Annotated in this window: 46 protein-coding genes, 3 tRNA genes, 3 rRNA genes and 1 pseudogene (1 of these 53 running past the window's edge); 28 read left to right on the forward strand and 25 right to left on the reverse strand. The window is 65.3% G+C overall.

Going from position 1 to position 57,671, the window contains the following annotated elements; translation table 11 throughout:
- Nucleotides 1-89: pseudogene (locus tag C450_RS21730) on the forward strand (IS6 family transposase); the annotation flags it as partial.
- A gap of 192 nt (nucleotides 90-281) precedes the next feature.
- Here C450_RS21730 and truA read toward each other — a convergent pair.
- From truA to lipA, 8 genes are all read right to left on the reverse strand, one after another.
- Nucleotides 282-1,109, reverse strand: coding sequence for a tRNA pseudouridine(38-40) synthase TruA (gene truA, locus C450_RS15120; protein ID WP_005044877.1), 828 nt, complete (start codon nucleotides 1,107-1,109; stop codon nucleotides 282-284).
- Complete coding sequence (hisS, locus tag C450_RS15125) at nucleotides 1,109-2,413, reverse strand: histidine--tRNA ligase (RefSeq protein WP_005044879.1); 1,305 nt, start codon at nucleotides 2,411-2,413, stop codon at nucleotides 1,109-1,111. Before hisS ends, truA begins: the two co-directional genes overlap by 1 nt.
- Before the next feature lie 165 nt (nucleotides 2,414-2,578).
- Nucleotides 2,579-2,932 carry a DNA-binding protein gene (locus C450_RS15130; RefSeq protein WP_005044880.1) on the reverse strand — a complete coding sequence of 118 codons (354 nt, stop codon included), beginning with the start codon at nucleotides 2,930-2,932 and terminating at the stop codon, nucleotides 2,579-2,581.
- Between the two features lie 114 nt (nucleotides 2,933-3,046).
- Entirely contained in the window at nucleotides 3,047-4,471 is a 1,425-nt protein-coding gene (gene lpdA, locus C450_RS15135) for a dihydrolipoyl dehydrogenase (RefSeq protein WP_005044881.1), read from the reverse strand.
- A 216-nt stretch (nucleotides 4,472-4,687) separates the two neighbouring features.
- Nucleotides 4,688-6,265: a dihydrolipoamide acetyltransferase family protein gene (locus C450_RS15140; RefSeq protein ID WP_005044885.1), complete on the reverse strand. Its 1,578-nt coding sequence runs from the start codon at nucleotides 6,263-6,265 to the stop codon at nucleotides 4,688-4,690.
- Nucleotides 6,266-7,279: an alpha-ketoacid dehydrogenase subunit beta gene (locus tag C450_RS15145; protein ID WP_005044887.1), complete on the reverse strand. Its 1,014-nt coding sequence runs from the start codon at nucleotides 7,277-7,279 to the stop codon at nucleotides 6,266-6,268.
- A gap of 8 nt (nucleotides 7,280-7,287) precedes the next feature.
- Nucleotides 7,288-8,391: a pyruvate dehydrogenase (acetyl-transferring) E1 component subunit alpha gene (gene pdhA / locus C450_RS15150; protein WP_005044889.1), complete on the reverse strand. Its 1,104-nt coding sequence runs from the start codon at nucleotides 8,389-8,391 to the stop codon at nucleotides 7,288-7,290.
- Between the two features lie 225 nt (nucleotides 8,392-8,616).
- The gene (gene lipA / locus C450_RS15155; protein WP_273835911.1) at nucleotides 8,617-9,576 is read right to left on the reverse strand and encodes a lipoyl synthase; all 960 of its coding nucleotides are present in this window, start codon (nucleotides 9,574-9,576) and stop codon (nucleotides 8,617-8,619) included.
- A 152-nt stretch (nucleotides 9,577-9,728) separates the two neighbouring features.
- On the opposite strand from lipA, the gene C450_RS15160 reads away from it, so the two are divergent.
- From C450_RS15160 to C450_RS15170, 3 genes are all read left to right on the forward strand, one after another.
- Nucleotides 9,729-11,141: an MATE family efflux transporter gene (locus tag C450_RS15160; RefSeq protein WP_005044894.1), complete on the forward strand. Its 1,413-nt coding sequence runs from the start codon at nucleotides 9,729-9,731 to the stop codon at nucleotides 11,139-11,141.
- A gap of 44 nt (nucleotides 11,142-11,185) precedes the next feature.
- Nucleotides 11,186-11,599, forward strand: a complete 414-nt coding sequence (locus tag C450_RS15165) for a hypothetical protein (RefSeq protein ID WP_005044895.1) — start codon at nucleotides 11,186-11,188, stop codon at nucleotides 11,597-11,599.
- 248 nt (nucleotides 11,600-11,847) lie between these two features.
- The gene (locus C450_RS15170; RefSeq protein WP_005044897.1) at nucleotides 11,848-14,178 is read left to right on the forward strand and encodes a DEAD/DEAH box helicase; all 2,331 of its coding nucleotides are present in this window, start codon (nucleotides 11,848-11,850) and stop codon (nucleotides 14,176-14,178) included.
- Between the two features lie 309 nt (nucleotides 14,179-14,487).
- Here C450_RS15170 and C450_RS15175 read toward each other — a convergent pair whose 3' ends face one another.
- Complete coding sequence (locus tag C450_RS15175) at nucleotides 14,488-14,676, reverse strand: hypothetical protein (protein ID WP_005044900.1); 189 nt, start codon at nucleotides 14,674-14,676, stop codon at nucleotides 14,488-14,490.
- A gap of 73 nt (nucleotides 14,677-14,749) precedes the next feature.
- A complete protein-coding gene (locus C450_RS15180; RefSeq protein ID WP_005044901.1) occupies nucleotides 14,750-15,388 on the reverse strand; it encodes an HAD family hydrolase in 639 nt (212 codons plus the stop codon).
- Nucleotides 15,389-15,476: 88 nt separating this feature from the next.
- Here C450_RS15180 and C450_RS15185 point away from each other — a divergent pair, with 88 nt between their 5' ends.
- Together C450_RS15185 and endA are read left to right on the forward strand one after the other, a co-directional pair.
- A complete protein-coding gene (locus tag C450_RS15185; protein ID WP_005044902.1) occupies nucleotides 15,477-16,214 on the forward strand; it encodes an endonuclease NucS domain-containing protein in 738 nt (245 codons plus the stop codon).
- 76 nt (nucleotides 16,215-16,290) lie between these two features.
- Nucleotides 16,291-17,364: a tRNA-intron lyase gene (endA, locus tag C450_RS15190; RefSeq protein WP_005044904.1), complete on the forward strand. Its 1,074-nt coding sequence runs from the start codon at nucleotides 16,291-16,293 to the stop codon at nucleotides 17,362-17,364.
- Nucleotides 17,365-17,368: 4 nt separating this feature from the next.
- Here endA and C450_RS15195 read toward each other — a convergent pair whose 3' ends face one another.
- Both C450_RS15195 and C450_RS15200 read right to left on the reverse strand, forming a co-directional pair.
- The gene (locus tag C450_RS15195) at nucleotides 17,369-18,076 is read right to left on the reverse strand and encodes a class I SAM-dependent methyltransferase (protein WP_005044906.1); all 708 of its coding nucleotides are present in this window, start codon (nucleotides 18,074-18,076) and stop codon (nucleotides 17,369-17,371) included.
- Nucleotides 18,073-18,573: a hypothetical protein gene (locus tag C450_RS15200; RefSeq protein WP_241430412.1), complete on the reverse strand. Its 501-nt coding sequence runs from the start codon at nucleotides 18,571-18,573 to the stop codon at nucleotides 18,073-18,075. Before C450_RS15200 ends, C450_RS15195 begins: the two co-directional genes overlap by 4 nt.
- Before the next feature lie 278 nt (nucleotides 18,574-18,851).
- Here C450_RS15200 and C450_RS15205 point away from each other — a divergent pair, with 278 nt between their 5' ends.
- Nucleotides 18,852-20,534: a tryptophan--tRNA ligase gene (locus C450_RS15205; RefSeq protein ID WP_005044912.1), complete on the forward strand. Its 1,683-nt coding sequence runs from the start codon at nucleotides 18,852-18,854 to the stop codon at nucleotides 20,532-20,534.
- 263 nt (nucleotides 20,535-20,797) lie between these two features.
- On the opposite strand, the gene C450_RS15210 is transcribed toward C450_RS15205, so the two are convergent.
- Nucleotides 20,798-21,856: an FAD-binding oxidoreductase gene (locus C450_RS15210; RefSeq protein WP_005044914.1), complete on the reverse strand. Its 1,059-nt coding sequence runs from the start codon at nucleotides 21,854-21,856 to the stop codon at nucleotides 20,798-20,800.
- Between the two features lie 321 nt (nucleotides 21,857-22,177).
- Here C450_RS15210 and pheS point away from each other — a divergent pair, with 321 nt between their 5' ends.
- Together pheS and pheT are read left to right on the forward strand one after the other, a co-directional pair.
- On the forward strand, nucleotides 22,178-23,677 hold the full coding sequence (pheS, locus tag C450_RS15215; RefSeq protein ID WP_005044916.1) for a phenylalanine--tRNA ligase subunit alpha: 1,500 nt from the start codon (nucleotides 22,178-22,180) through the stop codon (nucleotides 23,675-23,677).
- Nucleotides 23,677-25,410 carry a phenylalanine--tRNA ligase subunit beta gene (pheT, locus tag C450_RS15220; protein ID WP_005044917.1) on the forward strand — a complete coding sequence of 578 codons (1,734 nt, stop codon included), beginning with the start codon at nucleotides 23,677-23,679 and terminating at the stop codon, nucleotides 25,408-25,410. The genes pheS and pheT overlap by 1 nt, the downstream gene beginning before the upstream one ends.
- A gap of 6 nt (nucleotides 25,411-25,416) precedes the next feature.
- On the opposite strand, the gene C450_RS15225 is transcribed toward pheT, so the two are convergent.
- Both C450_RS15225 and C450_RS15230 read right to left on the reverse strand, forming a co-directional pair.
- A complete protein-coding gene (locus C450_RS15225) occupies nucleotides 25,417-26,469 on the reverse strand; it encodes a quinone-dependent dihydroorotate dehydrogenase (protein ID WP_005044920.1) in 1,053 nt (350 codons plus the stop codon).
- A gap of 40 nt (nucleotides 26,470-26,509) precedes the next feature.
- On the reverse strand, nucleotides 26,510-26,707 hold the full coding sequence (locus C450_RS15230; RefSeq protein WP_005044921.1) for a hypothetical protein: 198 nt from the start codon (nucleotides 26,705-26,707) through the stop codon (nucleotides 26,510-26,512).
- Between the two features lie 278 nt (nucleotides 26,708-26,985).
- Here C450_RS15230 and C450_RS15235 point away from each other — a divergent pair, with 278 nt between their 5' ends.
- The 10 genes from C450_RS15235 (at nucleotide 26,986) to C450_RS15280 (ending at nucleotide 38,743) form a co-directional block, all read left to right on the forward strand.
- Nucleotides 26,986-27,300: a non-histone chromosomal MC1 family protein gene (locus tag C450_RS15235; RefSeq protein WP_005044923.1), complete on the forward strand. Its 315-nt coding sequence runs from the start codon at nucleotides 26,986-26,988 to the stop codon at nucleotides 27,298-27,300.
- 728 nt (nucleotides 27,301-28,028) lie between these two features.
- A 16S ribosomal RNA gene (locus tag C450_RS15240) occupies nucleotides 28,029-29,502 on the forward strand.
- 129 nt (nucleotides 29,503-29,631) lie between these two features.
- Nucleotides 29,632-29,703: transfer RNA gene (locus C450_RS15245), tRNA-Ala, on the forward strand.
- 207 nt (nucleotides 29,704-29,910) lie between these two features.
- Nucleotides 29,911-32,849, forward strand: a 23S ribosomal RNA gene (locus tag C450_RS15250).
- Nucleotides 32,850-32,971: 122 nt separating this feature from the next.
- Nucleotides 32,972-33,086 (forward strand): 5S ribosomal RNA (rrf, locus tag C450_RS15255).
- Together the 16S, 23S and 5S rRNA genes with 2 tRNA genes alongside form the textbook arrangement of a ribosomal RNA operon.
- Nucleotides 33,087-33,313: 227 nt before the next feature.
- Nucleotides 33,314-33,389, forward strand: a tRNA-Cys gene (locus tag C450_RS15260).
- Nucleotides 33,390-33,944: 555 nt separating this feature from the next.
- Nucleotides 33,945-35,306: a 7,8-didemethyl-8-hydroxy-5-deazariboflavin synthase subunit CofH gene (gene cofH, locus C450_RS15265; RefSeq protein WP_005044926.1), complete on the forward strand. Its 1,362-nt coding sequence runs from the start codon at nucleotides 33,945-33,947 to the stop codon at nucleotides 35,304-35,306.
- A gap of 106 nt (nucleotides 35,307-35,412) precedes the next feature.
- Complete coding sequence (locus C450_RS15270) at nucleotides 35,413-36,093, forward strand: nucleotidyltransferase family protein (RefSeq protein ID WP_005044928.1); 681 nt, start codon at nucleotides 35,413-35,415, stop codon at nucleotides 36,091-36,093.
- A gap of 224 nt (nucleotides 36,094-36,317) precedes the next feature.
- Nucleotides 36,318-36,962, forward strand: a complete 645-nt coding sequence (gene rdfA, locus C450_RS15275; RefSeq protein WP_005044930.1) for a rod-determining factor RdfA — start codon at nucleotides 36,318-36,320, stop codon at nucleotides 36,960-36,962.
- The gene (locus tag C450_RS15280) at nucleotides 36,959-38,743 is read left to right on the forward strand and encodes an archaea-specific SMC-related protein (RefSeq protein WP_005044931.1); all 1,785 of its coding nucleotides are present in this window, start codon (nucleotides 36,959-36,961) and stop codon (nucleotides 38,741-38,743) included. The genes rdfA and C450_RS15280 overlap by 4 nt, the downstream gene beginning before the upstream one ends.
- 53 nt (nucleotides 38,744-38,796) lie before the next feature.
- Here the strand turns inward: C450_RS15280 and C450_RS15285 are convergent, their stop codons facing one another.
- Nucleotides 38,797-40,392: an acetolactate synthase large subunit gene (locus tag C450_RS15285; protein ID WP_005044933.1), complete on the reverse strand. Its 1,596-nt coding sequence runs from the start codon at nucleotides 40,390-40,392 to the stop codon at nucleotides 38,797-38,799.
- Between the two features lie 205 nt (nucleotides 40,393-40,597).
- Between C450_RS15285 and C450_RS15290 the strand changes: the two genes are divergently transcribed.
- Nucleotides 40,598-42,037: an NCS2 family permease gene (locus tag C450_RS15290; RefSeq protein ID WP_085945734.1), complete on the forward strand. Its 1,440-nt coding sequence runs from the start codon at nucleotides 40,598-40,600 to the stop codon at nucleotides 42,035-42,037.
- 133 nt (nucleotides 42,038-42,170) lie between these two features.
- Nucleotides 42,171-42,791, forward strand: coding sequence for an NADPH-dependent F420 reductase (gene npdG / locus C450_RS15295; RefSeq protein ID WP_049910304.1), 621 nt, complete (start codon nucleotides 42,171-42,173; stop codon nucleotides 42,789-42,791).
- A gap of 106 nt (nucleotides 42,792-42,897) precedes the next feature.
- On the opposite strand, the gene C450_RS15300 is transcribed toward npdG, so the two are convergent.
- The 3 genes from C450_RS15300 to C450_RS15310 all read right to left on the reverse strand — a co-directional run bounded on the left by C450_RS15300 (nucleotide 42,898) and on the right by C450_RS15310 (nucleotide 46,256).
- Nucleotides 42,898-44,217, reverse strand: coding sequence for a 5'-deoxyadenosine deaminase (locus C450_RS15300; protein WP_005044940.1), 1,320 nt, complete (start codon nucleotides 44,215-44,217; stop codon nucleotides 42,898-42,900).
- Between the two features lie 98 nt (nucleotides 44,218-44,315).
- Nucleotides 44,316-45,680: an APC family permease gene (locus C450_RS15305; RefSeq protein ID WP_005044943.1), complete on the reverse strand. Its 1,365-nt coding sequence runs from the start codon at nucleotides 45,678-45,680 to the stop codon at nucleotides 44,316-44,318.
- A 198-nt stretch (nucleotides 45,681-45,878) separates the two neighbouring features.
- Nucleotides 45,879-46,256: a Rid family detoxifying hydrolase gene (locus C450_RS15310; protein ID WP_005044945.1), complete on the reverse strand. Its 378-nt coding sequence runs from the start codon at nucleotides 46,254-46,256 to the stop codon at nucleotides 45,879-45,881.
- Between the two features lie 893 nt (nucleotides 46,257-47,149).
- Between C450_RS15310 and C450_RS15315 the strand changes: the two genes are divergently transcribed.
- Complete coding sequence (locus C450_RS15315; RefSeq protein WP_005044947.1) at nucleotides 47,150-48,178, forward strand: hypothetical protein; 1,029 nt, start codon at nucleotides 47,150-47,152, stop codon at nucleotides 48,176-48,178.
- Nucleotides 48,179-48,483: 305 nt separating this feature from the next.
- Here C450_RS15315 and C450_RS15320 read toward each other — a convergent pair.
- The 3 genes from C450_RS15320 to C450_RS23260 form a co-directional block, all read right to left on the reverse strand.
- Nucleotides 48,484-48,557: transfer RNA gene (locus tag C450_RS15320), tRNA-Lys, on the reverse strand.
- Nucleotides 48,558-48,586: 29 nt separating this feature from the next.
- On the reverse strand, nucleotides 48,587-49,282 hold the full coding sequence (locus C450_RS15325; RefSeq protein ID WP_005044948.1) for a DUF7119 family protein: 696 nt from the start codon (nucleotides 49,280-49,282) through the stop codon (nucleotides 48,587-48,589).
- A gap of 60 nt (nucleotides 49,283-49,342) precedes the next feature.
- Nucleotides 49,343-49,474 (reverse strand): hypothetical protein, encoded by a 132-nt coding sequence (locus C450_RS23260; RefSeq protein WP_005044950.1) that lies wholly within the window; start codon nucleotides 49,472-49,474, stop codon nucleotides 49,343-49,345.
- Nucleotides 49,475-49,778: 304 nt separating this feature from the next.
- Here C450_RS23260 and C450_RS15330 point away from each other — a divergent pair, with 304 nt between their 5' ends.
- The 4 genes from C450_RS15330 to C450_RS15345 all read left to right on the forward strand — a co-directional run bounded on the left by C450_RS15330 (nucleotide 49,779) and on the right by C450_RS15345 (nucleotide 52,800).
- Entirely contained in the window at nucleotides 49,779-50,108 is a 330-nt protein-coding gene (locus C450_RS15330; RefSeq protein WP_005044952.1) for a hypothetical protein, read from the forward strand.
- Nucleotides 50,109-50,215: 107 nt separating this feature from the next.
- Nucleotides 50,216-51,991 carry a nitrite/sulfite reductase gene (locus C450_RS15335; RefSeq protein WP_005044954.1) on the forward strand — a complete coding sequence of 592 codons (1,776 nt, stop codon included), beginning with the start codon at nucleotides 50,216-50,218 and terminating at the stop codon, nucleotides 51,989-51,991.
- Between the two features lie 82 nt (nucleotides 51,992-52,073).
- Entirely contained in the window at nucleotides 52,074-52,415 is a 342-nt protein-coding gene (locus C450_RS15340; RefSeq protein ID WP_005044955.1) for a LiaF domain-containing protein, read from the forward strand.
- 103 nt (nucleotides 52,416-52,518) lie between these two features.
- Entirely contained in the window at nucleotides 52,519-52,800 is a 282-nt protein-coding gene (locus C450_RS15345; protein WP_005044957.1) for a DUF6360 family protein, read from the forward strand.
- Between the two features lie 29 nt (nucleotides 52,801-52,829).
- Here the strand turns inward: C450_RS15345 and C450_RS15350 are convergent, their stop codons facing one another.
- Nucleotides 52,830-53,237: a hypothetical protein gene (locus C450_RS15350; RefSeq protein ID WP_005044958.1), complete on the reverse strand. Its 408-nt coding sequence runs from the start codon at nucleotides 53,235-53,237 to the stop codon at nucleotides 52,830-52,832.
- A 122-nt stretch (nucleotides 53,238-53,359) separates the two neighbouring features.
- On the opposite strand from C450_RS15350, the gene C450_RS15355 reads away from it, so the two are divergent.
- The gene (locus C450_RS15355) at nucleotides 53,360-54,316 is read left to right on the forward strand and encodes an oxidoreductase (protein WP_005044959.1); all 957 of its coding nucleotides are present in this window, start codon (nucleotides 53,360-53,362) and stop codon (nucleotides 54,314-54,316) included.
- Nucleotides 54,317-54,368: 52 nt separating this feature from the next.
- On the opposite strand, the gene C450_RS15360 is transcribed toward C450_RS15355, so the two are convergent.
- Nucleotides 54,369-55,568 (reverse strand): hypothetical protein, encoded by a 1,200-nt coding sequence (locus tag C450_RS15360; RefSeq protein WP_005044962.1) that lies wholly within the window; start codon nucleotides 55,566-55,568, stop codon nucleotides 54,369-54,371.
- 53 nt (nucleotides 55,569-55,621) lie between these two features.
- Complete coding sequence (locus tag C450_RS15365; protein WP_005044963.1) at nucleotides 55,622-56,914, reverse strand: MBL fold metallo-hydrolase; 1,293 nt, start codon at nucleotides 56,912-56,914, stop codon at nucleotides 55,622-55,624.
- A 217-nt stretch (nucleotides 56,915-57,131) separates the two neighbouring features.
- Here C450_RS15365 and coxB point away from each other — a divergent pair, with 217 nt between their 5' ends.
- A protein-coding gene (gene coxB / locus C450_RS15370) for a cytochrome c oxidase subunit II (RefSeq protein ID WP_049910313.1) crosses the window boundary here: on the forward strand, nucleotides 57,132-57,671 show its 5' portion. It continues 288 nt past the right edge of the window; 540 of the gene's 828 nt are visible here — the first part of the coding sequence; it begins with the start codon at nucleotides 57,132-57,134; its stop codon lies beyond the right edge, outside the window.

The following is a 57,671-nucleotide window of genomic DNA, read 5'->3' on the forward strand; positions in this document are numbered from 1 at the left end:
GGCTGCGACGGTTCAAGCATCACTACAACTACGATCGACCGAATCAAGCGCTCGATGGACGAACACCCGTCGAAGAGGTTCTCAACTAGACAGTGCCCCATACGAGAACTGATTGCCCGATCGACAATAAACCCTTGCCGATCTCACACATTCTCGGTGCGTGATCTCGAACCACGGCTGGTGTTCTCGACTGCGACGCCTCTCCCGGGACAGCAGGTGAGTATCGGTCCGAGAGGCGACGTATCCTGCGAACGGCACGACCAGCACACCTTCTCGCGATCTCACTCGCCGATTTCATCCCGTACTGAGCCCGCGACCCGGCCCTCGGTCACGGCCGCGATCCGGCGCTGTTCGAAAACCGATCGCGCGCTCGTCGCGGCCTCGGAATCGACGTGGAAATCGAGACCGGGATACGAAACGTCGGTCAGCACGAGCGGTGCGGCGGGCGCGGGACCAACGCCCTCGGGGCCCGAAAGCGGTGTGGGCGAGAGCACCCGTCCGATTTTCGAGAGCGGGGCTGCGCCCGTCGCCACGTCTCGGACGAGTGCGACGATCCGCCGGACGAGCTGGCGCGAGAAACCGCCCGCACGGAGTTCGATCACGAGAAACTCGCCGTCGGGTTCGATCGCCGGCTCGAGCGTCCGGACGGTCCCGCTGTCGTCGAGTGTGAGGTTGTGCAAATCGTGCTCACCGGCGAGCACCGACAGCGCCTCGCGCGCCCGGTCGACGTCGGCAGCAGGCGCGTGGAGGTGGTAGGTGTAGGTCCGAGCCGTGGCGTCGTGGGTGGCGTGAAACTCCGCTGGAGCCTCGGCCGACGCCCACGCCCGGATCGTCGCCGGGAGTTCGCCGTTCAGCGCCGCGGGGGTGAGCCACTCGGGGCACTCGAACGCCACCGTCTGTGCGACCGCCGACACCCCACGATCGGTTCGGCCCGCGGCGGCGTACGCCGGTGGTTTGTCGGCGGCTGCGTCGAGCACGTCCAACTCGCGAAGCCCATTGAAAACAGCATCCTCGACGGTCGGGACGTCGGGCTGGCGCTGGAAGCCATAGTACGGCTGGCCGTCGTACGCCACTCGGAACGCGCGCAGCCCGCGACCGTCATTGCCCATCAGGCGAGGTCGTCGTACGTCGGCCGCTCGCGCTCGCCGGGGAACCCCTCGACCGGGACCTGGGTCTGCTCGCCCGATTCCATGTCCTTCACCGTGACTTCGCCCTCCGCGAGGTCCTGTTCGCCCACGATCACCACGGTCTCGGCGTTGATGGAATCGGCGTACTCCAGCTGCGCGCCGAAGCTCCGGTCCGCGACGTCGGTCTCGACGACGTGGCCCTGTTCGCGGAGATCGCGAACCACGCGGGCGGCCGTCGGGCGGGTGTCGCCGACCTGGAGGACGTAGTAGTCGGTCGCGATCGTCTCCTCGGGCCAGACGCCCGCGCGCTGACAGAGCAGCGAGAGTGGCGCGAGTCCCGGTGCGACGCCGACCGCGGGCATCGACTGGCCGCCGAACCCTTCGATCAGATCGTCGTACCGGCCGCCACCGAACACTGATCGACTCACCTCACCCGTGGAGTCGAAACACTCGAACACCACTCCCGTATAGTAGTCCAACCCGCGGGCGGTGTCGAGCGAGAGCGTGCAGTACTCGCGCGCGCCGAGGTCATCGGCCGCATCGAGCACGTTCCGAAGGTTCGTGACCGCGCTCTCGACCTGTGCCGAACCGGCGAACGACACGAGATCGTCGAGATCGTCCTCCGAGGTGTCGAGCAGTCCGTCGAACTCCTCGGCCTGACTGTCCGAGAGTCCCGCGTCAGCGAGGAGACGGTAGTACTCGGGGGATTCGAGCTTTTCGCGCTTGTCGACCGCTCGGATCGCGGCCTGGGTGTCGATCTCGCCCTCGAACGATTCGAGCAACCCACCGAGAACGTCACGGTGGCTCACCCGGAAGTCGAAGTCCTCGCTCGTGAGGCCGAGTTCGGTGAGCGCGTCCGCGGCGTACGCGAGCACCTCGGCGTCGGCTGTCGGCTCCGCCGAGCCGAAGACATCGACGTTGGTCTGGTAGAACTCCCGGAATCGGCCCTGCTGCACCTGCTCGTACCGCCAGAACGGCCGAGTCGAGAACCATTTCACGGGCTTTGCGAGCTCCTGCTGTTTGGCGACCACCATCCGCGCGACCGTTGGTGTGAGTTCCGGCGTCATCGCCACGTCGCGGCCGCCCTGGTCGGTGAAGGAGTAGAGCTCCTCTTCGATCTCCGCGCCGCTTTTGTCGACGTACATCTCGGTGCGTTCGAGGGCCGGCGTCCCGACCTCGCGGAACCCATAGCGCGCGGCGGTCTCTTCGAGCGTGTCGATGACCGCTCGCCGCGCGCTCATCTCGCCCGGATAGAAATCACGAAACCCCTTGGTGCGGTCGTACATACTGTCGGTTAGCGGTATTCGTGTATTGACGCTTGCGAAAGACCGAACGGCGGTCGCCACGCTTCGACGGCAAGAACGACAAACAGCTGACCGACAGTATGCCGGCGAGTGGCGAGCCGTGGTTGAAGCCTTCCGGTCCTTCCGATGGCTCGTTTCGGCGTGCTTCTATCGGCGCTTGATGTCGAAGCTCTGCTGGTCGGGTTTGAGCTCCTGGAGGAGCTCGCGCATCTGATCCTCGTCGATTTTGTCGCCGAGCCGGCCGCTGCGCGCGAGCGCGATCACCTGCTGTTCGACCTGCTCGCCGAAGTCGGGTTTGCTCATCTTGACCGAGTTGAGCCGCTTGCGCGCGCCGTCGGTGAGATGCTGGCGGAGCTGGGCCTTCTTCTGAGCCTCGGCCTGTTCCTGCTGGGCCTTCATCGCCTCCTCGCGGTCGCCGCCCTCCCCGCCCTGCTGTTCTTGAAGCTGTTCGAGCTTTTCCTGACGGAGCTCTTCGAGTTCGTCGTCGGATGAGCCGCTCATACGTCATAGTACGGCTACCCGAACAAAAACCCGGCGGACGCCGCAGCACGATTCCCGCTTTCCCGTCGCCCGTTCGGATCGAAATTCACGAACTCACGTGAACTCGTGAATTTCTCACCGATTCAGCGTATGGATCGCCTTCCCCTGGGCGTTCTCGACGGCCTCCATCACGGCCTCGCCGAGCGTCGGATGGGTGTGGATGGTCGCGGCGACGTCTTCGAGGGTGGCCCCCATCTCGATCGCCAATCCAAATTCGGCGATCATCTCGGAGGCCTCGGGCGCGACGATCTGCGCGCCGAGGATGAACCCCGCGTCGTCGTCGGCGACCACGCGAACGAATCCCTCGCTTTCGCCGAGCGTGAGCGCGCGCCCGCTCGCCTGCATCGGCATCTCGCCGACGACCGGCGAGAACCCCGCCTCCTCGGCCTCGCTCTCGGTCATCCCCACGGTCCCGATCTCGGGGTCGGTGAACACCGCGGCGGGCACGGATTGGTAGTCGAGTGCGGCGGGTTCGCCCGCGATCACTTCGGTGGCGACCTCACCCTCTTTCATCCCTTTGTGGGCGAGCATCGGCTCGCCGGCGACGTCGCCGACCGCGAAGACGTGCTCGACGTCGGTTCGCGCGCGGTCGTCGGTGTCGAGGAACCCGCCCTCGCTCGGTTCGAGGCCCACCGCGTCGAGATTCAGCGTGTCGGTCACGGGTTCGCGCCCGACCGCGACGAGGGCCTTCTCCGCGCCGAATTCGGCGATCTCGCCGTCCTCGTTCTCGGTCATGACGGTGATCCCGCCGCCCGATTCCTCCCACTCGCTCGCGGCCTCGCCGAAGTGGAAATCGATCCCGAACTCCTCGGCCCGGCTCTTGACGACGCGCGCGACGTCGTCCTCGTAGGCCGGGAGCGCCGAGTCGAGCATCTCCACGATGGTGACGTCGGTGCCGAGCTTCGCGAAAACAGTAGAGAGTTCCATTCCGATGTAGCCTGCGCCGACGACCACGAGGCTCTCGGGAACCTCATCGAGCGCGAGCGCGTCGCGCGAGGAGATGATGTGTTCGCCGTCGAACTCGAAGTTCGGGACCTCGATCGGGCGCGAGCCGGTGGCGACGATGGCGTGCTCGAACTCGATGGATTCCGAACCCTGGCCCTCGCCGCTGTGGGCGACTCGCACGGTGTTCTCGCCCGCGAACTCCGCGCGCCCCTCGACGAGATTCACGCCGTTGGCCTTGCAGAGCTTCTCGACGCCGCCGGTGAGCTGGTCGACGATCTCGTCCTTCCAGCCCACCATCGCGCTCAGGTCCACGGCAGGGTCGGCGTGGATGCCCATCGCCTCGGCCTCGCTCGCGTCGTGGGCGACGTCGGTCGCCGAGATCAGCGCCTTCGAGGGGATGCAGCCGTGGTTCAGGCAGGTCCCGCCGTAGGCCTCTTTCTCGACCAGCGTAACGTCGAGGTCCAGCTGGCCGGCGCGGATGGCGGCGACGTAGCCGCCAGGCCCCGCGCCGATGATCAGTACGTCCGTTCCGGTTGTCACGTCGCCAACGACCATGCACGGCAAAACTCGCCGCTGCGTGAAAAACCAGGTGGGTTTCGCCGAGCGCTCGCCGATGTCGCTCACGCGCTCTCGATGGTCGCTGTCGCGTTCGTGAGCCGCGACATCGCCGTCTCGCAGCGCTCGATGCGCTTGTGGCGGGCGCATGGGCGCTCACCGGGCTGTGGGCAGCCGAACACGAGTGAACGGCGGAAAAACAGCGAGCGTCGGGCGCTATTCGAGCAGCAGTCGGTTCGGGTGTTCGAGGTACTCCTCGACCTTGTTCGTGAACTGCGCGGCGATCGCGCCGTCGAGAACCCGGTGATCGAACGAGAGCGAGACCGTCATCACGTGCCGGGGAACGACTTCGCCGTCGACGACGCGCGGCTTCTCCTTGATCGCGCCGAGCGCGAGGATCGCGACCTCGGGGTGATTGACGATCGGGGTGGCGTACTCGCCGCCGATCGCGCCGACGTTGGTGATGGTGAACGTCCCGCCCTGCATCTCCTCGCGCGCGATCGAGCGCTCGCGGGCCTTCTCGACCAGCTCGTTCATCTCCGAGGCGAGCCCGAGCAGGGTCTTGTTGCCGGCGTCGTCCACGACGGGAACCATCAGCCCCGCGTCGGTCGCGGTCGCCACGCCGACGTTGTAGTACTTCTTCTGGACGATCTCTTCGCTTTCCTCGTCGAGCATCGCGTTCACCATCGGGAACTCCCGGAGCGCGGCGACGCAGGCCTTCATTACAAATGGCATGTACGACAGCGAGATGCCGCGCTCGGCCGCGACCTCCTTCAGCTCCCCGCGAGTCTCGACCAGTTCCGTGACGTCGACCTCGTCGTGGTGGGTGACGTGGGGTGCGGTGAACTTCGAGGCCTCCATCTGCTGGCCGATGGTCCGGCGCATCCCACGATACGGGATCCGTTCTTCCTGTGCTCCCGCCTCGCCCGCCGCGACCGCGGCCGTGTCGGCCGCCTGGGCCTCCTGCTGGGCCTCGGCGTACGCCTCGACCGCCTCGGGCGCGACGAACGCCTCGCCGTCGCGCTCCTCGTCGGTCGGCACGTCGTCGATGTCGACACCCGCCTCCTCGGCGAGTTGTCGCGTTGCGGGTGCGGCGAGGGTGCGGTCGCGGTTCGCCCCCGACGGCGCGGACGCCTGAGCAGCACTCGCTCCGCTGGCGGCCGCTCCACCGCTTTCGCCGGCTGTGCCTGCTTCACCGGAGACGTCCGAGACGGCCGACGTGACCTCATCTCCGCTCGTTCCGTCATCCCCGCCTGCTCCGCCCGCCCCGCTCGCGCCGCTCTCGGCGGCCGCGCGGACGTCGTGATCGCTTACCCGACCGCCGGGACCCGATCCCTCGACGGTCGTGATGTCGACCCCCTGTTCGCGCGCGAGTCGGCGTGCGCTCGGCGCGGCGAAGACCCGTCCATCGGCGGTTGACATTTCGCCGTCCTGGTCCGTCTCTGCACTCGCCTCGTCCGCCGTCCCGGCGTCGGGACCGGTCTCGGTCGCGGTGTCAGTTCGGGTCTCGGTCGACTCTTCTTGGCTCGTCGTGTCCGTTTCGTCCTCGTCTTCGCCCTCCACGGCGAACGTGATGATGACGTTGCCGACGGGCACCATCTCGCCCTCCTCGGCAAGGATCTCCTTCACGCTGCCGTTCACCGGCGAGGGGACGTCGACTACTGCCTTGTCGGTCTCGACCTCCGCGACCGGCTGGTCCTCCTCCACTGCGTCGCCCGGCTCGACCAGCCACGACACGATCTCGCCCTCGGCGACGCCCTCGCCGACGTCGGGCAGCTTGAACTCGCGCACCATCTAAAACTCCGCAGCCTCCCGGATTCCGTCGGTGATCCGTGCCGCCTCGGGGAGGTAGTAGTCCTCCAGCGCGTACAGCGGGAACGGCGTATCGAAGCCCGTGACGCGCTTGATCGGGGCTTCCTGATACATGAGCGCCTCCTCCTGGATCGTCGAGGTGATCTCGCCGGCGAGCCCCCCTGTCTTGGGGGCCTCGTGGACCACCGCCGCTCTCCCGGTTTTCTTGAACGATTCGAGGATGGTCTCCTCGTCGAGCGGTGAAAGGGTACGAAGGTCGACCACTTCCGCGTCGATCCCCTCCTCGGCGAGGTCCTCGGCGGCCTCGATGGTCGGTCGGGTCATCGCGCCCCACGTGAACACCGACACGTCAGAGCCCTCCCGGCGGACCGCAGCCTCGCCGAGCGGAACAGTATATGAGTCGTCGGGAACCTCCTCACGGAACGCGCGGTAGATGAGCTTGGGTTCGAGGAACATCACGGGGTCGGGATCGCGGATCGCCGACGCGAGCATCCCCTTGGCGTCGTACGGCGTCGACGGGATCGCGACCTTGAGGCCCGGTTCGTGCACGAAGAACGCCTCCTTCGACTCGGAGTGGTGTTCGGGCGCGCGGATCCCGCCGCCGTACGGCGCGCGGATCACCATCGGACAGGTGTAGCGACCGCGAGAGCGGGTCCGGAGCCGGGCGGCGTGGCTCACGATCTGGTCGAATCCCGGGTAGATGAACCCGAGGAACTGGATCTCGGGCACCGGCCGGAGGCCGTACGCCGACATCCCGACCGCCGTCCCGATGATCCCCGATTCGGCGAGCGGCGTGTCGATCACCCGATCGCCGCCGAACTCGTCGTAGAGCCCCTGGGTCGCGCGGAACACCCCTCCATTTTTCCCGACGTCCTCGCCCATCACGAGCACGTCGTCGTCCCGATCCATCTCGCCGTACAGCCCGTCCCGGACGGCCTGCACGAGCGTGAGATCTTGGCTCTCTCCCTCCACGTCCGCCTGTTGTGCTTCACTCATAGTTATCGTTATTCGAGAAGTTCGTCGTCGCCGTGGCTGTCGCGCAGCCGTTCGAGGTAGCGTCGCTGCTCTTCGAGGCGTTTCGGCATGTCCGCGTAGACGTGGGCGAACATTTCCTCGGGCTCGGGCCGGTCGTACGCCTCGGCGGCGTCGATCGCATCGGCCACTTCGTCCTCGATCTCGCTCTCGATCTCGTCGATCCGTTCGTCGTCGAGATGCCCCTCGTTCACGAGGTAGGTTTCGAGCCGGGGAATCGGGTCCTTCGCCTTCCACTCCTCGACTTCCTCGTCGTCGCGGTAGACCGAGGGATCGTCGGCGGTGGTGTGGGCACCGTAGCGGTACTGGACCGCCTCGATCATCGTCGGGCGAAGCTGGTCCTCGTCGGGGTCCTTCGCCTTCTCGATCGCTCGTCGCGTGACCTCATACACCGCGAGCGGGTCCATCCCGTCGACCTGGATGCCCTCGAACCCGTAGGCGTCGGCCTTCTGGGCCAGGGTGGCGCTCGCGGACTGGCGTTCGCGGGGAACCGAGATCGCCCACTGGTTGTTGTTACAGAAGAAGATGTTCGGGGTGTCGAACACCCCAGCGAAGTTCAGGGCTTCGTGGAAGTCGCCCTCGCTCGTCGCGCCGTCGCCGAAGTAACAGAGGAACGCCTTGTTCTCGCCCTTGAGTTTCGAGGCCCACGCCGCACCGGTGGCGTGGGGGAGCTGGGTCGCGATCGGCACCGCGGGCGTGAAGATGTTGGCGTCGTCTTCGCCGTAGCCGACCTCGTGACCCATCCAGTAGAGCAGGGTGCGCTCCAGGGAGAACCCCCGGATCATCGACGCGCCGTGCTCGCGATAGCTCGGGAACAGCCAGTCCTCCTCGGCGAGCGCGTGGGCGCTGCCGACCTGTGCGCCCTCCTGACCCGACAGTGGGGGATAGGTTCCCATTCGACCCTGTCGCTGGAGGGAGACGGCGCGCTGGTCGAAGTGGCGAACCAGGCGCATCTCGCGATACATCCCCACGAGGGTCTCCTCGTCGAGGTCGGGCGGCTCCACGCCCTCGCGTACCTCGCCGTCCTCGTCGAGGATCCCGAAGCGCTCGCCGGGGTCGCGCTGTAGCGTACTCACGGGCAAAGCCACCTCGCTGACATACCAACCGACTCGGACGCCTGGGTTATATCCCTTTTGTAAATGACTTTCCGTGACCGCCAATCTTGCCAGTCACGTCCGGATAGTTGCTGTTCGTCCGATTTTTGGCCGGAAAAACGACGATCGTTGTTCCCGATCGCAACGAGCGCGATCGGGTATCGCCACCCCCGAGCGCGACCGATCGTGGGCGTTCTCTTCGGATGCTTACGCCGACCGCGAGGCGGCGCGCGCCGTCGTCCGCGCCTCCTCGACCGACCGCCCTTCTCGAACCACGCTCTCGACGAACAGCTCGCCCGCCTTGTACGACGACCGCACCATCGGGCCGCTGGCACAGTAGAGGAAATCGAGGTCGTCCTCGGCGACCGCGCGCCACGTCTCGAACTTGTCGGGGTGGACGTACGAGCCGACTTCCAGATGGCTCCGCGAGGGCTGGAGATACTGACCCAGCGTCACGACGTCGACGTCTGCCTCCCGGAGATCGGTGAGCGTCTGGTACACCTCGTGATCGTACTCGCCGAGGCCGAGCATGATCGAGGTCTTGGTGTAGATGTCGGACTCGCGTTCGACCTGTTCGAGCACCGAGAGCGACTGTTCGTAGTTCGCCCGGCGGTCCCGGATGGGCCACTGGAGGCGCTCGACGGTCTCGATGTTGTGCGCGATCACGTCGGGTTCCGCGTCGATGATCTGCCGGACACAGTCGGGATCGCCCTGGAAGTCGGGGATCAGGACCTCGACGAGGATCTCGGGGTCGCGCTGCTTGATCGCCTCGATGGTCCGGGCGAAGTGGGCCGCACCCTGATCGTCGAGGTCGTCGCGGTCGACCGACGTGAGAACGACGTAGTCGAGCCCGATCTCCGCCACCGCTTCGGCGACGTTGTCGGGTTCGTCGGGATCGAGCGGCTCCATTCCGCCAGTCTCGACGTCACAGAAGTTACAGCCGCGCGAGCATCGCTCGCCCATCAGCATGAACGTCGCGGTGCCCGGACCGCTGCCGGCCCCATCTCCTCCGGACCAGCACTCGCCCATGTTGGGGCAGTTGGCCTCCTCGCAGACGGTGTGAAGGTCGCGCTCGCGGAGCGTGCGCTTGATCTCGGTGAATCGCTCCCCCGAGGGCGGTCGGGTCCTGAGCCAGTCGGGCTTGCGCGCGCGACTCATTGCTTGCACTCGGGACCGCGCCGGCAAAAGCGTGGGGTTCGCCGATGCGCGCGAGATCGATGCGACGATGGCCGCGAGGCGCGCCGATCTTCGACGACTTCGATGCGTCGAGGTCGGGGCAAAATTAATCACCGGTACCGTACACACCTACTCACGACACTATGTTCGACCTCTCGCCCGAGGAGATCACCGAGGGCTCGCTGCCGCGCGCGCTCGTCGTGCTCGCCGCCCCGCTTCTCGTCCAGAACCTCGTTTTGGTCGTTCAGCAGGCGGTCGATCTGTTCTGGCTCGGTCGGCTGAGTTCAGCCGCGGTCGCTGCCGTGGGCCTTGCACTCCCGGTGGTCGGGTTGATCTTCTCACTGATCATCACCGCCCCGTACGTGGGCACCCAGGTACTCGTCTCTCAGCGGATCGGCGGTGAGGACGTTCCCGCGGCGCGGCGGACCGCCGCTACGGGGCTGGGTCTCGCGCTCGTACTCGGGGTCGGCGGCGGTGCGGTCCTCTGGGCCGTCGCGCGCCCGCTGACCGAACTTCTCACGCTCGCCCAGGGAGGTGCTGGCGGCGAAGTGACACGGCTCGCGACCGTCTATCTCGGGGTGCTCGCGCTCGGGCTTCCTTTCGCCGCCGCGAGCGACGCTGTCGAGGGCGCATTCATCGGGTGGGGCGACTCGCGCGCACCGCTTTTCATCTCGGTTGCCACCGTGGCGGTGAACCTCGCGCTTGATCCCGTCCTGATCTTCGGATGGGGGCCTGCACCCGCCCTCGGGGTCCAGGGCGCGGCGCTCGCCACGATCGCGGGCTACACCGCAGGGTTCGCGCTCGCGCTCGGCCTCGCGCTCGCCGGCCGCAACGGCGGGATCTACTCGCGTGCGGCCGCGACGTTCGACACGGACGAACTCCGCGAACTCTTGGACGTCGGCGCGCCGGTCGCGGGTCAGGGCGCGGTCAGACAGGTCGTTCGGGTGGTGATCGTCGTGGTTGCGTTCGCCGCCGGCGGTGCGGCGGGACTCGCGGCGTACACCGTCGGCGCGCGGATCGCGTCGATCGCGTTCGTTCCGGCCCAAGGGCTCCAGCAGGCCACCCAGAGCGTCGTCGGGCAGAACCTCGGGGCCGAGCTGCCGGACCGCGCGCGGCGTGCGACCTACCTCGGGGTAGCGATCGCGGCCGTCGGTCTCGGCGTGATCGGTGTGATCCAATGGTTCGTGCCGGGCGCGATCGCCACCGCGTTCGCTCCGGAACTCACCGACCGCGCGCTCTCGTTCTCGGTCGAGTATCTCAGAATTCTCGCGTACGGCTACCCCGCGATCGGGGTGGCGTACATCTTCGAGGCGGGCTTCAACGGTGCGCGCCGCACCCGGACGAGCTTCGTCGCGACGATCCTCCAGTTCTGGGCCGTCCGGCTCCCGATCGCTGCCGGGGCTGGCGTGCTGTTGGGCGTCGGTATCGACGCGGTGTTCTGGGCGGTCACGATCTCGAACGTCGCGGCTGCGATCGGGCTCGCGCTTTACTACCGCTACGAGACGTCGAGCGGGATGCTCCAGCGCGCGACCGAACGCGCCACCGCCGCGGACTGAATGCCGGGCGATCACTGATTACGCCGGGCGGCGAACGTTCGCTCATGAGCGCGCCGGCAGCGTCCACGGGACGACTCCGACGGGGGTGGAACTACTATCGACGGTATACCAAGCACCGAACGGGAATCCATGCGGCAGCGACGGCCGCCCTCACCGTGTTTGGCCTCCTCGCGTACTTCGAGCGTGGGTTCGTTTTCGTCGCGATCGCGGCGTACCTCCTGCCGCCGATCTACCTCTTCCTCACTGGCGACGACCTCGCTGGCGACGAACGAACGGAGGCCCGCGCTGATCGGGACACACGGAACAGCGCCGTCGAGGACGCCGACGCGGATGCGGACGGCACCGACGGCGACGCCGACACTGATTCGGATGGCAGGGATACCGACACCGACTCGGACGGCACGGACGCGGATACTGACACCGACGGTATCGATACCGATTCGGATTCGGACGGGTAGTCACCTCTCGCCCTGAACGGCTCTTCTGACTACCTGTGGGTGTTCCCAGCTGCGTCACCGAGACGGATCGAGCGCCTGAGCGACGGGTAAGGAAACGCCTTTGACCGCTCCACTCACATCGTCGAGGTACGTGATTACCGCCGTCTCGCTCCGCTCACGACGTGTTCGTCGCACTCGCTTCCGATGAACGCCGTTGCTTCACTTCGTCCGCAACGAGCTCACGACGATCGCCTCCGGAGGCGATCGCCGTGAACGTCGCCGAGGCCGTCCCCGCGTTCGCCGACGCGTTCGCCTTCGAGTCGTTCAACCGGATGCAGCGCGAGGCGCTCCCGGCGATCCTGGAGGGCGACGAGAACGTGGTCGCGAGCGCGCCCACGGCATCGGGGAAGACCGCGCTCGCCGAACTCGCCATCTGCAAGTGTCTCGACGCGGGTGGCACAGCCCTCTTCATCGCGCCGCTGCGCGCGCTCACCAACGAGAAGGAGTCCGAGTGGGAGCGCTTCGAGGACCTCGGCTACTCGGTGTACGTCGTCACCGGCGAGCGCGATCTCAACCCTCGCCGAGCGGAGCGCGCGGACATCCTCGTGATGACTCCCGAGAAAGTCGACTCGGCCACCCGGAAACACGACTCCCCCAGATACGGGTTCATCACCGACGTCGCGTGCTGTGTGATCGACGAGGTCCACCTGCTCGACTCCGAGCGCCGGGGGAGCGTGCTCGAAGTCACGATCTCGCGGCTCCGACGCCTCTGCGACCCCCGGATCGTCGCGCTCTCGGCCACGATGCCAAACGTCGACGAGGTCGCCGATTGGCTCGACGCGCCCCCCGAGTCGACGTTCGATTTCGACGAGGAGTATCGCCCCGTCGAACTCGAAGCCGACGTTCGAACGTACACCCACGGCGAGAACGCCTTCGCCGACAAGTACCGCCGGCTGTACCGCGCGCTCGATCTCGCCGAGGAGCACATCCGCGACGACGGCCAGGCCCTCGTCTTCGTCGCCTCCCGGCAGGATACCGTCCGTGCGGCCGAGAAGGCCCGGGACGAACTTGCCTCGCGAGACATCCCGATCGGCGCACGCGGCGACTACGATTTCCACACCGAGACCCAAGTTTTGGAGAACCAGACGCTCCGGAACTCGGCGCTCGACGGCGTTGCCTTCCACCACGCCGGCCTCTCGAAATCCGACAAGGATCACGTCGAGGAGTGGTTCCGGCAGGGAAAGATCCAACTCCTCTTCTCGACCTCGACGCTCGCATGGGGCGTCAACCTCCCCGCCCGGTGTGTCGTGATTCGGGACACGAAGTATCACGACCCGTTGGAGGGCGAGGTCGATATGAGTCCGCTCGACGTGCTCCAGATGCTCGGGCGCGCGGGCCGGCCCGGCTACGACGACGCGGGCTACGCCCACGTGGTCTGTGACGGGAGCGACGCCGAGAAGTATCGTCGTCTGCTCCGCGACGGGAAGGAGATCGAATCCCATCTCACCGCGGACCTCGACACCCATCTCAACGCCGAAATCGCGATGGGCACGATCGGCGACGTCGGCGACGTGATGGACTGGCTCGAAACCACGTTCGGGTTCGTTCGTGCGCGGAGCAGTTCGAACCCCGACGCGGTCGAGGAGCTTCGCGAACAGGTCCGCGAGACCCTTACCGAACTCCAAGAGCGTGGATTCGTCGCAACCGACGACCTCCGAGTGTCGGCCACCCCGCTCGGAACGCTCGCCTCCGCGTACTACCTTCGACTCCCGACCGCGAGCCGGTTCGGGGATCTCACGGGGACCGATCCCGACACCGACGAAATTCTCGCGACCGTCGCCGCCAGCGCGGAGTTCGACAGCGTGAACGCGCGCCAGGCCGAGCGCGACGCCATCGACGATGTGCTCGGCTCTCGGGGAAAGGATCTCGACTCGGGCACCCGGAAGGTGCTCGCGATCCTCGACGCCAGCACGCATGGTTCGACCCCCACCGAACTCCAGAGCGATGCGTGGGTCATCCGGCAGAACGCGCTCCGGCTGCTCGCGGCGCTTCGGGCGTTCCTCGATCGGTTCGGTGGGCCACGCGAGGCGAACCGCGCGAGTCGGGTGGCCGCGCGCGTCGAGAACGGCGTGAGCGAGGACGCCGCCGCACTCACCGCGATCGACGGCGTCGGGCCGGGTCGGGCGAGCAAACTCGCTGGCGAGGGTATCGAGACGCCCGCCGCCCTCGTCGCCGCTGGCACTGCGGGGCTCGTCGACGCCGGACTGAGCGAGGGCGTCGCCGAGCGCGTCATCGAGAGCGCACGCGAGTTGCCCCGTATCGACATCGAGTGGGATGAGTTCCCCGAGCGGATCGCTCGCGGCGAGAACGACCCTCGCGAAGTCACGGTCACGAACCACGCTGGTGGCGCGCGCGCCGGCATCCGTGTCACGGTGAACGACGTCGAGATGACCGCGACCGACGCCTATCTCGGCAACGAGACGGTGCCCGTTCCGGTGTTCGGTGGCGACCCCGATACGCTCACCTTCGCCGTCGAGGTGATCTTCCCCGAACTCCCACTTGAGCCGGTCACCGAAACCAGAACTGTGTGGGTCGATTGATCCGTCAGCGCCGGCCGTGACCGCTCGTGGTGTGATTCTCTCGATCACGCACACATCAACAGCGGCGGTGCCCAACCGATCCGAATAGCGGGTGATCGAGCCGTACGTGGCTGCTGTGCGGTCGTCTGCGGTGGCGCGCGGAGAGCGCGCTGCGGTGGGGAAGCGCGCTCGCGCGCGAGGGATGAACGAAGCGAGCGGAGCGAGTGAAGTGAATCGGCTGGGGAGGAACGTGGTGTGGTACGGTTTGCGGGGCGGTGGCGGTATCTCATTCGTGTCGGCATTCGCAGTCGGCGGATCGAACAGAACCACTCAGTCGTCGATGACGGTATAGAAAGCATACATCGTGAGGAAGATGGCGGTCATGCCCAGTATCGCACCGACGCCGGCAGTGGGGCTTCCGGTGAGAAGGAATCCAACAACCAGCACGAACAGCACCAGCCCAACGAGCACGCCGAGATGTCTGAGGGCCGATCTCGTACCCTCGTGTCTTTCATTCATTGTACTTCCACAGCAGCCGTCAAAAATAACCACTGTGTCGGTTCGCTGTAAAAACCGATATCTCTCCCCGGACTCACTGCGCGAGCAGCGTTGCTCTGAGCTCTTGGGGGCCGTCGACCACCGTATCCGCCGCCGCGAGGTCGAGCTCCTTCGCGTCCGCACCGCGATAGCCGATGCAGGTCATCTCGGCCGCCGTGGCCGACGCCACGCCGTGTGTCGAGTCCTCGACCGCGACGCACTTCGTGGGATCGACACCGATCTCGTCGGCTGCGTGACGGTAGACGTGGGGTTCGGGCTTGCCAGGCCCGTCGACCTCCTCTGCCGAAACGGTCGCGTCGAACTCCTGCAGATCGAACCGCTCACACACCAGATTGATCCATTCGGGCGGCGAGGAGGAGACGATCGCGAGGCGCGCCCCGCGATCCCGGAGTGTGCCACAGAGGTCGCGAAAGCCGTCCATGAGCACGGCGCGCTCGGTGTACACCTCGTGGGCGGCCTCCTCGTAGATCCCGAGGAACTCCTCGCGACCGACGGTCACGCCGTACTCGTCGTCGAGGTAGTCGTAGACCTCGCGGTAGTTCATCCCGGTGATCTCGCTGGCCTGGAGGTCGGGGACGCCCGCCGCTGGGAAGATCCGCTCCTCCTCGATGTCGGCCCAGTAGCGCTCGGAATCGACGATCACCCCGTCCATATCGAACAGTACTGCGTCCATGAGCGCGCTACTCGCAGCCCCGGCAAAGCGCTTCCCGTTCGATCCCACCGGCGAAGGTTTACGACCGAAGCCGGGGCCACCCCGGGCCATGTCCGACGGCATCCGGGTGTTCGCCGGCGACTGCACGATCACTACCGAGGGCGACCGAGCCCGCGAGCAGCGCGGCGATGTCGTGGTGGTGATCAAACCCGACGACACGGTGTTGGTCCACGACCGCGACGGCTTTCGACCTGTTGCGTGGCTCACCCGCCCCGAGACGCTCGCCTACGACGGGACGAGTACCGACGACTTTTCGCTCACTGCCATCGACGGCGATTCGCGTCTCCGGGTCGTCACCAACGATCGATACGGACTCGCGCGCTACCCAGTCTCCGCCGCCGGCGCGCCGGCCGGGAGGTGTCCTGACTGCAACGGCGCGCTCGTCCGCGCGGACGGCGCGGTGACGTGTCTCGACTGCGAGGCACAGTACGGCCTGCCGGCGGGTGCGGACGTGCTCGACGCCCCCTGCGAGGCGTGTGGCCTCCCGACGATGCGCGCCGAGCGCGGGCGCGCGTTCACGCTCTGTATCGACCGCGAGTGCGAGTCACTTGACGACGCAGTGAAAGCCACGTTCGACCGTGCGTGGGACTGTTCCGACTGTGGCGGCGATCTCCGGGTGATCCGCGAGGGCCACCTCCTCGCAGGCTGCGACAACTACCCCGACTGTGAGACCGCCTTTTCCTTCCCGACCGGCGTGGTCGACGGCGAGTGTGACTGTGGACTGCCCGAATTCGCGACACCCAGCGGGAACCGGTGTCTCGACGCGACCTGCGAGCACGCCGCCTGAGTTCGGTCTGGCCCTACTGACGCGCCCGGACCGGCGGACCACAGCCCCTATGTCGACCAACGATCCGATACAGGGTATGGAGGGACGGCTCGACGGCGATGTCGTTCGTGTCGGTGGCGACGCTCGCCAGCGGTACTACGATTCTAGTGGATACGGTCGGCCCACAGGCGAGGGAGTCGCGCTCGCACCGGTCGAGGCCGCCCACCTGCTCTTTCGCGGCGATCTCGACGCGGTCGACGGGATGGGATTTCGGAAATTCCTCAGCGTCGAAGACCGCCTCGTCGTCCGATTCCTGGTCTACAAGGACTTCCGCGAGCGCGGGTTCTACCTCTCTCCTGTGCGTGAAGGCTGGATCGACGCCGACGACCTCGCGCACGACGACTCCACCGCCGCCGACCACGACCGCAGTACGGACGGCCCGCGCGCCGATCTCGTCGTCTATCCGCAGGGCAAGGGGCCGTGGGACGACGAGATTGCCTACCGGGTCCGGATCGTCGGCGAGCGCGAATCGATCCGGACGTCGAGTCTCGGGCGGTGCGTCCTCGCGGTCGTCGACGAGGAGAGCGAGATCACCTACCTCGACACCACCCGTCCCGCCATCGACGGATCGACGACGGACGACCTGCCGACGAACGTTGCGGGCGATCTCCTCGCCGATCGCGCGATCCTCTGGAACCCACCCGACGAACTGTACGAGGCGGCCTTTTACGGTCAGCGCCTCGCCGGCCGCGGGGCCGAGGGCGGTCCGCTCCAGCTCTCCCTGGTCGAGACCGCCTTCCTCCTCGGCGAGGGCACGATCGACCTCGGGGTCGACCTCGCCGCGGTCGTCGAACGCGGCCGGCGGGTCGAGGGCGAGCGTTTCGACCGCCGGCTCGCGGTGTACACGGCGCTCCGCGAGGCAGGCCTCGTCCCGAAGACTGGCTTCAAGTTCGGGGCTGATTTCCGGACCTACGCCGACGTCGAGAGCGTCGATTCCCTCGGCCACTCCGAGCGACTCGTCCGGGCGCTGCCCGCGGACCACGCGTTCGCGCCGCGTGAGCTCTCGCTCGACGTTCGGCTCGCCGGCGGGGTTCACAAACGCATGACGTTCGCACTGACGACCCCAACCGGCGAGATCGACTGGCTCGCCGTCGAGCGGCTCACGCCCTGATGGGTCAGAGTTTCGGAACGTACACTAGCGGAGCGTGGTGCCACGCCCACCGCACGTCGGGTCGGTCGGCGACTGTGAACGCGCTTCGTGGCCACGTCCCGAGCGTCTCGTAGATCCGTTCGCGGGAGAGCACGCTGTCGCCGTCGAGCAGCGCGCCGAATCGCTCGGTGTACTGGTCGGGATCGAACACGAACGGGTGGTCGGCGTTGTCGTGCGGGTCGTCGGCGGCGACGAGACAGAACTCGCGGGCGGCGCGGTTCATGTAGTTGCACACGAGCGCGCCGCCCGGTGCGACCGCCGCATAGAGGTTCTCCAGTGCTTGCTCCACATCCCGCACGTACTGGAGCGTGAAGTACGCAAACACGACACCGAACTCACGGTCGGGAGTGAATTCCGGGAGCGTCGTCTGTTCGAACCGGACGTTCTCGACCCCCTCTCGTGCGGCGCGGTCGCGGTTCCGTTCGACGACCGGCGCGGCCGTGTCGTAGCCGACCACCGGCTCCGCGAGGCGATCGGCCACCGCGAACGTCGTGACACCGGCTCCACAGCCCACGTCGGCGACGCCTGGCGGCGCGTCGAACCGCTCGACGAATTCGGGCAGTACCTCGGCCGCGTGGTGGGCGCTCGGGCTCGCCTCCTCACGTTTCTCCTCGTCGGCGTCGGTCCAGTATGCGTCCCAGTCGAAACTCGCTTCGGCGGCTTCGCCGCTCATTCGTCCGCCCCGACGAACCGTTCGACATCGGCGCGACGGCCGGTCCCGTCCGCTTCGAGCCACTCCGGTACTGCCTCGACCCACTGGAACTCACAATCCGCTTCGTCGAACCCGTCTGTCACCGTATCGTCGGCGATGGAGCCTTCGAGGACGGCGTGATGGGTTCGTGACTGTCTCTCGCCGCCGACGACGTGTTCCACCTCGCAGACCGCTCGCACGTCGTCGAGCGTCGTGTCAGCGCCCGTCATCTCCTCGATCAGCCATCGACCGACTGTCGCCCAGTCGCCCTCCGGCTCGACCGTCTCGTTCGGCAGGACCGCGAACTCGTCTTCGGGGTTGACGACGAGGAGCAACCGTCCATCAGTGTCCGTGACCCCGACGACGACCCGCCCCGCGGCGTCGGTTTCACAGTGCTCTACGTCGTCGCGTTCGTACGTCCGCCGCTCGGACGCCACCCCACTTCGTTCGGCCACCGCTGCCGGGTTCGTTACCGTCAACCTGTCGCCTCGCTCTCCGTCCACCGTGTCGGATGTGTGTCCTGTCATGGTGTAGCAGTTGCTACTCGCCGCTCGATGCGACACCGCTAAACCGACGCCACCGTGGCTCTCCGGTGGCTTCTCGGCGTACTGACTGCTCCGATAAAAAACTGTCGAAAGCCGAGATTTTACTCTTCACTTACTACTTCAAACGCCGTGGGTTTAGTTCTTTCCCCGCGGTGTGGGCGGTTGCGGGGAACGAACCCTTTTTGCGCGAACCTGCCCGACCCCGAGACGAAATGGCCGACGATCACCGCGACGGGGACGACGCCTCGTCCGAGCGCTCGGTTCCCGACGAGGGCGAGCGCTCCCGAAGCGACGACCGTGAGCCTCGTCGGAGTGTGTCGGACACATCGACACTCTGTTCGGATGGTGGGACCGCCACCGGAGCCGACGAGACGACGCTCGACCCGTGGGGTTCCTCGACGGTTGCCGATTATCGAAACCTGTTCGAGGAGTTCGGAATCGAGGAGTTCGACGACGTGCTCCCGAACGTGCCGGACCCACACTATCTGATGCGTCGCGGGGTCATCTTCGGCCACCGCGATTACGACCGCGTGCTGGCGGCGCTCGAAGCGAACGAACCCGCCGCCGCGCTCTCGGGGTTCATGCCGACCGGCGACCCCCACATCGGCCACAAGCTCGTCTTCGACGAACTGGTCTGGCATCAAGAGCGCGGCGCGGATTCGTATGGCCTGATCGCCGATCTCGAAGCCCACAGTGCGCGCGGGCTCGACTGGGACGAGATCGACGACCACGCCCGCGATTACCTCCTCTCGCTCATCGCACTCGGGTTCGATCCCGAGGAGGGAGAGCTCTACCGCCAATCCGACAACCGTCCGCTTCAGGATCTCGCCTTCGAGCTCGGCGTCGAGACGAACCTCTCCGAACTCGAAAGCATCTACGGGTTCGGCGGCGAGACCGACGTCTCGCACATGCAGTCGGTCGTGACCCAGATGGCGGACATCCTCTACCCCCAACTCGACGAGCCCAAACCCACCGTGATCCCTGTCGGGCCGGACCAGGACCCCCACGTCCGCCTCGCGCGCGACCTCGCGGCGCGGATGCGCTTCTTTGGGGTGACGGCGGCGTACGCGAGCTTCGAGGCCGATCCCGAGGAACGCCATCTCATCGCCGCGGCCCACGAGGAACTCTCGTCGAACGTCGAAACTGGGGCTCCCGAGGATGTCGATCCGGTGCGGTGCGTTGAGGCTGCCGACTGGCTCGCGGACCGGGCCGAGGCCAGCACTGACGACGCCGGTCCAGATGACGGCACCCGAACGGACGCCATCGAGAAACTCCGGGCCGCCGGCAAGGAGCCGCTCAGGCCCCGAACCCGATTCCTCGATCGCAACGCGACCGACGAGGCGTTTTCGGCGCTCATCGAGGCGATCGATGGCGAGAAACGCGTCTACGACGAGCATATCGACAGTTTCGATCTCGGGCTCGACGCGGCCGACGACCTCGCCCGCGACATCGAACTCGACCACGGCGGCTACGGCTTCCGCGCGCCGTCGTCGATCTACCATCGGTTCATGACTGGCCTTACGGGCGGCAAGATGTCCTCGTCGATCCCGGCGAGTCACATCAGCCTGCTCGACGACCCCGAGACGGGGTACGACAAGGTGAAATCCGCGACCACCGGCGGGCGCGAGACGGCGGAACTCCAGCGCGAGCTCGGCGGCGAGGCCGACGAGTGTCCTGTGTACGAGCTCTATGCCTATCTCCTCGCGGCGGACGACGACGAGCTCGCCACAGAGGTCTACGAGGAGTGCGTCGGTGGCGAACGGCTGTGTGGCGGGTGCAAGGAACAGGCCGCCGAACTAATGCGTGACTTTCTCGCCGATCATCAGGAGAAACGAGCGGAGGCCGAAGAGATCCTCGACGATCTCGATATCGACCTCGATACCGAGCGGGCGTAACGGCCGTCAGAAAACGGGATCGACGCTCTTCACCGTCGATCGAATCGATTTCCGTGTGACCTCGTTACGGAGTCCGGTGATTACGGTCGATTCGTCGAGATCGAGTCACGACACAAACGAGAACCGCAGACCACACCCTCCCCAGCCGACTCCCTCACTCGCTCCGCTCGTTCGGTCATCCCTCGCACGGGAGAGCGCTTCCACACCACAGCGCTCTCCGCGCGCCACCGTCCATCAGCGGAGGCGCTTTTCTTGATGCCGTCTCATCCGTAGCTCTCCTCCTCGTAGTAGAGGTCCGGAACGCCGAGTGGTTCGATCACTTCCCTGACGCTGTTGCACATCGCGCCGATGCCACAGACGTACACCTCGGCGTTTTCGGGGTCGATCCGTGCGTCGATGTCTTCGGCAGGCTCGCTGCCGACGAACTCCGTGGTGTCGGGCGGCAGTGTGTCGGTGTCGACGCAGTCGGGATCGAGATACTTCAGGAGGGTGTGCTGGACGTATTCGGTCTCGCCGTCCCAGTTGCCCATGTACGACTCCCGGCTGCACGTCATGACTGGGTGAAAGTTGTCGTGCTCGGCGGCGAGATCGAGAAACGCCTCGCGGTAGGGCAGGTCGTCGACCCACGACGCGCCGAGGAACAGCCAGACGTCACGTTCCTCGCCCTCGTACTCGTCGAGCCCTTCCTCGAAGACGTAGTCGATCATGCTTTTGAATGGTGCTGCGCCGGTGCCGGTGGCGACGAACACGAGATCGCGCTCTGTGGGGTCCTGCAGCAGGAACTCGTCGCCGTAGGGGCCTCGAAGAAACAGCTCGTCGCCCTCGACGGTGCGATCGCAGAGATCGGGCGTGAGCTCGCCGTCAGGCACCCGTCGAATACAGAGTTCGATCTCGTCCCGATTCGGCGAGCTCGCGATCGAATAGACTCGCGGGGCCTCCTCCTCGTAGCTGATTCTCGCATACTGGCCCGGTACGAACTCGAACGGCTCCTCGGGCCGGAAGCGGAGCCGGAGCAACGACGGGGACGACCGCTCGGCCCGCTCGCGGAGCGCCTCGACCTTCGACGCCATCGTTTCGGCGAGATGGTCCTTGCCCGTGTCTGCGAACCGCTCGATGGCGTCGTCCCACGCCTCGGCGTCGGTCACGTCGCCTGGCGGCTCGCCGCCGAGGCTCTCGACCAGCATCTCGCGGTCGGCGTCGAGCGCCGCCTCGATCTCGCCGTTTCGCTCGCGGTCCATCGGCGTCGTGGACGTCACGACCGCGGCCTGGTTCTCGATCTCCGCCTCGGCCGCCTGCGCCTCGGAGATGCGTTTCGGGGACATTCGTCACTCGTCGCGTCGTGCCCGTCCCTGTTAGCTCTTCTGCGGGCACAGCTGGGCACGGTCGGGGCCGATCGAGATCAGTCGCGACCGACCCCACCTCCCGACCCGGAAGGTTTTTGCCGGCGAGCGCGCCACTCGGTGACATGGCAGCCGAACCTCGTGTCGGACGCTCCGGAGACCGACCACCGATCGCGACTGTGGCGTTCGGCGTTCGCTTTTTCTTCGCGAACTAACGGGCGGTGGAACCCGTGGCGGTGCGGGTGAAACCGCTCGATCGGCATCGGAACCGTTAGTTGAACGACCCTCGGTATACCCCATAACATGAAACTCCCCGAAGCCCAGCTCGCGGTGCTCGAAGCCGCGAGCGCGAACGACGCACAGCCGATCGACCGCCTCGCCGAGGAAACGGACCTCGACCCTCCGACCGTCGCTGGCGCGGCGTTCGCCCTCGAAGAGGAGGGCCTCGTGGGCGTCACCGAACGCGTCGAGACCTCGGTGACGCTCACCGACGAAGGGCACGAGTATCTCGACACCGGCCTCCCCGAAATCGCCCTGTTCGAGGCCGCGCGGGAGGCCGACGGCGAGACCGATCTCGGCAGCGTGATCGAGGCGGCAGACCTCGCCGGCCCGCAGGTCGACATCGCACTCTCGAACTACGCCCGGAAGGGCTACGGAACGATTGAGAGCGGGACGGTCACCGCCGACGCGGACGCCGATCCCGACGCCGATCCCGAACGACGCGCGCTCGCCGCGCTCGCCGGTGGCGAGTCGATCGCGGACGAGTCGGTGCTCGATCGGCTCGCGAGTCGAAACCTGGTCGAGCGTCACGAGACCACCCATCGGGAAGTCCGTCTCACCGACGACGGGATCACCGCGCTGATGGAAGGCGTCGAGACCGCCGATACGGTGGGCCAGGTCACGCCAGAACTCCTCACCACCGGCGAGTGGGAGGACGTCGAGTTCGCCGAGTACAACGTCGAGGCTGACGCCGAGGAGGCCCACGGCGGCCGGACCCACGTCCTCCGACGGACCGCCGAGCGCGTCAAGGACGTGCTCGTCGGGATGGGATTCGAGGAGATGGACGGCCCGCATGTCGACGCCGACTTCTGGATCAACGACTGCCTGTTCATGCCCCAGGACCATCCCGCCAGAACGCACTGGGGGCGCTTCGAGATGGACCAACCGACCGAAATCGACGACCTGCCCGAGGACCTCGTCGAGCGCGTCCGTGCAGCCCACCGCGACGGCGTCGGTCCTGACAGTGACGGGTATCACTCGCCGTGGGAGGCCGAGTTCGCACGCGAACTCGCGCTCCGTGGTCACACTACGTCGTTGTCATCACGATATCTCTCGGGGTTCGAAGTCGGCGAGCTGGAGCCGCCACAGCGCTTCTTCAGCGTGGAGAAGGTGTACCGCAACGACACTCTCGACGCGACACACCTGCTCGAGTTCTTCCAGATCGAGGGCCTGGTGATGGCGGAAAACCTCTCGGTGCGTGACCTGATGGGCACGTTCACCGAGTTCTACGAGCAGTTCGGGATCACCGATCTGGAGTTCAAGCCGACGTACAACCCCTACACCGAGCCGAGCTTCGAACTGTTCGGTGAGCACCCCGTGACGGGCGAGATCGTCGAAATCGGCAATTCGGGTCTGTTCCGGCCCGAGATGCTCGAACCGCTCGGGGTCGACTGCGACGTGATGGCGTGGGGGCTCGCGCTCGAACGCCTCCTGATGCTCACCCACGGGTTCGAGGATATTCGGGACGTGCACGGCACGCTGGTGGACCTCGACTTCCTCCGGAACGCGGAGGTGGTGTACTGATGGCCGTCGTCGACGTCGATCCCGACGAGCTCCGGCGGTTTACCGGCCACGACGAGAAAAGCGACGAGGAGCTCCGTGAGGACCTGTTCGAGCTCGGCCTCGAATACGAGGGCGAGACCGAGGAGGGACTCATGCAGCTGGAGTTCGAGGCCGATCGGCTCGATCGACTCTCCGTGGAGGGGATCGCGCGCTCGCTGCGCTACCAGTACGGCGACGACAGGGGAGTGTACGTCCCTCGGACCAACGACGCCGACTGGACGATCGAGGTCGATCCCTCGACGCCCGACGAGCGGCCGTACGTCACCGGTGCGGTCGTTCGGGGCCTCGATCTCGACCAGGCGGGCCTCGACTCGCTGATCCAGCTTCAAGAGAAGCTCCACGCCACGATGGGCCGCGGGCGCGCGAAAGGGGCCATCGGCATCCACGACCTCACCATGCTGAAGGGCCAATCCCTCGCCGAGGGCGCGGACAACTCGATCACGTATCGCGGGATCGACCCCGAAGAGGACAGCTTCGTCCCGCTCGACAGTCACGCCGAACTCACGCCCGCCGACGTCCTCACCGACCATCCGACCGGCGAGACCTACGCCGACCTGATCGCCGAGTACGAGCGCTACCCCGCGATCTACGACGATCTCGGGCTGTTCTCGTTCCCGCCAGTCATCAACGGCCGCCGGACCGAGGTGAACTCCGAGAGCCGGGAGCTGTTCGTCGAACTCACGGGGACCGACCAGTGGACCATCGACCGGATGTGCGCGATCATCTGCTACGCGCTCGACGCCCGCGGCGCGACGGTCGAGCGCGTGAACGTCGAGTACCCCGACCGGACGCTCGATCGGCCCGACTTCGCCCTCACCGAGAAAACCGTCTCCCACGAGCGGATCGAACGCTCCCTCGGCCTCTCGCTCGACGAGAGCGAGGTCGTGGACCTCATCGAACGCTCGGGACTCGACGCCGAGGCTTCGGACGGCGGAGACGAGGGCGGGGAAGGCGACGAGAGCCGGGTCTACGACGTGTCGATCCCGCCGTACCGCGTCGACGTGCTCCACCCGGTCGACGTGATCGACGACATCGGTCGCGCGTACGGGTTCAACAATTTGGAGCCGCAGTACCCCGACGTGAGCACCGTCGGCGGTCGTCACGAGCGTTCGCGGCGCGAGCGTGCCATCCGGGACACCCTCGTGGGGCTCGGGTTCGAGGATCTGCTCGATTTCCACCTCATCGGTGAGGCCGAGAACTTCGATCGGATGGAGCTCTCCCCGGGTGACGATGCGTTCGGCGCGGCCGAACCCACCACTATCGCGGAGCCGTACAGCCAGGAGTACGGGATGGTCCGGACGTGGACGCTCCCCTCGCTCGTGATGGTCCTGGAGAACAACACCCACCGACGCTATCCTCAGGACCTCGCTGAGGTCGGTCTCGCCGCCCACGTCGACAGCGCGGAGAACACGAACGTCGCGGAGGAACGCCACGTCGCTGGCGTGCTCGCACGGACCGACGCCTCCTACGAGGACGCGAAGGGGAGGGTGAACGCGCTCGCGCGCGCGTTCGACGCCGAACTCGCGACGCCCGCGACCGACCATCCGTCGTTCATCGACGGTCGCGCCGCGAGCATCGTTCTCGACGGCGAGCATGCTGGTGTCGTCGGCGAACTCCATCCTAAAATTCTGGTTGAGCACGGCCTCGAACTGCCCGTGGCGGCGTTCGAGTTCCGGGCCGACGCGCTCCGGTAACCCTCGTTATTCGAGGTCGACGCCGACCGCTTCCTCGACGCTCTCGAACCCATCGCGCTCCAGCAGTTCGAGCAGTCCACGATTGATGTCGCGCGCGATCGACGGCCCCTGATAGACGAGGCCGGTGTAGAGCTGTACCAGCGACGCGCCCGCGCGGAGCTTCCGGTAGGCTCCGACCGCGCTCGACACGCCGCCGACCCCGATCACCGGCACATCGGTCCGCTCGGCGACGAACGCGACGGCTCGCGTCGCGCGTGCTTCGAGTGGCTTCCCCGAGAGGCCGCCTTTCTCGACGCGATTCGGACTCTGGAGCGACGCTGGCCGCTCGGTCGTGGTGTTCGTCGCGATCACGCCGTCGAGACCCATCTCGTCGACCACCGCGAGCGCTTCCTCGACGGCGTCGTCGGTGAGATCGGGCGAGAGTTTCACCAACAGCGGGTCCGCGCCCGCGTCTTGGAGCGTCCCGAAGATGTGTTCGAGATGATCACGGTGCTGGAGATCGCGGAGGCCCGGCGTGTTCGGGCTCGAAACGTTCACCACGAAGTACTCGCCCGCAGCACAGCGTTCGTAGGAGTACCGGTAGTCATCGGCGGCCGCTTCGAGCGGCGTCGATTTCGACTTCCCGATGTTGACGCCGAGGGGAACGTTCGCGCGTGCGCGCGTGAGGCGATCGCCGATGTGGTCGGCACCGTGGTTGTTGAACCCCATCCGGTTGACGAGCGCGCCGTCCTCGGCCAGCCGGAAGAGCCGCGGGCGTGGGTTGCCGTCCTGTGGCTCGGCGGTGACACCGCCGACCTCGACGTGACCGAAGCCGAGCCGGCCGAGCGCGCGCGGGACCTCGGCGTTCTTGTCGAAACCGGCGGCGACGCCGACCGGGTTCGGGAAGTCGAGACCGAACTCGGTGGTGGCGAGCCGATCGTCGTCGACGCCGTAGCGCGCGGCGAGCGCCCGTTCGATCGGGGTGTGTTGGGCGGCTTCGAGCAGCCTGTGCACAGCGCTGTGGGCGGATTCGGCTGGCAGGCGGAACAACAGCGGCTTCAGTGCGTCGTAGAAATGCATCGTGCTCTCTGAACCGGCCGAGCAGTCGTCGGCCCGTTCCTCAGAAGTCGTGTTCGACCTCGTCTTGGTCGGCTTTCTGGATGATGATCTTGTCCTCGCGCACCCGGACGAACACTTCGTCGCCGATCGCCATCCCTGCCACCGCCAGTTCGTCCTCGTGGAGATTGACGTGGACGTTGTGGTACTCGCCGTTCTCGTCCTTCGCCCCGCTGGGACTGAGCTTCTTTTTCCGTACCATCCCGGTGTCTTATCCCGCTGTTCGATACAGGATACACTTAACCTTACGGTCCGACGACCACCGGTCACCCGTACAGAGGGGTGTCGGGATCGTGACGGTATAAGCTGCCGGGCAGATCCATGACGAACGCCGTGGACGCTTTCGTTGTTATCCGACCGCTTGTCCGAATCACGGAACGATTCGCTCGGACGACAGCCACTCCAACCGAAATCGACCCCCGTCGCAGGGATATATTTATAGTGTGCCATGTGCTGGTTCAGCACGGAGTGGCAAAAACCATGGCACGAGATACGGACGACAAGCGAAACTTCGCGCTCCGTGGGGACGGCGACGACGAAACCAGCGTTTTCTCGGGGCGGACACCACGCCAGGCGGCACTCAAGGCTGCCCGGCGGCTCGACGCCGCCGATGGGGAGGAAAACGCGAGCCGCGAAGAGCTCCGGCTCCGAGAGAAGGGGACCCACAAAGTCCATATCTACGAGGGCTGGGCGTGGAACGAGGACGCACCGGCGGACAAACCCGACTGGATGCCGAACACCATCACCGAGGCCAACGTCTCGAAGCAGGGGATCGAACACCTCGAAGCACTCTGAGGACGTCGACCGACGAAATCCGTACTGGTTTCAGCCCGCAGTTCGAGGTGCGAGTGCGCGGCCAGACACCCGACTCGACCGGACGCGCACGCGTGGGATGAGGAGTCGGCCTCCAGCCGCGCGACACCGTTCTTCGATCTTCCAGACGACACGCGAGCCTCCAGCTCGCTTCGACTACCGACTATCGGACGATTTCACCCAACTCCCGGTAGTTGCGTTTCGGTACCGGAAACATAATCCGGCAATTTGCCGATGAACTCTCACCGAGAACTGGTCGCAGGAACCGAGTCACCAGAGCACAAAGCGGCCTTGAGTCGACGGGTTTATCCGTTCGTCGCGATTCGAATGGAATGCGAACGGCCGGTCGGAGTCGACCGCCGGCACGAAAAACGATCCGATGCCCTTAAGTGGTACAGGGCACTCGGATGGAATGCAGAAAGCGAACGACATGGGAGGCCGTTCAACTCGGTCTCCGCTGCGGGCTTTCGGGGCGAGTTGGATTCGCTCCGGACGCCGTTCGAAGGGTTTATACCCCCGAACGGTGTACGATGAAGTCCGAAGGAAATGAGGATTCCGCCCCTGCGGTCCGCCGTCAAGACGGGATCTGATGTCAGCCCTGATAGTTCGGTGACACCCGGTTCGGTCCGCGGTGTCGCCGAGTGCGAACCCGATAGGTGAACACATACCTTGTGTTCCCGCCTAAACCCCCCGAGCCTTGTGCTCGGGACATTCCGGTTGATCCTGCCGGAGGCTATTGCTATCGGGATCCGATTCAGTCATGCTAGTCGCACGGGCTCAGACCCGTGGCGAATAGCTCCGTAACACGTGGTCAAACTACCCTCTGGACTGGGATACCCTCGGGAAACTGAGGCTAATCCCGGATACAGCTTTCATGTTGGAATACGGAAAGCCGGAAACGGTCCGCCGCCGGAGGACGTGACTGCGGCCGATTAGGTAGACGGTGGGGTAACGGCCCACCGTGCCGATAATCGGTACGGGTTGTGAGAGCAAGAACCCGGAGACGGACTCTGAGACAAGAGTCCGGGCCCTACGGGGCGCAGCAGACGCGAAACCTTTACACTGCACGACAGTGCGATAAGGGGATCCCGAGTGCGAGGGCATACAGTCCTCGCTTTTCGTGACCGTAAGGTGGTCTCAGAATAAGGGCTGGGCAAGACCGGTGCCAGCCGCCGCGGTAATACCGGCAGCCCGAGTGATAGCCACTCTTATTGGGCCTAAAGCGTCCGTAGCTGGCCGAACGGGTCCGTCGGGAAATCCACCCGCTCAACGGGTGGGCGTCCGGCGGAAACCAGTCGGCTTGGGACCGGAGGACCTGCGGGGTACGTCTGGGGTAGGAGTGAAATCCTGTAATCCCAGACGGACCACCGGTGGCGAAAGCGCCGCAGGAGGACGGATCCGACAGTGAGGGACGAAAGCTTGGGTCTCGAACCGGATTAGATACCCGGGTAGTCCAAGCCGTAAACGATGCTCGCTAGGTGTGGCGCAGGCTACGAGCCTGCGCTGTGCCGTAGGGAAGCCGAGAAGCGAGCCGCCTGGGAAGTACGTCCGCAAGGATGAAACTTAAAGGAATTGGCGGGGGAGCACTACAACCGGAGGAGCCTGCGGTTTAATTGGACTCAACGCCGGACATCTCACCGGCACCGACAATGTGCAGTGACGGTCAGTGTGATGAGCTTACCTGAGCCATTGAGAGGAGGTGCATGGCCGCCGTCAGCTCGTACCGTGAGGCGTCCTGTTAAGTCAGGCAACGAGCGAGACCCGCATCCCTAATTGCCAGCAACACCCATGTGGTGGTTGGGTACATTAGGGAGACTGCCGCTGCCAAAGCGGAGGAAGGAACGGGCAACGGTAGGTCAGTATGCCCCGAATGTGCCGGGCTACACGCGGGCTACAATGGCCGAGACAGTGGGACGCTACCCCGAGAGGGGACGCTAATCTCCTAACCTCGGTCGTAGTTCGGATTGCGGGTTGAAACCCACCCGCATGAAGCTGGATTCGGTAGTAATCGCATTTCAGAAGAGTGCGGTGAATACGTCCCTGCTCCTTGCACACACCGCCCGTCAAAGCACCCGAGTGAGGTCCGGATGAGGTCGACGCAACGTCGATCGAATCTGGGCTTCGCAAGGGGGCTTAAGTCGTAACAAGGTAGCCGTAGGGGAATCTGCGGCTGGATCACCTCCTACAGAACGGGATCGGGCCGACGGCCCGACCCACTCGCGGTTCGTACTCGGCGACTCGTGGTGCCGACCGGGCACCGACGAACTATCAGGGTTGACGTCTGTCCGCGACCAGCCTTCCTTCGTGGAAGGCGGGCCCATAGCTCAGTGGGAGAGTGCCTCCTTTGCAAGGAGGATGCCCTGGGTTCGAATCCCAGTGGGTCCATGCGTCGACTCGATCCGAACCGAGTCCCTTAAGTGGGTCTCGGTGGTATGATCGAGTCCGACCGAACCGATGCACCACCCCGTGTGAGCGCGGGTGGGAAGGGTCAATACACGCACCACTCCACACCTGGGCGTGTAGATGAGACCGTGTGTACGTGCGATCCAGGCGTCCACTGGACCCGTTCAGCGGGTTCATGGATTCTGTAGACGACCGTGGCTACTATGCCAACTGGTGGATAGCTCGGCTCGAGTGCCGACGAAGGACGTGCCAAGCTGCGATAAGCCTGAGGGAGCCGCACGGAGGCGAAGAACTCAGGATTTCCGAATGAGAATCTCCATCGCAATTGCTTCGCGCAATGGGGAACGTCCGGAACTGAAACATCTCAGTACGGACAGGAAGAGAAACCGAACGGGATGTCGTCAGTAACCGCGAGTGAACGCGACACAGTCCAAACCGAAGCTTACGGGGTCACACCCACGAGCAATGTGGTGTTCGGACTGACTCTCATCGCCGGATCGTCCATGTGAAGTCTTCTGGAACGAAGCGTGAGACAGGGTGACAACCCCGTAACATGGACCAGTACGGTGTGCGTCAGCTCCAGAGTATCGGGGGTTGGATCTCCCTCGTGAATGTGGCCGGCATCGACGGCCAAGACTAAACACAACTCGAGACCGATAGTGAACAAGTAGCGTGAGCGAACGCTGAAAAGCACCCCAAGAAGGGAGGTGCAACAGGGCTTGAACTCAGTTGGCGATCGAACGACGGGGCACGAAAGGCGTGTCGACGAACGACCCGGGGGCGACCCCGCAGTAGGACTCGACACGAGCCGGTGTTCCGTCGTGCGTTTTGAAAAACGAGTCAGGGAGTGTGTCTGCCCGGCGAGTCTAACCCGAGTATCGGGGGAGGCATAGGGAAACCGACATGGCCGCAACGTTGCATTAGCAACGTCAGGGCCGCCGTGTTCAAGCGCGGGGAGCCAGGCGGACACGACCCGAATCCGGACGATCTACGCGCCGGCAAGGTGAAGCGTGCCGAAAGGCACGTGGAGGCCTGTTAGGGATGGTGTCCTACAATACCCTCCCGTGACCGTCGTGTAGGGGTGAAAGGCCCATCGAGTCCGGCAACAGCTGGTTCCGACCGAAACATGTCGAAGCATGACCTCTGTCGAGGTAGTTCGTGGGGTAGAGCGACCGATTGGAGGGTCTGACTCCGAGAGGAGTCAGCCCTCCTGTCGAACTCCGAACCTACGAACGCCGCAGACGCAGGGAGTCCGGTGTGCGGGGTAAGCCTGTGCACCGTGAGGGAGACAACCCAGAGCTTGGTTGAGGTCCCCAAGTGTGGACTAAGTGCGATCGAAGGTGGTTCCGAGCCATAGACAGCCGGGAGGTGAGCTTAGAAGCAGCTACCCGCTAAGAATAGCGTAACAGCTTACCGGCCGAGGTTTGGAGCGCCGAAAATGATCGGGGCTCAAGTCCACCACCGAGACCTAGCGGCGTACCACTATGGTACGATCCAGTAGGTCGGCACTCCGTTCGGGTGGAAGTACGGGCGAGAGTTCGTATGGACCGAGCGGTGACGACAATCCTGGCCACAGTAGCAGCGGTAGTCGGGTGAGAATCTCGACGACCAAACGGACAAGGGTTCCTCAGCAATGTTCGTCAACTGAGGGTTAGCCGGTCCTTAGTCCCCCCGCAATTCGACGGGGACGAACCGGGAAACTGGTTAACATTCCAGTGCCTGCGTGCAACAATGCCGACGCTTTGGGGTCGATCGAGCCGGGCACTCGCCCGGTCGAACTGTCAAAACTCGTGGAAGCCGTAATGGCACGAAGCGGGCGAACGGCAGAACAGGGAAACTCGATCCAACCTAGAGCCCGTGAAAAGGCGCACGCTGACCGTACCCAGATCCGACACAGGTGTCCGTGGCGGCGAAAGCCAAGGTCTGTCGGGAACAACCGACGTTAGGGAATTCGGCAAGTTAGTCCCGTACGTTCGCAATAAGGGATGCCTGCTCCGGAATGGAGCAGGTCGCAGCGACTCGGACGCTCCAACTGTCTAATAACAACACAGGTGACCGCAAATCCGCAAGGACTCGTACGGTCACTGAATCCTGCCCAGTGCGGGTATCTGAACACTCAGTACAATGAGGCGAAGGACCCGTCAACGGCGGGGGTAACTATGACCCTCTTAAGGTAGCGTAGTACCTTGCCGCTTCAGTAGCGGCTCGCATGAATGGATGAATGAGAGCGTCACTGTCCCAACGTCGGGCCCGGTGAACTGTACGTTCCAGTGCGGAGTCTGGAGACCCCCAAGGGGAAGCGAAGACCCTATAGAGCTTTACTGCAAGCTGTCGCTGGGACACGGTCGCTAGTGTGCAGGATAGGTAGGAGCCGTTACACAGGTACCCGCGCTAGCGGGCCACCGAGGCACCACTGAAATACTACCCACTAGTGACTGTGACCCTTACTCCTGGCGGAGGACACCGGTAGCTGGGCAGTTTGACTGGGGCGGTACGGGCTTGAAAGAATATCGAGCCCGCCCAAAGATCACCTCATCCGGGTCGGAGACCCGGAATAGAGCGTAAGAGCAAACGGTGGTCTGACAGTGTTCTCTCCAACACGAGAACGCTGACGCGAAAGCGTGGTCTAGCGAACGGATGAGCCTGCTTGATGCGGGCCATTTACGACAGAAAAGCTACCTTAGGGATAACAGAGTCGTCACTCGCAAGAGCACATATCGACCGAGTGGCTTGCTACCTCGATGTCGGTTCCCTCCATCCTGCCCGTGCAGCAGCGGGCAAGGGTGAGGTTGTTCGCCTATTAAAGGAGGTCGTGAGCTGGGTTTAGACCGTCGTGAGACAGGTCGGCTGCTATCTATTGGGGGTGTGATGGTACCTGACGGGAACGGTCGTATAGTACGAGAGGAACTACGACTGGTTGCCACTGGTGTACCGGTTGTCCGAGAGGGCACGTGCCGGGCAGCCACGCAACACGGGGTAAGAGCTGAACGCATCTAAGCTCGAAACCCACCTGGAAAAGAGGTACCGCCGAGGTCACTCGTAGAAGACGAGTTCGATAGACTCGGGGTGTACGCGCCGAGGCAACGAGGCGTTTAGCCCGCGAGCACTAACAGACCGAGCCACACAGTCATAACGCATTGAATCCGTCCTGCTGGACGGGTCCAGGCGCTATCTGGATCGCACGTATCATAGCCATACGCTGGCCTCACCGATCGCCGGCTGCACGCGGTTCGATTCCGCGGATCGGCATTGAGGCGGCCATAGCGGCGGGGCAAACTCCCGTACCCATCCCGAACACGGCAGATAAGCCCGCCAGCGTTCCAGCGAGTACTGGAGTGCGCGAGCCTCTGGGAAAACTGCCTCGCAAGAGGGGCCAAGTACGAGCCCAGGAACGCAATCGGTAGTACACGCTGGGTCCGTCCCGGTGGAACCCGAGACCGTTCCGTTACAACGGCTCGCAACTAGTGGTTCGCCGCCTTTCCATTCATACCTGAGGCACCGTTTCGGTGCCTCGATTCATCACTCTCATAGAGTGGCAACGCTCGGTAGCAATCGCTACCGTTATCCCTTCGAGTTCAGTAGTAGCAACTGCGCCAAGGTGGCAGAGTCCGGCCTAACGCAGCGGCCTGCAGAGCCGCCCATCGCCGGTTCAAATCCGGCCCTTGGCTTCTCATCCCGTCCGTTCGTGACGTCGAGCAACGGATGGGTCCGCTCTCGACTGCGCCAGCTTTGTAGCAGCTACCACCTTCCTCGTCGTCGTTCTACTTCGGTATCGGCAAACACGAAACTTCTACGTCGGCCCTTTCGGCTCATAACTCGTCTCCCAGATCGAGCGATAGCTACACCAGTCGTCGATGATCGATCGGCTCCTCTTCTTGTCCTTTGTGGTAGGTTTTCTCTGCTTTGATGGAATATGTGCTCAGAATTCAGGGACAGTTGGCTTCTCCGCTCTGATCTCACTCTCTTTGAAACCGTGTGTGGTGCTGTTGGGTATCCTTGTCCGCTGTTGATGTCGTATATCTGCGCGTATTTTTCTGATGCGAGCCACGATTTCTGTACGTTCTGGGATGGCATGGTCTCCACCTGCTCTCGACCAGAGGCGGTGGTCCGTAACGATGTATATCCATCTCTGCTCGCGCTCGGTCTCCACTCGTTCACCCGGTTTCGGGTCGTACAATCAGATACGAGCGTAGCTTTATCACGCGCGCCGTACTGGCTGGCGTATGCTCGAACCCGCAGACGGTGCAGCGTCGGGAGATCCCGACACGATCGAGTTCGATCACATGCCTGAGACCGACCAGGCGTTCGAGAACGCCCTCGCGAAGGCACGTGACGGCGAGCGCCTCTCCGTCGAGGACGGTGTGGCGCTCATCACGACGGGCTCCAATGTCGCGGGCATCGACCACGGCCGGAAGGAGCGAGTGCTGGAGGCTGCCGATCGCCGTCGTGCCGAGGTCGTCGGCGAGGAGGTCACGTTCGTGGCGAACCTGAACAACAACGTCACCACCGCGTGTAACACCGGTTGTCTGTTCTGTAACTTCAAGGACACCGCCGCGAACTTCGAATCCGACTCGGCGGTCGATCACGCCGGCTTCACGAAGACTCTCGACGAGTCGCGCGAGACCGTCCGTGACGCGGTCGAACGGGGCGTCTCCGAGGTGACGTCTGTCTCGGGGCTCCATCCGGGGCTCGCGCTCGACGACGAGCATCACGAGATCCTCGGGTCGTTCGACAGCCCGGCGAGCGACGTGAACTACAAACCACCCGAGCAGTACGAAACCCCGCCCGGAACCTACGTCGAGCAGATGCGGGCGATGTCGGTCGGAGACGTCCACCTCCACTCGATGACGCCCGAAGAGGCGTACCACGCGATTCGCGGCACGGATCGGCGCTACGAGGAAGTGTATCGTCGTCTCGCAGACGCCGGCCTCGACTCCGCACCCGGAACGGCCGCCGAGATCCTCGTCGACGAGGTGCGCGACGTCATCTGCCCCGGCAAGATCGACTCCGGAGAGTGGGTCGCAGCGATGGAGGGAGCGATCGCGGCGGGATTGCCCGTCACGGCGACCATGATGTACGGTCACGTCGAGAACGAGCGCCACCGCGTCATGCATCTCGATCGGATTCGTCGGCTCCAGGACCGCACCGGCGCGATCACCGAGTTCGTTCCCCTCTCGTTCATCCACCAGCAGACGCCGCTGTACGAGCGCGGGATCGTCTCGGGCGGCGCGAGCGACGCCGAGGACGAACTCCTGATCGCCGTTTCTCGACTGTTTCTCGACAACGTCGATCATATCCAATCGAGCTGGGTGAAGTTCGGCGACGAGAAGGGACTGAAACTCCTGAACTGCGGTGCGGACGACTTCATGGGAACGATCCTCTCCGAGGAGATCACGAAGCGCGCCGGCGGGAGCTACGGCGAGTTCCGATCGCTCGCCGATTACGTCGACATGATCTCTGCCATCGGCCGGACTCCGGTCGAGCGCTCGATGGACTACGAGGACCGCCGCCGGATCGATCTCGACGCCGATCCGATCGGCCCGGTTCTGGGACCACGTGCCGACGGAACGCCGCTGCTTTCCTGACCACCGTTCGCTCCCTCGCATCCACGACGTCGGGGCGCTTCGCCGTGCTCGCTGCGCCACCACGATTCATGTGCGTCCGGAGCCATTCCTTCCGTGGTGCATTCGGATGAGCGACGACACGAACCAACCGGACGATTCCCCGAACGGCACACACAGCTCGCCCACCGACCTGCCGATCGTGACGACGGACGACCTCGCGGGTGCGTCGATACCCTCCGAACGGGTCGGCTGTATCGTGCTCGCCGCGGGCACGAGCAGCCGGTTTGGAGACGAGAACAAGCTCCTCGTCGAGATCGAGGGCGAGGCTCTGGTACGGCGCGCGGCGACGACGGCACTCGCGAGCCCTGTCGACGAGGTCGTGGTCGTGGTGGGACACGAAGCGCTCGCGGTCCGCGAGGCACTCTCGGGGCTCGACGTCGGCTTCGTGACGAACGCCGACTACGGGCGAGGGCAAAGCACGTCGGTCCACGCAGGCGTGGCGACCGCGCGCGAGCGGGATTGGGATGCGGTGATCTTCGCGCTCGGTGACATGCCCCACGTCGATCCCGACTCGATCGAGCGACTGTTGAAAGCGTACGCGGCCGACCACGGGACGATCCTCGCGGCGGCGTACGACCGAAAGCGCGGCAACCCCGCCCTGTTCGACGCGGCTCACTTCACCGCGCTCGCGGCGATCGAGGGCGACACCGGCGGTCGGGAGTTGCTCGTTGGCGACGACACGGCTCTCGTCGAAACCGACGATCCGGGAGTCGTGCGCGACGTCGACCGTCGGAAAGACGTCCACTGACTCGACTGACTGCCGGATCCTTCGCTGTACACACAGCGTGGGTCGTCCCTTCCCGATTCGTCCGGTGTCGCCGTGATCGCTCCGATCGTTCCGATTCCTCTGTGCTGAACTATACGATCTAGGGGTGTGAAATCGGCCGGTCGCCGATGTCGCTTCACTCCACGACCAGCGCCATGTGAACGATTCGGTAGCCATATATGTATATCTCGCATAACGAGGGGCGAATGAGTGCAGAATCACGCTGCAAAGTCGAGCGCAACGCCGAGCGCTACGACCTCACCGCCCCGTCGACTCACGACTCCGTCGACGACTATCTGCTCTCTCGCTGGTTGGGGCACGACGATCGAGCCGCGGAGGGGTATCGATCGCTGACGGAGTGGTTCAACAAGCGACTGCTCCGGGCCAGCTACGACGCCAACGGTCGGGAGACGCTCGCGACCCAGCTCGACGCCGACCACGCGATCCTGACCGGCGACGACGACCTCGAACGCGCAGAGCTCATCGACGTCCTCGCCGCGGCAGGCATCGACGGCGAGACGCTCCGCGACGACATGATCTCGTGGGGAACGATGCGCAACCACCTCAACGACTGTCTCGGGAGGGAGAAGGGGACTCCCGAAGCCCGGACCGACTGGGAGCGCGAGAGCGTGCGGATCGCCCGCGACCGGACGGCCGACCGGGTCCGCGAGGCGCTCGGCGCGCTCGCGTCGAAGGACGACCTCGTTGGCGGCGAGGCCGCCACGGTCGAGGTCCAAGTCCAGCTAACCTGCGGGGAGTGCCCGCGCCGGGTGCCGCTCGACACGGCGCTCGATCGGGGGTACGTCTGCGCCGAGCACCACGATCGCGTGCCGAGCGAGGGCACACCATGACCTGGCACCTCGACATCGAGAACATCGCGGGGATCCGTCACGGGGCGGCGACGCTCGAACCCGGCCTCGACGCGATCCGCGGCACGAACTGGGAGGGCAAATCGAGCTTCATCCAGGCGCTCGAAACCGCAATCGGGGTGGCGTCGCCGCTGACTGAGGGAGCGGACCGCGGCCACGTGGAACTCGACGCCGATGACGCGTCGATCACGGTCGAACTCGTCCGCGACGGACGGACCGTCCGACGGGAAGGATCTCCCTACCTCATCGACGAGTACGACCGCAAGCGGGCGCGGCTGTTCGCCTGCCTCGACGAGCGCAACCCGGTCCGCCAGGCGGTCGACGCCGGCGAGAACCTCGAAGAAGTTCTGCTGCAACCGCTCGACATCCAGAACATCGACGAGGAGATCGGGAGTCTGAAACACGAACGCGAGCAGGTCGAGGGCGAGCTCGCGCAGGCGAACGAAGCCGCGGACCGAACCCCAACCGTTCGCGACGAGATCGAACGGCTCGAAACCGAGATCGAGAATGCGAAGGGACGGATGAGCGAACTCTCGACCGAGGACGACGGCTCGGACGAGCGCGACCGACTGAGCGAGCTCCGGGCCGAACGCGACCAGGTCGACTCGCGGATCGATCGCTTCGAGAACACCGTCGAACGCACCGAAGCGACGCTCGCGGACAAACGGGAGGCGCTCGAAGCGCTCACGGTTCCGGAGGAGTCGTCGGTCGAGGCGGACCTCGCCGACGCCCGTGAGGAACTCCAGAGCGTGAAAAACGACGTCGATCTCCTCCAATCGCTCTACTCGGCCAACCAGCGCGTGCTCGAAGAGGACCGCCTCGGCCTCGTCACCGACGTCGACCACCAGCTCACCGACGACGCGGTCGCGTGCTGGGTTTGTGACAGCGAGTCGTCGCGCAGCGGGATGGAGGCCCGAGTCGACGCGCTCGGCGAGCGCGTCACCGACCTCCGCTCGGCAGTCGAGACCCACCGGGACACCGTCGATCGACTCGAAGCGCGTGCCGAGGAGTTCACCCAGACCGAGCGACGCGAGCGCGACCTGGAGGAGGCGATCGCGGACCACGAATCGACCGTCGCCGACCGCCGCGAGCGCCTCGCGGAGCTGCGGACCAGGCGCGACGAGCTCGACGACGGAATCGAGGAGCTCTCGGCCGAAGTTTCGGCGACCACCGACGAGCTCACCGACCTCGAAAGCGAGGTCAAGTACCGCGAGATGGAGCTCGAGGAGTACCGCGACGAGCTGGCAACGCTCGAAACCCGCGTCGAGCGCGCCGATGACCTCGAAGCCGAACGCGAGCGCCTTTCGACCGAGATCGCGGACCTCCGCAACCGGAAGGCTGCGGTGAAACGCCGCACACGAGAAGCGTTCGACGACGCGATCGGCGAGATCGTCCCTCGGTTCGAGACCGGGTTCGAGACCGCCCACCTCACGCCGAACTTCGACCTCGTGGTCGCGCGGAACGGCCGGGAAGCACAGTTGAGCGCGCTGAGCGAGGGCGAGCGCGAACTCCTCGGGCTCGTCGCCGCGCTCGCGGGCCACGCCGCCTTCGAGGTCGGCGACACCGTTCCCTGCCTGCTCGTCGACGGCCTGAGCAGCCTCGCGGACGAGAACCTCCACACTCTCGTCGAGTACCTCCGCGATCGAGCGACGTACATCGTTTTCACCGTCCACCCGGAGTACACGGCGTTCGAGGGCAACGAGATCGCACTCGACGACTGGACGGTCGTCTCCGACGAGCGGTCGGTCACGGCACCGCAGTAGCGATCCGCAGTGATCGTGCAGTTCGGTGTCCCGTTTCGTTCGTCGACGAACCCTTATTCCACCGGCACCTCGACGAGCGCGATGTCGTCGTCGGGGACGACGCGATCGAGCACGTCGTCGAGTTCGTCCCAGCTCTCGGGGCGGTAGCCCTCGATCCCGAAGCTCTCGGCGAAGGTGACGAAATCGGGGTTAGTGAGCTGCGTCCCGGTGCTTTCGCCGCGATGCTCGGCCTGTTTCTCCGAGATCAGGCCGTAGTCGTTGTCATTGAACAGGAGGATGGTAAACGAGCAGCCGAGGCGGGTCGCGGTCTCGATCTCGGCGGCGTTCATCAGGAAGCCGCCGTCGCCGGTGGCGGCAACCACGTTGCCGTCGATCGCGAGGTCGGCGGCGACCGCGCCGGGGACCGCGATCCCCATGGTCGCCAACCCGTTGGAGATGATGCAGGTGTTCGGTTCGTAGGTCGGGTAGTCCTGGGCGATCGCCATCTTGTGGCTGCCCGTATCAGAAATGAGGACGTCATCGTCGGCCATCGCGTCCCGGAGCAGCGGGAGCGAGCGCCGCACTGAGAAGGCGTCGTCACCGTCGGGCCGGCCGAACTTCGCTGTGACGACGTCCTCGCGGATGGAGGCGTACCAGTCGGGATCGGTGCCGATGTCGTCGCCGTACTCTTGGATCGCGCGCAGCCCCGCGGAGACGTCGCAGACGATCTCGACGTTCGGGTTGTAGTGGGCGTACACCTCGGCGGGCTCGAAGTCGAGGTGGACGATCCGCTTGTCGGCTGCGGGGTTCCAGTCTTCCGGGTCGTGTTCGGCGATGTCGTAGCCCACCGTGAGCACCGCGTCAGCCTTCCTGATGGCGTCGGCGATCCGGGTGCCGCCGCCCGCTTCGGCTTCGTACTGGAGCGCGAACAGCGAGTGGTCGTCGGCGTCCGAAACCGCACCTTTCCCCATGTAGGTGGCGACCACCGGAACGTCGGTCGCGTCGACGAACGACCGGAGGCGCTCCGATGCGCGAGTGCGGATCGCCCCGTTGCCCGCGAGCACGATCGGCCGGTCGGCGTCGGCCAGCAACGAGACCGCGCGCTCGACCGCCGTCTCGTCGGGGCTCGGCCGCCGGATCCGACTTCGCGTCGGGAGTGGGGAGGCCTCGGTCTCCGTGCCGGCCACGTCTTCGGGGAACTCGAGATGGGTCGCACCGGGTTTTTCGTGTTCGGCGAGTTTGAACGCCTTTCGCACCGATTCGTGGACGATTTCGGGGTCGGAGATCTGGGTGTTCCACTTCGTTATCGGTTCGAACATATCAACGATGTCGAGCTTCTGATGGCTCTCCTTGTGGAGGCGTTCGAGCCCACCCTGGCCGGTGATCGACACCACGGGACTCTTGTCGAGCTGGGCGTCGGCGACGCCGGTCACGAGGTTGGTCGCGCCCGGCCCGAGCGTCCCGAGACAGACGCCCGCATCGCCGGTGAGTCGGCCGTGGACGTCGGCCATGAACGCCGCGCCCTGCTCGTGGCGAACGGGGACGAACTCGATCGACGAGTCCCGGAGTGAGAAGAGGAGCTCCTCAAGCTCCTCTCCGGGGAGACCGAAGACGTGATCGGTCCCTTCGACTTCGAGGCATTCGACGAGGAGATCGGCTGCGGTTTGCATGCGCCAGGCTACACCCAGCGGGTACATTAGCCCGTCGCCATCGTGGCAAAGAGTGTCACTGACGCTTTCGCCGTTCGGTAGTCGACGTCGCGCCCGGTCCGTGCCGGCCACGAAACTCACCGGGACGAGTATCCACCGTCCTATCCAAACGACTAAAAGTGCTGCTGTGATGTGTCACGACGACATGGCAGACGATACTGGATCGATGTCGGGGGGCAGCGACGAGGGTGGCGGGACGAAGGGTTCGGTGTTCGCGCGGTACTTCGGGTTCGAAGAACACGGCACCGATCTCAGGACCGAGATCGTCGCCGGGATCACGACCTTTCTCGCGATGTCGTACATCATCGTCGTGAACCCCGCGATACTGGCTGGGATACCGGGCAGCGATGGCAAGCCCGGTATCGTGATCGAGGGGTACTCGGTGGTGGAGGTCCAGCAGATGCTGACGGTCGTGACGATCATCTCGGCCGTCGTGGGACTTCTCGTGATGGCGTTCTACGCGAACCAGCCGTTCGGTCTGGCTCCCGGTCTGGGACTCAACGCCTTCTTCGCGTTCACCGTCGTGGGGGCCATCGGCATTCCGTGGGAAACGGCCCTGGCGGCGATATTCACTGAAGGGATCATCTTCATCGTGTTGACGGCCGTCGGAGCACGGACGTACGTCATCAGGCTGTTTCCGGAGCCGGTCAAACTCGCGATCGGTACTGGAATCGGCCTGTTTCTCGCGATCATCGGTCTCCAGGCGATGCAGGTGGTCGTCGACGATCCGACGACGCTCCTCACACTCGGTAACGTTGCCTCCGATCCCGTCGCGATCCTTGCGGTGCTTGGACTGTTCGTCACGCTTGCGCTGTACGCTCGGGGCGTCAAGGGTTCGATCATCGTCGGTGTCGTTCTCACGGCTGTACTGGGATATCTCGCCACCACCGTCGGTCTCACCGATCCTGGCGTGTTGTTCCCGGAGACGTTGCCCAGCGCACAGTACGACATCACACCGCTGTTCGGTGCGTTCCTCGAGGGGTTCACCGACATCGACGGGTTCGTCTTCGGGCTCGTCGTGTTCACGTTCTTCTTCGTGGATTTCTTCGATACGGCTGGCACGCTCGTCGGCGTCGGCCAGGCCGGTGACTTTCTCGATGAGGACAACAACTTCCCGGACATCGACAAACCGCTGATGGCCGACGCGGTCGCCACCACGGCCGGTGCGGCCCTCGGTACGTCGACGGTGACCACGTTCGTCGAATCGGCAACCGGCGTCGAAGAGGGTGGCCGTACGGGCATGACCGCGTTGGTTATCGCCGTGTTGTTCCTCCTCGCGCTGGTGGTCGTTCCGTTCGCAGCGGCGATTCCACAGTACGCCTCGAACATCGCGCTGGTCGTGGTCGCGCTGTTGATGCTCACGAACGTCGCCGACATCGACTGGAACGACCTGACGCACGCGATCCCGGCGGGGCTCACCATCCTCGTGATGCCGCTGACGTACTCGATCGCGTACGGCATCGCCGCCGGCCTCATCACCTACCCCATCATGAAGACCGCGGTCGGTGAGTTCGACGACGTCAAAGCGGGCCAGTGGGTGATCGCCGCTGCGTTCGTGGTCTACTTCTACGTCCGCACGAGCGGCGTGCTTACCGGGGCAGTGTAACGCATTTCGGACGAGGCGCTGTGTCTCGGCGGTGGGGTGCTTGAAGCACTCCCTCGGTTGGTGTGAACCGGCGCGGCTCCGTGCACACTGCCGGAGACGGTACGTTTTTGCCACCGTCAGGCGAGAGGCGAGTATGCGAGTCGCACTACTCGGCGGTACCTGTCTCTTATACACATCTNATGTGTATAAGAGACAGGGCGAGTCCCGCGCGGCGGACTACCGGAATCGCCTGGCCGATCGCGGCATCGACACCGATATTTCGGGCACCGACAACGCGAGCGCCGCCGCGGGGAGCCGGATCGTCGTGGCGGGCGTCCCGCCAGCCTACGCCGCCGACACGATCGAGGCGGTGCGCGACGACCTCACCGAGGAGGCGATCGTCGTCAGCCCCGCGGTGGCGATGGCGCGCAACGGCACCGGTTTTCACTACGACACACCGGAAGCAGGTAGCGTCGCGGAGGCGGTTGCGGCCGTCACGCCCGACGAGGTGCCGATCGTGAGCGCGTTCCAGAACCTCGCGGCCGGCGCGCTCACCGATCTCGATCGAGAACTCGCCCTCGACGTCGTGGTCTCCGGCGACGACGCCGACGCGAAGGGCGTCGTCGTGGAGCTCGCGGAGGAGATCGACGGGCTGCGTGCGCTCGACGCCGGGCCGCTCGCGAACAGCGCCGAGATCGAGAGCATCACGCCGTTGCTCATCAACCTCGCGATGAACAACGACGGGATGCACGACCTCGGCGTCCGGTTCCAGTAACCGCTACCGGGACTCGACGATTCTCGACCAACCACGGAGCGCGTCGCCTCCCGCCGCACCGATTCGATCGTCGCGCCGTCGAGCGAGACGTCCTCACCCCGGTCGGTCATGGAACCGGCTCGTCGGCGACCGCGTCGAGATCGAGGTCCACAGCACGAGCCTCCTCGCGGATCGCGTGGGCGTCGGCGACCGTGAGTTCGCCGTCCTCGTAGAGCACTTCGCCGTCGACCATCGTGAACGCGACGTCGTCGCCGTGGGCCGCAAAGACCAGATGCGAAAGCACGTCGTGGAGTGGCGTCGCGCGCGTGAGGTCGGTCGTGAGCCCGATGATGTCGGCCTTCCACCCCTCCACGAGCTTGCCGATCCCCTCGAACCCGGCGGCGTCCGCACCGTTTACCGTCGCCATCTCGAACACCGTCTCGGCGGGCGTGCTCGTGGGATCGAGCGCGTCGACCTTCTGGAGCAGGCTCGCCTGGCGCATCTCGGTGAACGGGTCGAGGGTGTTGTTGCAGGGCGGGCCGTCGTTGCCGAGCGCGACGTTGATCCCGCGATCGAGATAGTCCGGGATCGGCGCGATCCCCGAGGCGAGCTTCATGTTCGACGAGGGGCAGTAGGTGACGTGGGTGCCGGTCTCGGCGAGCACCTCGCGCTCGGTCTCGTCGGTGTGGACACAGTGGGCGAGCACGACGTCCTCGCCGGTGATCCCCACCTCGTCGAGCCAGTGGATGTTGCGGTGGCCGGTCTCGCGCTCGACCGTCGCGATCTCGTCTTGGTTCTCGCTCGCGTGGGTGTGGATGCGGACGCCGTCGTACCGGTCGGTGAGTTCGCGCACACCGCGGAGACACTCCTCGGTGCAGCTCACCGCGAACCGTGGCGTCACCGCGTATCGGATGCGGTCGTCGAACGCGCCGTGGTACTCCCGGATGAGTCGTTCGCTCTCGTCGAGGCCCGCGTCGGTTTCTTCGAGGAGGCCATCGGGCGATTCCTTGTCCATCAGGACCTTCCCCAGCCGTCCACGGATTCCCAGCTCGCCGGCGGCCTCGAACGCCCGATCGGCGTGTGAGACGGAGAGGTGATCCACACACGTGGTCGTCCCGCTCTCGATCAGTTCGAGATACCCGAGTTTGGCGGCGGCTTCCATCTGATCGGCGTCGAGAGTCGCCTCCATCGGGAGAACGTAGTCGAACAGCCAGTCCAGCAGCGCGGTGTCGTCCGCGATCCCTCGTCCGAGGCTCTGGATCGAGTGAATGTGACCGCCGACGAGGCCCGGCGCGAGCACGTCGTACGCCGTGGTCGCGTGGTCGGGGTAGCGATCTTCCAGCTCCGCTGCGTCGCCGACGGCTTCGATCCGGTCGTCCTCGACCACGACCGCACCGTCGTGGATGACCGTCTGCGCGTCGACAACGACGGTGCCAGCCAGTAGCATAACCGAGTACCGGTCGCCGGTCGACGAACAAAAAGGTTGCTAGCTGTCGGTCGACGGCATGTGCGACGTACTCTGTCGGCTTTCCTCACGGGAACACGTCAGGCGTTCTCGCTGTCGGGCGTCGCCGTGACGTCGCCGAACACGTACTGCACGACGAACCCGGCGAGGAGCGTCGCGACGGTGAGACCGGCAGCCACCGGGTAATCGATCGAGAGCCCGGCTGCCAGAAGCGTGAGGAAGCCGAACGCGACCCCAGCGGTGAGGAGGCCGCCCGGCGCGTGGAAGGTCGGCGTTACGTCCGTCCGGTAGACCCGGAGACCGACGAACGACGCGATGTTGATGGCATAGGGGAGGACGGTGCCGACGAGCGCGGCGAGCACGATCCCGCCGACGACCTGCTTGCCGACGACGACGGCCGCAGCGGCAATGGCGACGACACACAGCGCGACGTAGGGGGCGTTCGTGCGGTCGCTCGTCGCGGCGAACGCAGTCGGGAACGTGTCGCGTTCGGCGAGTGCGCGGAGGACGCGCGCGGAGCTGGTCATGCCGACGAGCATCGTGGTGAAGATGGCGACGAGCGCCGCGACGGGCAGTGCGTAGTTCGCGAGCAGCGGGAGCCCCGCGTCGACGACGACCGCCGAGAGCGGCGCGACCATCACGAGATTGTCGCCCGCGAACGCGCTCGGAGGAGTCGTGAGATGGAGTGCGACCACGACCGCCGTGTAGCACAGCGTGGTGATGAGAAGGCTCCCGACGATCGCGCGCGGGATCGTCCACGCCGGCCGTTTCACCTCGCCCGCGGCCGCGGGAACGACCGTCCACGCGCCGTAGCCGGTGATCGCGACGCCGACGGCGGTGAGGAACTGGGTGCTACTTCCGGTAACGAACGGCGTCGTGTTCGCGGGCTCGCCGTTCGCAAATCCGAGAGCTGCGACCGCCGCGAGCACCGCGAGGACGAACGCGGTGAGGACGAGGTTCGTGTGTTTGGTCACGTCGATCCCGGCGAGCGTGACGCCGAGGCTCGCACCGATCGCGAGCAGCCCGAACAGCACGGTGTGGGACCGAACTCCCGCGAGCGACGGGATCGCGCCGAGGTAGTTCGCGACGTACCACGCCGAAACCGCGACGCCGAACACCCAGCCGAGCGCGTACGACGTTCCTTCGAGGTAGGAGAAGAACTGTCTGACGAGCCCGTTCGAGCCGAGGGTTTCGGCCGGGAAGACCGCCGGGCCGCCGGAGTGGGGGAACGCGGTCGCGAGCTCGGTGTAACAGAGCGCGATACTCACCATCCCGACGCCCGCGACGAGCCATGCGAGGATCGCCGCCGGACCGATCCACTGACCGGTGAACGCGGGGTAGAAGAACACCGACGAGCCGATCATTCCGCCGACGCTCAACAACAGCAGGTCACGGAGGCCGACCGTCCGCGGGAGATCGTCCGGGGTTTCGCGAGCGTCCGCCATTGCGTTCGCTCTGGAGCAGAGCCAATTAGGACTACCGGATGGTTGCCGTGACGACGCGGTGGAACCACCTGCTGTCGCCACAAGCTCTGGACTGAGTGACGCCTCGCTTGACGCTTTCTGGAAGCTACCGTTGTTGAACCCGATCAGGATCGACGAAACTGCCGGATCGACCGTCCGAGAGGGGTTTTTTCCAGTGGATTACCGGGACGCGATGGCTTCGATCTCGACGCCGACGCCCTTCGGGAGGTTCCCCACCTCGAAGGCGCTTCTGGCGGGCGGCTCGTCGTCGAAGAAGCCGGCGTAGGTCTCGTTCATCTCGTCGAAGTCGTCGATGTCGGCGAGGAGAATCGTCGTCTTGAGCACGTCGCCCATATCGAGCTCCTCCTCGGCGAGGATGGCTTCGACGTTCGAGAGTGACTGTTCGGTCTGGGTCGCGATCGACTCGTCGGCGAGCGAATCGCCGTCGGGCGTGAACGGGATCTGACCCGCGGTGAAGACGAGATCGTCGTTCGTGGTCGCCTGGCTGTACGCGCCGACCGCCGCCGGTGCGTCGCCCGTACTGATGATGCGCTTCACGCGCTCACCTCACGCTGGCCCGGCTTAATCTTTCTGGAGTGTGGGTAAGCAGCCGAACGCCGGCCGCTGTCACCGGTCTCACTCACCACGGCGTGATCTCACGCCCGTTCAACTCGCCCTCGTCGAAAGGCGTGTGGCGAGTCGTTGAATCGATGGACTGTGACGCCGGTCTCTGGTGATGACGCAACTCACTGTCACCGATCGAACGAAGGACATTTTCCGATTTTTACACACTAAGGGTGTGTATTATCTCGCCCGATCGTCACTCTGGCGAACGAGTTCTTTCACTTTCGTGTTCCGACGACCGGTTCGTGACGGTGCGAACCCGCTTCCGTCAGTCGACGACCGCACAGTCACCCACCGGCCACAGCACGCACCATCAATCCAATCAAAACAATCAACTCACTACCGACTGAAACAGCCGACAGCGATACGATGAACCCAGCTCCCTTACGAGACTCTCAGTGGAGGGTCGAAACGGTCGGATGTGATGTCGACTGGACAGCTGTGATCGTCAATCAAGGCTACTATTCAACTATTTCAGCGAACTGTACTTATACTCATCATTCCAACGCCCATCTTCACTATTCGTTTGTAACTATCACTCAACACTCGCTTCGTACCACTGCATTGTCGACCGTGACTGCGATACGGCACTATTGACCGATCTCTAGCGGATTCATCGAACAGGTCAAATTTTCCACCGCTTCGTGGATTCGTACGTGTTGTTATTTTTAATCTATTACCGGCCGCGACGAGTAGACCAATTTCGCTAGTAGCAGTCCCGCGATCCGCGTGGACCGCTGAATCGTCGACGACGTTCGGGATGGTTCGCTCCCGGGTCGCTTCGGCGAAGAGCAACGATTAAACGGCGGGCAATCCTCGCGCCGAGTATGCAACGACGGGCTGCGGCGGTCTACATCGTTTTCTTCGTGGTGGTCGCGATTGGGGCGTACTCGTTGATCACGGTGGCCGAGGAGCCGACCGTCTCGGTCGAAGGGCAGAGCTACGCTCAGGGGGACACCCTCCAGGCTGGAGGACAGGCGTGGATGGTCAACGTCAGCGACGGCTCCGGCGAGGTGTCGCGGGTCAACGAATCGGTCCAGTTCAGCACCTCGTTCGCGAACAACTCCACCCTCCTCTATCAGAACGAGACCTATCGGACAGCGCCCAACGGCTCCGGCGGTGGGGGCGCAGCCGGGACCACGACGCCAGGCGCGCCCACCACTACCACTCCGTCTGGAGCGATGGCCAACGGCTCCGACGGCACACGCTTCCGGGTCGCGATCGCCAACGTTTCCGGGGGGAACGCCTCCAGCGGAAACGCCTCCGGTAACGCATCGACGGGCAACGCGTCCGCCGGCAATGCCTCCGGCGGCAACGCGTCCGCCGGGAACGCGTCCACTGCCAATCTCACCTCGTTCACGCTTCGTGAGACGTTCGACGTGAACCAGCAACTGCGGGACGATCCGGACGTCGCGGACACGGCGCTGACCGGGGTCAACGGCACCCAGTACGTCCGGTATCAGAACGGAACGACCCAGCCGCTCGGCGAGTATCTGCCGACGCCCGAAACCCGGAACGTCTCGGTCGGTGACGAGTTCCCCTACGCCAACAACTCCACGACCGTCTCGGGCGTCAACACGAGCGGCGTGTCGCTCGCGTGGACCGGTCCACAGACTGAATCGATGGAGCTCGCGGCGGGAGAAAACGTCACCGTCGGTAACACGACGTACGTCACCCAGTTCGGTGCGGACAACAGCACCGTCACGCTCTCACAGGACGTCGCCGGCTACCAGGAAGAGCTGGCCGATGTCCAGGACTTCGAAGACCGCATTCTCGGTCTCTGGGGGATCATCATCATCAGTATCTTCGCTGCCATCCTCATCGCGGCGCTCGCGTACATGCCCGTGAGAGGCTGAATCCCAAATCATTCTTTCGGGCTGAACGTCGCCCTCTCGCAGCTCTCTTCGGTCTTCATTTCGTTCGGAGAACCGTCAGAAACGGGCCGGGAGGGATTCGAATCACGCTCGTTCCGTTCGTGGTTCGAGAGAGCGAAGCTCTCTCGTCATCACGAAAGGCGCTTCGCGCCTTTCGAACGACTTCGCTCACTTCACTCCCTGCTTCGAATCCTCCTTGCCGCTTCGCTGCTCGCGTCCGTTTTCGGTGACTTCGCTCCGCTCGTCACGGCGTTTCACTCGCTCCGCTCGTGAAACCGTCGCAGAAGCGGGCTGGGAGGGATTCGAACCCCCGACCGTCCGGTTAAAAGCCGGACGCTCTGCCTAACTGAGCTACCAGCCCACACCCGCGCTGGGGCCGTCGTGCCTAAATCAGTACCGTTCCGGCGGCGAGTCCTCGGTCGGTTCCCACACATCGAGCGCCTCGGCGACGAGGGCCGACGGATCGACCCCCCGGAGGGCGGCCTGGCGTCTGAGCTCGCGGTACGTCTCCGATGGAAGGTCGAGCGTCACCTCCCCGGGCGGGACACCGTGAGTGGCGAGCGCGCGCTCCGGCGGGACGTCCGAGTTGATGTCGCTCGCGATCGATCGGACGTCCCGCACGGTGAGATCGGCGTCGAGGGTCGCCCACGCGAGCAGGAAGCGCGCCTCGCCCGCGACCCGGGCGATGTGTTTCGCCGCGGTCGGGGCGATCTCGCCGGTGGCGACGTACTGACGGATCGATCGCGGGAGATCGTGAACCCGTGCCCACTTCCGGATGAACGACACCGTGGCGTCGCCGTCGACGCGCTCGGCCGCGGCCTTGTACGAGCCCTCGCCGCGGACCAAAGCCGCACACGCCGCCGCCCCGCGGAGCATGTAGACACTGTCGGCGTCGCCCACGGAATCGTCGGCGAACGACCGCACGATCTCGGCGGCGCGCGCCACGCTCTCGGGATCGTCGGGATCGAACTGGACGGCCTCGCGCGCGCGTTCACCGGCAAAGGTGGGATCACCCCGGATCACCGGCTCGCCGACGGGCGAGTCGCGGTCGGTCCTCGTCCCGTCGGGCGCGCCGTCAGGGGTCATACCGCCTCGTGGAGACGACGAATGAAAAGTACCCCGCCACCGTGTGTCAGCCGCGCACCGTCAGTCGGCGTTCGCCTCGCGCTCTTCGGAGAGATGCTCCCAGATCTCGGTGCAGCCACAGCCGTCGTCGACGTCGTCGAGATGATCCGTGTTCGGTTCCCGCTGCTCTTCGGCCGGCTCCGGGTCGCTCATCGATCCGCTCCCGATTCGTCGTACAGCTCCGGTGCGACGTCCGCCGACACGTGTTGGCGTTCGCCGTCGTTCTCTCTCATCACTCCGCGGTACGCCAGTGGCCCGGATAAGGCCGCGCCCACCTGTAAACCCTACCCAGGCTCTCGCTTACCGGCAACAGTTGTCGTGATATCCGACAGTCGAATCACGGACAATGCCGACGCCCTCGGGTGATTTCGGTGTTGCCGTGCGTCATCGAACCTGTGGACGTTCGAGGGCGATCGTGGGTCGATGGGTTCAGGGGAGCGCGGCGTCGAGAACGGCTGTGCCAATCGACGTCCACCAGCTCGACGCCGGGGCGTGGATCAGCGTCAACGACACCCGCGAGGTCAGCGTCGGCGACCTCTGGTGGCTCGCGCGACACGACGTCTGTCCCTGCGAGATGGCGGATTTCCTCGCCGAAGGGTTCGTCGAGGTCGGCGTCGATCCCCCAACGATCGAGGCCCGCATCGCCGGCCAGTGCATCGCCTGCGGGGCGAGCGACGTCACCGACTGGCTCACGGTCGGTCGGGTGATCGACGGCGAGTTCTATTCCGTGGTTCCCGAGAGCGTCCACGTCCCTCGCCGGCGCACTCGCCTCGCTCGCTCCGAGTGACCCTCTCCAACGACCCGGAATACCGGCAACATTCTCTCCCTCCGGCGAGACGCGGGGAGGATTGACGCCACGGGCGAGGGTTTAGGCGTCGGACGCTTTGCGGTGATATGCCGAGTAAAGTCGAGGGCTGGAAAGACGAGGTCTACGGCGAGGAGGTCCGCGAGCATCTCTTCGAGTTCGCCGAGAAGGGGTGGGAGGCGATCCCCGAGGACGAACACGACGCGTGGTTCGAGCGGTTCAAATGGTGGGGGTTGTACCACCAGCGCAACGGCCAGGAGAGCTACTTCATGATGCGGATCGGGACGCCCAACGGCGTGCTCGAACCGGGCCAGCTCGAAGTAGTCGGCGAGATCGCCGACGAGTACGCCCGCGGTCCGGTCGACAACCCCGAGTTCGGCGGCGCGTACTGCGACTGGACCACCCGCCAGTCGATCCAACTCCACTGGATCCGGATCGAGGACGTCCCCGAAATCTTCGAGAAACTCGAAGAAAACGGCATGTCGACCATCCAGGCCTGCGGCGATTCCTGGAGAAATATCGTCGGCTGTCCGGTCGCGGGCAAGGACAAACACGAGCACGTCGATGCGTGGCCAGTAGCCGAAGAGCTCCACGAGGAGTTCAAGGGCAACGACGCCTACGAGAACATGCCCCGGAAGTGGAAGGTCTCGGTCACGGGCTGTGACGAGGGCTGCGGCCAGGGCGACATCAACGATCTAGCCTTTGAACCCGCCGAGAAGGAGATCGACGGCGAGGAAACGATGGGGTTCAACGTCCGCGTCGGCGGCGGCCTCTCGCGGAAAGAACCGCGCTTCGCGCGCGACATCGACGTGTTCTGCACCCCCGAGGATGCCTCGAAGGTCTCCGCGGGCATGTCTGCCCTCTTCCGCGATCACGGCGACCGCGACGACCGATTCAACGCCCGGATCAAGTTCCTCGTCGACGAGTGGGGTACCGAGAAGATCCGCGAAACCCTCCAAGAGGAGTACATCGACTACGAGCTCCCCACGGCCGGCGAGGACCTCCGCGAGGACTACACCTACAACGCGGGTCGCCAGGACGAACACGGCGACCACATCGGCGTCCACGAACAGCCCGACGGCAACTACTACGTCGGCCTCGATGTCCTCGTGGGGCGGATGGGAGCCGAGGACACCCTCGAACTCGCCGACCTCGCCGACGAGTACGGCTCCGGTGAGGTTCGACTCACGCAGCGCCAGAACGTCATCGTGACCGACGTTCCCGAGGACGATCTCGACGCGTTCCTCGACGAACCCCTCTTGGAAGACTACTCGCCCGACCCACACCCGTTCATGCGCGGCTCGATCGCCTGCACCGGGACGGAGTTCTGCTCGCTCTCGATCGTCGAGACCAAGAACCGCCAGGTCCGGTACGCCCGCTGGCTCAAAGAGAACGTCGCGCTCCCCGACGGGATCGAGGACTTCCACGTCCACCTTTCGGGCTGTACCGCCTCGTGCGCCCAGCCACAGATCGCCGACATCAGTCTTCGGGGAATGAAGACCAGAAAGGACGGCGAGCCCGTCGAGGCGTTCGACATCGGGCTCGGTGGCGGACTCGGCGAGGACCCCCACTTCGCGGACTGGATCGCGATGCGGGTCGCGGCCGACGAGGTGCCTGGCTACATCGCGAACGTCCTCGCGGCCTACGAGGACGAATCCGACGACTCCGAGAGCTTTCGTGAGTTCATCGCCGCGCGCGACGAGGACGAACTCGAAGCGCTCGCCGACCCCGAGGAGACCGACTACGAGGACCCGTTCATGCACAACACGAAGATGACGTGGTACCCCTACGCCGAGGAGGACGACATGGACGACCGACCGACGCCCGCCCGCGCCGACGGCACCCCGATCCCGGCTGACGACTGAGACGCCCGCTTCGACGCGTTCGTTTTTCGTCGCGATCCGTGTCGACGATACAGTTACGATACTGTCGCTCGTTGACCGTGCTATGGAATTGAACCACTACGCGGTCTTCAGCAGCGACGAGCGGCGGATCGCCACTGCGGAGTTCAGAGGTGGGCGTGTAACGGCGGTGCTCTCCGAATTCGAACTCGACCTCCGAGGAGCGGAGACGCCCGGATTTCCGGCGGTAATCGACATACGGGTACTCTTCGCCGAGGTGGACGTCACCGTTCCCGACGAGTGGAACGTCGACGTACGACTGTCGACGCCGCTGTGCGAGTTCCGAGACAGGCACGCGATCCACGCAGCCGAGGAAGGGCCGGCGAGCGAACCCGATCTCGTTCTGACCGGCTTCGGCGTGCTCTCCGAGATCACGCTCAGGGGGTGATCCGATCGGCGTAGCCGAACGCGGGGACGAACCTGCTGTGATTCCTGTTCCCGTCCCCGCTCGCCCACAGTCTCGTTAAGTATCCGGCTGTCGAAACCGGGGTATGAGCGATCGCATTCTGAAGGTCAACGCCTACACCACGCTCGATCTGCTCGACGGCCACGCGGAGGGTCACGATTTCGAGGAGGACGCACTCGCGGTGCTCAACGTCACCGCTGCCCGCAAAAACCCCGAGCACGTCCAGCTCCAGCTCGAAATCGACAACACAGACCTCGACCACCTTCCTGCTCACGCCGACGAGGTGCAGCTCTCACCCGACCAAGCCCGCGAGGTCGCGGCCGCGCTCGAAGACCACGCCGCGGACGTCGAGGCCGCCCAGAACTAAGTGGCGTTTGCGCGCTCGTCGTTCTCGATCTATCGATCAGCTTGCCGGTCGCCCTCGCTGCGCTCGCGCCAGTCGCGCTGTTGTCGGCGCTCGGTGACGTGCCGTCGGCCGTCGGCCAGCGCCTCGCGCACCTCCGACTCGAACTCGGCCGCGGGCGTGAGGAACTCGTCAGCGAACGACTCGACGACTTCGTAGGTCCACCGCCCGTCGATCGCACCTGCTGGAAGGAGATCGTCGCGGAGGACGTCCGCCCACGCGTCGTGGCCGGACCTGCGGAGTTTCTCGCGTGCGTCGTCCAGCCTGTCCATCCCGCGACCGACCTCGTGGTGGAACGCGACGAGATGGCCGTACCCCCGATGGAGATGTTCGATGCCGAGCTGGAGGTCGTGGAGCGCGGTCCGTTCGGTTTCGTCGAGGTCGGTGGGCTCGTCGTCCATACTGGAACATCACCGACCATGAACAAAACACCTCGGCGCAGGGACGCGTTCGTGGACGATACTGGATCGGGCGGGGCCGCCGCAACGCTAACTGCTTTCCGTATCCTCTACCCACGACCTGCATGGCATTCAACGGCGGCTGGACCGCGGAACGAATGGGGGACCTCGACGGAAAGACGGTGATCGTCACCGGCGCGAACAGCGGGCTCGGCTACGAGGCGGCGCGGGAGTTCGCGATCCACGGCGCGAACGTCGTCCTCGCGTGCCGCAGCGTCGAGCGCGGTGTCGAGGCGGGCGAGCGGATTCGGGAGGACGCGCCCGAAACCTCGCTCACGGTCATCGAGCTGGATCTCGCGGATCTCGCGTCGGTTGGCCGCTTCGCCGCCGACTTCACCGACACCCACGACGAGCTCCACGTGCTCTGCAACAACGCCGGCGTGATGGCGATTCCGCGGAGCGAGACCGTCGACGGGTTCGAGACCCAGTTCGGCGTCAATCATCTGGGGCACTTCGCGCTCACCGGCACCCTCCTCGAACACCTCCACGAGACCGACGGCGAGACCCGCGTCGTGACCCAGAGCAGCGGCCTCCACGAGAGCGGCGCAATCGACTTCCGTGATCTCCAGCACGAGGATTCCTACGACGAGTGGGACGCCTACGGCCAGAGCAAGCTCGCGAACGTCCTCTTCGCCTACGAGCTCCACCGACGGCTCCGGAACGTCGGCGTCGACGACGTAACCAGCGTGGCGTGTCACCCGGGCTACGCGGCGACGGACCTCCAGCGCCGGGGGCCCGAACAGGCCGGCGAGACCCTCCGGCTGTGGGGGATGAAGGCCGCGAACGCCATCGTCGCTCAGGACGCCGCGACGGGCGCGCTGCCCATGCTCTACGGTGCTACCGAACCTGGTCTGAGCGGCAGCGAGTATATCGGCCCCGGCGGGGTCCGAAACATGCGCGGCTCGCCCGAAGAACAGCGCTCCAGCGAGCGATCGTACGACGAGACGACGGCAGCACGGCTTTGGGAGGTCTCGGCGGAACTGACGGGCGTCACCTACGACTTCGACGTCGCGGCGAACTGAACAGTCGTTGCCAGGGACGGTGATTCGAACCGGCAGGTGATCGAATCGACTCTTACTCGTCGTCGCCGACCTCGGCGGCGGAGTCGTCGTCCGTCTCGATACCGCCCTCGGTGGTGGTGTCTCCGTCGACGAGTCGTCCCTCAATTTCCGCGTCACCGTCTTCATCGCCGAGGCGGCCGGCGTACTCGTCCCAGAGGTCCTCGTCGAGGAGTTCTCGGATCGGGTGGTCGTCGGCTGCGTCGTCCGCCGCCAGTCCGTATAGAAGCCCGAGACCCCCTCCTAGCGCCGCGCCGGACCGCGCTCCTTCGAAGTCCTCCGAGGCGGTCGCCCGGCCCGCGCCCATCTCCGCGCCGCGGAGCACCGACTCGGCGTCGGCCTCGGTGACCCACTGAGCGTACGCCTCGGGCGTGAGTTCCTCGGCGAGGTACGCCGACGCGCCCACCATCGCGCCGACCGACTTGCCGTCGATATTTCGCGTGCCCGCTCCCGCCGAGGCCCCGGCGTTGGCCCGCTTCGCCATCATCGTCGGATCCAGGTCGTCGAACATGGTGTCGTCGTGGCTGGTGGCGTACGCGCCAACCACGCTCCCGCCGAGCACCGCACCCGAGAGGAGGGCCGCCGTGGAGTAACTCGCTGCGATGGCTGGGTTGGCGACCGTGACGCCGGTGGCCAGGCCCCAGAGCGCGGCCTGCTTCGGATCGGCGTCGCGGACGGTTCGCTTGAGTTCGAGCGTGCCGATGCCCGCACGATCGCGCGCGGCGCGGACGACATCTCGGGTCTGATCCCGATCGACCGACGGGAGCGGGACATCACGATCGAGCGAGGACCCCGCTGTCGACCGCGCGTCCGCGGCGAGTTCGCGCGACCGCTCGATACCGGGGAGCATCGACGACTCGGTGTCGACGTCCGTGCTGCCCGCCGACGCCAAGCCGTCGTCGTCGACGCCCATAGCCCGATCGGCATCGTCGCCAGCCACGCGATCACGCGCGTCGCCGAGCGTCGAGCGGACGCGGTCGAACACGCCGTCGCCGGTCTCCTCGTCCCCGACAGTCACGAGAATCTCCGTCCCGTCGGACTCGCCTGCCGCGTCGTGTTCGCCCTGGAGATTCGCGAGTCGCTCGACGAGATCGTCGGTGTCGCGTGCGTCGGCCACCGCGGCGTCGGCCTCGTCGCGCAGGCGGTCGGGGAGGTCGGCGAGCAGTTCCGTAACCCCCTCCTCGGTCCCATCGTCCGTCGCGTTCGGGTCGTCCATGCCCGCATGGAGGCGACGCTCACGGAAAAGCGTTCGAGCAGCGTGTGCAGCGTCTATATCTCGATGGTGTCGCCGAGATCGGGCGCGGCAGCATCGATCCCCTCGTCCTGCAGCTCCGCCGCGAACGCCTCGCACCGATCGCCGTGGTTGACGAGCACCTGGCTGTCGCGGTACGAATCGAGGTAGTCGAACAGTCCATCACGATCGGCGTGTGCGGAGAAGTCGTACTGCTCGACCTGGGCGCTGACCGGCATCCGGCGGCCGTCGATCTCGGCACTCCCGGTGTCGAGCAGGTCGCGGCCCGGCGTCCCCTCGACCTGGTAGCCGGTGAGCGCGATCTTGTTCACCGGATGGCCGGAGATCGCGGGGATGTACGTCATCGCGGGCCCGCCCGACAGCATCCCGCTGGTGGTGACGATCGCGGTCGACTGCTCGGCGATCCGCTTTCGCTGGCCGTCTCGCCCCGTGACGAATCTGGCGTGGCTCGTGGCTCGCTGGAGCGCGTCGGCGTCGCGGACGAACTCGGGATACTGGCGGAGCATCTCCGTCACTCCCTGGCCCATCCCGTCGACGTAACACGGGATGTCGTACTCCGAACAGACGAGTAACAGCTCCTGAGTGCGACCGATCGCGAACGCCGGGATCACCACCGTCCCGCCCTCCCACAGCGTCGTCCGGACGCTCTCGACGAACCGCTCCTCGACCGCGGCACGGTCCTCATGCTCGACGTCCGAGTACGTGCTCTCACAGAGCACCACGTCCGCATCCGGACGTGCGGTGGTTGGCGGAACGAGCCGCTGTCCGCCGACGGACGCCTCGATCTCGTTCGTGCGATCTCCAACACTGCCGTCGTTCTGTGACGTTCCGGTGTGGAAATCCCCCGTGTAGAGCAGGCTGGTGTCGCCGTCATCCACGAGGACGTGCGCGCTACCGGGAATGTGGCCCGCGTCGAAGAACGTCACCGCGTGGCCGGCGGCGGTGAACGACTCACGATAGCTGTGGGTCGTGGCGACTTCACTGACGCGTTTGAGGTCGGTCTCGGTGAACGGGCACCGATAGGAGCCGCCGTGGAGTTTGAGCGTGTCTCGCGCGAGGGTTCGGGCGAGCTCGCCGGTCGGTGGCGTCCAGTGGATCGAGGGGCGGGAATCACCCGAAAGCAGCCCAGGCACGACCCCGGCGTGGTCGAGGTGGCCATGCGAGACGACCACCGCTTCGGGATCGACCGATCCGACGGGAAACCCCGGCGGCGTGCCCGATCGCATCCCGTAATCGAGTAGAAGAGAGTCGTTGACGAGGACGGCGCTCCGACCGACCTCGCGAGCGCCCCCGAGAAAGCGGAGATCCATTGGGAGCACTACCCGTCGAACGGGTTTCGGCCCGTCGGTTCACAGCCGGCTGCACGCACCTCGTGATCGGCGAGAGTGACACTCGATCGTCTTTGTCCACCCCCGATCGCTTTCGTTCGCCCCTCGATCGGCTCGCCGTCCCCGAGACGAGTGGTCCATGATACCGACCCCCAATGAATAAGTACTCTCACCGATGATGATGTATGACGAAGTTTCGATGTATCCGATGGTCCCGCTCACGGCGCTCGTCATGCCGCTCCAGAGCGGTCTCGTTCCGGACGGCGGCCGCGACGAGATCTTTCAGACGATCTTCGTGTGGTTCCTGATCCTCGGGACGATCGTCGGGGTCGTCGTCATCGGGTACATGCTCTACAATGCGTACAAGTTCCGGGACCGCGGGGAGCGGGACGATGACGACGGTATCGACCGTCCCGAACTGGGTGAACTGCCCGAGGGTGGCGGTGGCGGGCGGAAGCTCGCGCTGTCGCTCCTGTTGAGCGCCGCCATCGTGATCTCGCTCATCACGTGGACGTACTTCGCGCTCGTGGACGTCGAAACCCGGGCGACCCAGACCGACGACAGTCTCAACGTGCAGGTCGAGGGGTTCCAGTTCGGCTGGGAGTTCATCTATCCGAACGGCAACACCTCCGAGACGCTCCGGGTGCCCGCAAACACGACGGTACAGCTCACCGTCACCTCGCGCGATGTCTTCCACAACTTCGGGATCCCGGCGTTCAAGATGAAGACCGACGCTCTC

This window comes from Halococcus salifodinae DSM 8989, assembly GCF_000336935.1.
Lineage (GTDB): Archaea > Halobacteriota > Halobacteria > Halobacteriales > Halococcaceae > Halococcus > Halococcus salifodinae.

Excerpts from the sequence above, each read along its gene's own strand:
- C450_RS15345 (WP_005044957.1), top strand. The coding sequence starts at position 52,519 with ATGAGCGATCGCATTCTGAAGGTCAACGCCTACACCACGCTCGATCTG.
- C450_RS15140 (WP_005044885.1), bottom strand. The coding sequence starts at position 6,265 with ATGGTGCGCGAGTTCAAGCTGCCCGACGTCGGCGAGGGCGTCGCCGAG.
- C450_RS15185 (WP_005044902.1), top strand. The coding sequence starts at position 15,477 with ATGTCCGACGGCATCCGGGTGTTCGCCGGCGACTGCACGATCACTACC.
- C450_RS15290 (WP_085945734.1), top strand. The coding sequence starts at position 40,598 with ATGTCGGGGGGCAGCGACGAGGGTGGCGGGACGAAGGGTTCGGTGTTC.
- pheS (WP_005044916.1), top strand. The coding sequence starts at position 22,178 with ATGAAACTCCCCGAAGCCCAGCTCGCGGTGCTCGAAGCCGCGAGCGCG.
- pheT (WP_005044917.1), top strand. The coding sequence starts at position 23,677 with ATGGCCGTCGTCGACGTCGATCCCGACGAGCTCCGGCGGTTTACCGGC.
- C450_RS15350 (WP_005044958.1), bottom strand. The coding sequence starts at position 53,237 with ATGGACGACGAGCCCACCGACCTCGACGAAACCGAACGGACCGCGCTC.
- endA (WP_005044904.1), top strand. The coding sequence starts at position 16,291 with ATGGAGGGACGGCTCGACGGCGATGTCGTTCGTGTCGGTGGCGACGCT.
- C450_RS15225 (WP_005044920.1), bottom strand. The coding sequence starts at position 26,469 with ATGCATTTCTACGACGCACTGAAGCCGCTGTTGTTCCGCCTGCCAGCC.
- C450_RS15285 (WP_005044933.1), bottom strand. The coding sequence starts at position 40,392 with ATGCAAACCGCAGCCGATCTCCTCGTCGAATGCCTCGAAGTCGAAGGG.
- C450_RS15165 (WP_005044895.1), top strand. The coding sequence starts at position 11,186 with ATGAGCGCGCCGGCAGCGTCCACGGGACGACTCCGACGGGGGTGGAAC.
- C450_RS15195 (WP_005044906.1), bottom strand. The coding sequence starts at position 18,076 with ATGAGCGGCGAAGCCGCCGAAGCGAGTTTCGACTGGGACGCATACTGG.
- C450_RS15315 (WP_005044947.1), top strand. The coding sequence starts at position 47,150 with ATGCAACGACGGGCTGCGGCGGTCTACATCGTTTTCTTCGTGGTGGTC.
- C450_RS15235 (WP_005044923.1), top strand. The coding sequence starts at position 26,986 with ATGGCACGAGATACGGACGACAAGCGAAACTTCGCGCTCCGTGGGGAC.
- C450_RS15365 (WP_005044963.1), bottom strand. The coding sequence starts at position 56,914 with ATGGATCTCCGCTTTCTCGGGGGCGCTCGCGAGGTCGGTCGGAGCGCC.
- C450_RS15300 (WP_005044940.1), bottom strand. The coding sequence starts at position 44,217 with ATGCTACTGGCTGGCACCGTCGTTGTCGACGCGCAGACGGTCATCCAC.
- C450_RS23260 (WP_005044950.1), bottom strand. The coding sequence starts at position 49,474 with ATGAGCGACCCGGAGCCGGCCGAAGAGCAGCGGGAACCGAACACGGAT.
- C450_RS15160 (WP_005044894.1), top strand. The coding sequence starts at position 9,729 with ATGTTCGACCTCTCGCCCGAGGAGATCACCGAGGGCTCGCTGCCGCGC.
- C450_RS15360 (WP_005044962.1), bottom strand. The coding sequence starts at position 55,568 with ATGGACGACCCGAACGCGACGGACGATGGGACCGAGGAGGGGGTTACG.
- hisS (WP_005044879.1), bottom strand. The coding sequence starts at position 2,413 with ATGTACGACCGCACCAAGGGGTTTCGTGATTTCTATCCGGGCGAGATG.
- C450_RS15145 (WP_005044887.1), bottom strand. The coding sequence starts at position 7,279 with ATGAGTGAAGCACAACAGGCGGACGTGGAGGGAGAGAGCCAAGATCTC.
- C450_RS15355 (WP_005044959.1), top strand. The coding sequence starts at position 53,360 with ATGGCATTCAACGGCGGCTGGACCGCGGAACGAATGGGGGACCTCGAC.
- C450_RS15180 (WP_005044901.1), bottom strand. The coding sequence starts at position 15,388 with ATGGACGCAGTACTGTTCGATATGGACGGGGTGATCGTCGATTCCGAG.
- C450_RS15270 (WP_005044928.1), top strand. The coding sequence starts at position 35,413 with ATGAGCGACGACACGAACCAACCGGACGATTCCCCGAACGGCACACAC.
- truA (WP_005044877.1), bottom strand. The coding sequence starts at position 1,109 with ATGGGCAATGACGGTCGCGGGCTGCGCGCGTTCCGAGTGGCGTACGAC.
- C450_RS15130 (WP_005044880.1), bottom strand. The coding sequence starts at position 2,932 with ATGAGCGGCTCATCCGACGACGAACTCGAAGAGCTCCGTCAGGAAAAG.
- C450_RS15335 (WP_005044954.1), top strand. The coding sequence starts at position 50,216 with ATGCCGAGTAAAGTCGAGGGCTGGAAAGACGAGGTCTACGGCGAGGAG.
- C450_RS15325 (WP_005044948.1), bottom strand. The coding sequence starts at position 49,282 with ATGACCCCTGACGGCGCGCCCGACGGGACGAGGACCGACCGCGACTCG.
- C450_RS15230 (WP_005044921.1), bottom strand. The coding sequence starts at position 26,707 with ATGGTACGGAAAAAGAAGCTCAGTCCCAGCGGGGCGAAGGACGAGAAC.
- C450_RS15305 (WP_005044943.1), bottom strand. The coding sequence starts at position 45,680 with ATGGCGGACGCTCGCGAAACCCCGGACGATCTCCCGCGGACGGTCGGC.
- cofH (WP_005044926.1), top strand. The coding sequence starts at position 33,945 with ATGCTCGAACCCGCAGACGGTGCAGCGTCGGGAGATCCCGACACGATC.
- C450_RS15205 (WP_005044912.1), top strand. The coding sequence starts at position 18,852 with ATGGCCGACGATCACCGCGACGGGGACGACGCCTCGTCCGAGCGCTCG.
- C450_RS15340 (WP_005044955.1), top strand. The coding sequence starts at position 52,074 with ATGGAATTGAACCACTACGCGGTCTTCAGCAGCGACGAGCGGCGGATC.
- C450_RS15280 (WP_005044931.1), top strand. The coding sequence starts at position 36,959 with ATGACCTGGCACCTCGACATCGAGAACATCGCGGGGATCCGTCACGGG.
- lpdA (WP_005044881.1), bottom strand. The coding sequence starts at position 4,471 with ATGGTCGTTGGCGACGTGACAACCGGAACGGACGTACTGATCATCGGC.
- rdfA (WP_005044930.1), top strand. The coding sequence starts at position 36,318 with ATGAGTGCAGAATCACGCTGCAAAGTCGAGCGCAACGCCGAGCGCTAC.
- C450_RS15175 (WP_005044900.1), bottom strand. The coding sequence starts at position 14,676 with ATGAATGAAAGACACGAGGGTACGAGATCGGCCCTCAGACATCTCGGC.
- C450_RS15210 (WP_005044914.1), bottom strand. The coding sequence starts at position 21,856 with ATGTCCCCGAAACGCATCTCCGAGGCGCAGGCGGCCGAGGCGGAGATC.